Origin of the sequence: Streptomyces cinereoruber (assembly GCF_009299385.1) — a bacterium.
GTDB classification, from domain to species: Bacteria; Actinomycetota; Actinomycetes; order Streptomycetales; family Streptomycetaceae; genus Streptomyces; species Streptomyces bikiniensis.
The window spans coordinates 6134376-6190173 of the sequence record NZ_CP023693.1; the positions used below are offsets into that span (position 1 = coordinate 6134376).

The 55798-nt window shown below is 73.2% G+C and carries 54 protein-coding genes (2 of these 54 only partly in view); 36 read left to right on the forward strand and 18 right to left on the reverse strand.

Annotated features, from left to right (window positions below):
- Both aceB and CP977_RS27645 read right to left on the reverse strand, forming a co-directional pair.
- Positions 1–1283 carry the 5' portion of a malate synthase A gene (gene aceB, locus CP977_RS27640; RefSeq protein ID WP_109184351.1) on the reverse strand. 340 nt of this gene lie to the left of the window's left edge, so the window shows 1283 of its 1623 coding nt (coding positions 1–1283); it begins with the start codon at positions 1281–1283; its stop codon lies off the left edge, out of view.
- A 324-nt stretch (positions 1284–1607) separates the two neighbouring features.
- Positions 1608–2246: a nucleotidyltransferase family protein gene (locus CP977_RS27645; RefSeq protein WP_152370997.1), complete on the reverse strand. Its 639-nt coding sequence runs from the start codon at positions 2244–2246 to the stop codon at positions 1608–1610.
- Positions 2247–2462: 216 nt separating this feature from the next.
- Between CP977_RS27645 and CP977_RS27650 the strand changes: the two genes are divergently transcribed.
- Complete coding sequence (locus CP977_RS27650) at positions 2463–2792, forward strand: DUF5955 family protein (protein WP_062751543.1); 330 nt, start codon at positions 2463–2465, stop codon at positions 2790–2792.
- Between the two features lie 71 nt (positions 2793–2863).
- On the opposite strand, the gene CP977_RS27655 is transcribed toward CP977_RS27650, so the two are convergent.
- Positions 2864–3490, reverse strand: coding sequence for a response regulator (locus CP977_RS27655; protein WP_062751542.1), 627 nt, complete (start codon positions 3488–3490; stop codon positions 2864–2866).
- Positions 3487–4713 (reverse strand): sensor histidine kinase, encoded by a 1227-nt coding sequence (locus CP977_RS27660; protein ID WP_152370998.1) that lies wholly within the window; start codon positions 4711–4713, stop codon positions 3487–3489. Before CP977_RS27660 ends, CP977_RS27655 begins: the two co-directional genes overlap by 4 nt.
- Positions 4714–4825: 112 nt before the next feature.
- Here CP977_RS27660 and CP977_RS27665 point away from each other — a divergent pair, with 112 nt between their 5' ends.
- Positions 4826–5905 carry an ABC transporter permease gene (locus CP977_RS27665; protein ID WP_062751540.1) on the forward strand — a complete coding sequence of 360 codons (1080 nt, stop codon included), beginning with the start codon at positions 4826–4828 and terminating at the stop codon, positions 5903–5905.
- A 60-nt stretch (positions 5906–5965) separates the two neighbouring features.
- Complete coding sequence (locus CP977_RS27670; protein ID WP_152370999.1) at positions 5966–6646, forward strand: ABC transporter ATP-binding protein; 681 nt, start codon at positions 5966–5968, stop codon at positions 6644–6646.
- A 68-nt stretch (positions 6647–6714) separates the two neighbouring features.
- Here CP977_RS27670 and CP977_RS27675 read toward each other — a convergent pair whose 3' ends face one another.
- Positions 6715–7521: an IclR family transcriptional regulator gene (locus CP977_RS27675; RefSeq protein WP_062751538.1), complete on the reverse strand. Its 807-nt coding sequence runs from the start codon at positions 7519–7521 to the stop codon at positions 6715–6717.
- A 357-nt stretch (positions 7522–7878) separates the two neighbouring features.
- Here CP977_RS27675 and allB point away from each other — a divergent pair, with 357 nt between their 5' ends.
- Entirely contained in the window at positions 7879–9213 is a 1335-nt protein-coding gene (gene allB / locus CP977_RS27680; protein ID WP_062751537.1) for an allantoinase AllB, read from the forward strand.
- Between the two features lie 3 nt (positions 9214–9216).
- Positions 9217–10335 carry an allantoicase gene (alc, locus tag CP977_RS27685; RefSeq protein ID WP_062751536.1) on the forward strand — a complete coding sequence of 373 codons (1119 nt, stop codon included), beginning with the start codon at positions 9217–9219 and terminating at the stop codon, positions 10333–10335.
- A 188-nt stretch (positions 10336–10523) separates the two neighbouring features.
- On the opposite strand, the gene CP977_RS27690 is transcribed toward alc, so the two are convergent.
- On the reverse strand, positions 10524–11264 hold the full coding sequence (locus CP977_RS27690; protein WP_062751535.1) for an SDR family NAD(P)-dependent oxidoreductase: 741 nt from the start codon (positions 11262–11264) through the stop codon (positions 10524–10526).
- A gap of 173 nt (positions 11265–11437) precedes the next feature.
- Between CP977_RS27690 and CP977_RS27695 the strand changes: the two genes are divergently transcribed.
- From CP977_RS27695 to CP977_RS27705, 3 genes are all read left to right on the forward strand, one after another.
- Entirely contained in the window at positions 11438–12046 is a 609-nt protein-coding gene (locus CP977_RS27695; RefSeq protein ID WP_152371000.1) for a dihydrofolate reductase family protein, read from the forward strand.
- 154 nt (positions 12047–12200) lie between these two features.
- Positions 12201–13187 (forward strand): DMT family transporter, encoded by a 987-nt coding sequence (locus CP977_RS27700; protein WP_062751533.1) that lies wholly within the window; start codon positions 12201–12203, stop codon positions 13185–13187.
- Positions 13188–13198: 11 nt separating this feature from the next.
- A complete protein-coding gene (locus CP977_RS27705) occupies positions 13199–13579 on the forward strand; it encodes a hypothetical protein (RefSeq protein ID WP_062751532.1) in 381 nt (126 codons plus the stop codon).
- A gap of 52 nt (positions 13580–13631) precedes the next feature.
- Here the strand turns inward: CP977_RS27705 and CP977_RS27710 are convergent, their stop codons facing one another.
- On the reverse strand, positions 13632–13853 hold the full coding sequence (locus tag CP977_RS27710; protein ID WP_062751531.1) for a hypothetical protein: 222 nt from the start codon (positions 13851–13853) through the stop codon (positions 13632–13634).
- A 146-nt stretch (positions 13854–13999) separates the two neighbouring features.
- Here CP977_RS27710 and CP977_RS27715 point away from each other — a divergent pair, with 146 nt between their 5' ends.
- Complete coding sequence (locus CP977_RS27715) at positions 14000–15211, forward strand: sensor histidine kinase (protein WP_152371001.1); 1212 nt, start codon at positions 14000–14002, stop codon at positions 15209–15211.
- On the forward strand, positions 15208–15882 hold the full coding sequence (locus CP977_RS27720; RefSeq protein ID WP_062751529.1) for a response regulator transcription factor: 675 nt from the start codon (positions 15208–15210) through the stop codon (positions 15880–15882). The genes CP977_RS27715 and CP977_RS27720 overlap by 4 nt, the downstream gene beginning before the upstream one ends.
- A 32-nt stretch (positions 15883–15914) precedes the next feature.
- On the opposite strand, the gene CP977_RS27725 is transcribed toward CP977_RS27720, so the two are convergent.
- A complete protein-coding gene (locus CP977_RS27725; protein WP_062751528.1) occupies positions 15915–16916 on the reverse strand; it encodes a Gfo/Idh/MocA family protein in 1002 nt (333 codons plus the stop codon).
- A 254-nt stretch (positions 16917–17170) separates the two neighbouring features.
- Here CP977_RS27725 and CP977_RS27730 point away from each other — a divergent pair, with 254 nt between their 5' ends.
- The 7 genes from CP977_RS27730 to CP977_RS27760 all read left to right on the forward strand — a co-directional run bounded on the left by CP977_RS27730 (position 17171) and on the right by CP977_RS27760 (position 23396).
- On the forward strand, positions 17171–18190 hold the full coding sequence (locus CP977_RS27730; RefSeq protein WP_079130959.1) for a sugar ABC transporter substrate-binding protein: 1020 nt from the start codon (positions 17171–17173) through the stop codon (positions 18188–18190).
- Complete coding sequence (locus CP977_RS27735) at positions 18187–19239, forward strand: ABC transporter permease (protein WP_062751526.1); 1053 nt, start codon at positions 18187–18189, stop codon at positions 19237–19239. The genes CP977_RS27730 and CP977_RS27735 overlap by 4 nt, the downstream gene beginning before the upstream one ends.
- Positions 19236–20030: an ATP-binding cassette domain-containing protein gene (locus CP977_RS27740; protein WP_062751525.1), complete on the forward strand. Its 795-nt coding sequence runs from the start codon at positions 19236–19238 to the stop codon at positions 20028–20030. Before CP977_RS27735 ends, CP977_RS27740 begins: the two co-directional genes overlap by 4 nt.
- 57 nt (positions 20031–20087) lie before the next feature.
- Positions 20088–21263, forward strand: coding sequence for an ROK family glucokinase (locus CP977_RS27745; RefSeq protein WP_062751524.1), 1176 nt, complete (start codon positions 20088–20090; stop codon positions 21261–21263).
- On the forward strand, positions 21260–21838 hold the full coding sequence (locus tag CP977_RS27750) for a hypothetical protein (protein WP_152371003.1): 579 nt from the start codon (positions 21260–21262) through the stop codon (positions 21836–21838). The genes CP977_RS27745 and CP977_RS27750 overlap by 4 nt, the downstream gene beginning before the upstream one ends.
- Before the next feature lie 102 nt (positions 21839–21940).
- Complete coding sequence (locus CP977_RS27755) at positions 21941–22513, forward strand: LOG family protein (RefSeq protein ID WP_062751522.1); 573 nt, start codon at positions 21941–21943, stop codon at positions 22511–22513.
- A gap of 88 nt (positions 22514–22601) precedes the next feature.
- Positions 22602–23396 carry an SDR family NAD(P)-dependent oxidoreductase gene (locus CP977_RS27760; protein ID WP_062751521.1) on the forward strand — a complete coding sequence of 265 codons (795 nt, stop codon included), beginning with the start codon at positions 22602–22604 and terminating at the stop codon, positions 23394–23396.
- Between the two features lie 45 nt (positions 23397–23441).
- Here CP977_RS27760 and CP977_RS27765 read toward each other — a convergent pair whose 3' ends face one another.
- The gene (locus CP977_RS27765) at positions 23442–24170 is read right to left on the reverse strand and encodes a hypothetical protein (RefSeq protein ID WP_152371004.1); all 729 of its coding nucleotides are present in this window, start codon (positions 24168–24170) and stop codon (positions 23442–23444) included.
- 180 nt (positions 24171–24350) lie between these two features.
- On the opposite strand from CP977_RS27765, the gene CP977_RS27770 reads away from it, so the two are divergent.
- The 3 genes from CP977_RS27770 to CP977_RS27780 all read left to right on the forward strand — a co-directional run bounded on the left by CP977_RS27770 (position 24351) and on the right by CP977_RS27780 (position 29607).
- Entirely contained in the window at positions 24351–26636 is a 2286-nt protein-coding gene (locus CP977_RS27770; protein ID WP_079130958.1) for an ATP-binding protein, read from the forward strand.
- A gap of 245 nt (positions 26637–26881) precedes the next feature.
- Complete coding sequence (locus CP977_RS27775) at positions 26882–28918, forward strand: pre-toxin TG domain-containing protein (RefSeq protein ID WP_229991787.1); 2037 nt, start codon at positions 26882–26884, stop codon at positions 28916–28918.
- 14 nt (positions 28919–28932) lie between these two features.
- On the forward strand, positions 28933–29607 hold the full coding sequence (locus CP977_RS27780; RefSeq protein ID WP_062751519.1) for a hypothetical protein: 675 nt from the start codon (positions 28933–28935) through the stop codon (positions 29605–29607).
- 88 nt (positions 29608–29695) lie between these two features.
- Here CP977_RS27780 and CP977_RS27785 read toward each other — a convergent pair whose 3' ends face one another.
- The 5 genes from CP977_RS27785 to CP977_RS27805 form a co-directional block, all read right to left on the reverse strand.
- Positions 29696–31981, reverse strand: a complete 2286-nt coding sequence (locus CP977_RS27785) for an ATP-binding protein (protein ID WP_152371005.1) — start codon at positions 31979–31981, stop codon at positions 29696–29698.
- A 176-nt stretch (positions 31982–32157) separates the two neighbouring features.
- Positions 32158–33075 carry an NAD-dependent epimerase/dehydratase family protein gene (locus tag CP977_RS27790; protein WP_152371006.1) on the reverse strand — a complete coding sequence of 306 codons (918 nt, stop codon included), beginning with the start codon at positions 33073–33075 and terminating at the stop codon, positions 32158–32160.
- Positions 33076–33097: 22 nt separating this feature from the next.
- Positions 33098–34678 (reverse strand): succinic semialdehyde dehydrogenase, encoded by a 1581-nt coding sequence (locus tag CP977_RS27795; RefSeq protein WP_062751516.1) that lies wholly within the window; start codon positions 34676–34678, stop codon positions 33098–33100.
- On the reverse strand, positions 34675–35154 hold the full coding sequence (locus CP977_RS27800; protein WP_062751515.1) for an SRPBCC family protein: 480 nt from the start codon (positions 35152–35154) through the stop codon (positions 34675–34677). The genes CP977_RS27795 and CP977_RS27800 overlap by 4 nt, the downstream gene beginning before the upstream one ends.
- 67 nt (positions 35155–35221) lie before the next feature.
- On the reverse strand, positions 35222–36142 hold the full coding sequence (locus CP977_RS27805) for an acetoacetate decarboxylase family protein (protein ID WP_152371007.1): 921 nt from the start codon (positions 36140–36142) through the stop codon (positions 35222–35224).
- 561 nt (positions 36143–36703) lie between these two features.
- Here CP977_RS27805 and CP977_RS27810 point away from each other — a divergent pair.
- From CP977_RS27810 to CP977_RS27850, 9 genes are all read left to right on the forward strand, one after another.
- Positions 36704–37678: an alpha/beta hydrolase gene (locus tag CP977_RS27810; protein WP_152371008.1), complete on the forward strand. Its 975-nt coding sequence runs from the start codon at positions 36704–36706 to the stop codon at positions 37676–37678.
- Positions 37679–37909: 231 nt separating this feature from the next.
- On the forward strand, positions 37910–39169 hold the full coding sequence (pcaDC, locus tag CP977_RS27815; RefSeq protein ID WP_062751512.1) for a bifunctional 3-oxoadipate enol-lactonase/4-carboxymuconolactone decarboxylase PcaDC: 1260 nt from the start codon (positions 37910–37912) through the stop codon (positions 39167–39169).
- Positions 39170–39178: 9 nt separating this feature from the next.
- Positions 39179–39811, forward strand: coding sequence for an MBL fold metallo-hydrolase (locus CP977_RS27820; RefSeq protein WP_062751511.1), 633 nt, complete (start codon positions 39179–39181; stop codon positions 39809–39811).
- A 37-nt stretch (positions 39812–39848) separates the two neighbouring features.
- Positions 39849–40628, forward strand: coding sequence for an exodeoxyribonuclease III (locus CP977_RS27825; protein ID WP_062751510.1), 780 nt, complete (start codon positions 39849–39851; stop codon positions 40626–40628).
- 85 nt (positions 40629–40713) lie between these two features.
- Positions 40714–41157: a DUF6278 family protein gene (locus CP977_RS27830; RefSeq protein ID WP_109184363.1), complete on the forward strand. Its 444-nt coding sequence runs from the start codon at positions 40714–40716 to the stop codon at positions 41155–41157.
- Between the two features lie 185 nt (positions 41158–41342).
- Positions 41343–42089, forward strand: a complete 747-nt coding sequence (locus CP977_RS27835; RefSeq protein ID WP_062751508.1) for an amino acid ABC transporter ATP-binding protein — start codon at positions 41343–41345, stop codon at positions 42087–42089.
- Between the two features lie 13 nt (positions 42090–42102).
- The gene (locus CP977_RS27840) at positions 42103–43020 is read left to right on the forward strand and encodes a glutamate ABC transporter substrate-binding protein (RefSeq protein WP_062751507.1); all 918 of its coding nucleotides are present in this window, start codon (positions 42103–42105) and stop codon (positions 43018–43020) included.
- A 19-nt stretch (positions 43021–43039) separates the two neighbouring features.
- Complete coding sequence (locus CP977_RS27845) at positions 43040–43684, forward strand: amino acid ABC transporter permease (RefSeq protein WP_062751506.1); 645 nt, start codon at positions 43040–43042, stop codon at positions 43682–43684.
- On the forward strand, positions 43681–44541 hold the full coding sequence (locus CP977_RS27850) for an amino acid ABC transporter permease (RefSeq protein WP_062751505.1): 861 nt from the start codon (positions 43681–43683) through the stop codon (positions 44539–44541). The genes CP977_RS27845 and CP977_RS27850 overlap by 4 nt, the downstream gene beginning before the upstream one ends.
- A gap of 33 nt (positions 44542–44574) precedes the next feature.
- Here the strand turns inward: CP977_RS27850 and CP977_RS27855 are convergent, their stop codons facing one another.
- The 3 genes from CP977_RS27855 to CP977_RS27865 all read right to left on the reverse strand — a co-directional run bounded on the left by CP977_RS27855 (position 44575) and on the right by CP977_RS27865 (position 48388).
- Positions 44575–46134 (reverse strand): alpha/beta fold hydrolase, encoded by a 1560-nt coding sequence (locus CP977_RS27855; protein WP_062751504.1) that lies wholly within the window; start codon positions 46132–46134, stop codon positions 44575–44577.
- A gap of 105 nt (positions 46135–46239) precedes the next feature.
- A complete protein-coding gene (locus tag CP977_RS27860; protein ID WP_152371009.1) occupies positions 46240–47502 on the reverse strand; it encodes a hypothetical protein in 1263 nt (420 codons plus the stop codon).
- A gap of 124 nt (positions 47503–47626) precedes the next feature.
- Entirely contained in the window at positions 47627–48388 is a 762-nt protein-coding gene (locus CP977_RS27865) for a hypothetical protein (protein WP_062751502.1), read from the reverse strand.
- A 116-nt stretch (positions 48389–48504) separates the two neighbouring features.
- Between CP977_RS27865 and ggt the strand changes: the two genes are divergently transcribed.
- The gene (gene ggt / locus CP977_RS27870) at positions 48505–50304 is read left to right on the forward strand and encodes a gamma-glutamyltransferase (RefSeq protein ID WP_152371010.1); all 1800 of its coding nucleotides are present in this window, start codon (positions 48505–48507) and stop codon (positions 50302–50304) included.
- Positions 50305–50323: 19 nt separating this feature from the next.
- Here ggt and map read toward each other — a convergent pair whose 3' ends face one another.
- Positions 50324–51091 carry a type I methionyl aminopeptidase gene (gene map / locus CP977_RS27875; protein ID WP_152371011.1) on the reverse strand — a complete coding sequence of 256 codons (768 nt, stop codon included), beginning with the start codon at positions 51089–51091 and terminating at the stop codon, positions 50324–50326.
- Between the two features lie 33 nt (positions 51092–51124).
- On the opposite strand from map, the gene CP977_RS27880 reads away from it, so the two are divergent.
- The 6 genes from CP977_RS27880 to hydA form a co-directional block, all read left to right on the forward strand.
- Complete coding sequence (locus CP977_RS27880; protein WP_062756768.1) at positions 51125–51376, forward strand: helix-turn-helix domain-containing protein; 252 nt, start codon at positions 51125–51127, stop codon at positions 51374–51376.
- 33 nt (positions 51377–51409) lie between these two features.
- A complete protein-coding gene (locus CP977_RS27885; RefSeq protein ID WP_062751499.1) occupies positions 51410–51793 on the forward strand; it encodes a PPOX class F420-dependent oxidoreductase in 384 nt (127 codons plus the stop codon).
- Between the two features lie 113 nt (positions 51794–51906).
- The gene (locus CP977_RS27890) at positions 51907–53241 is read left to right on the forward strand and encodes a UL36 very large tegument protein (RefSeq protein ID WP_152371012.1); all 1335 of its coding nucleotides are present in this window, start codon (positions 51907–51909) and stop codon (positions 53239–53241) included.
- Positions 53242–53470: 229 nt separating this feature from the next.
- On the forward strand, positions 53471–54313 hold the full coding sequence (locus CP977_RS27895; RefSeq protein ID WP_062751498.1) for a nitrilase-related carbon-nitrogen hydrolase: 843 nt from the start codon (positions 53471–53473) through the stop codon (positions 54311–54313).
- A complete protein-coding gene (locus CP977_RS27900; protein WP_062751497.1) occupies positions 54310–55590 on the forward strand; it encodes an aspartate aminotransferase family protein in 1281 nt (426 codons plus the stop codon). Before CP977_RS27895 ends, CP977_RS27900 begins: the two co-directional genes overlap by 4 nt.
- Positions 55591–55638: 48 nt before the next feature.
- Positions 55639–55798 carry the beginning of a dihydropyrimidinase gene (gene hydA, locus CP977_RS27905; protein WP_062751496.1) on the forward strand. It continues 1244 nt past the right edge of the window, so 160 of the gene's 1404 nt are visible here — the first part of the coding sequence; its start codon is at positions 55639–55641; its stop codon lies off the right edge, out of view.

Genomic DNA, 55798 nt, shown 5'->3' on the forward strand with positions numbered 1-55798 from the left:
ACGGCGTTGCGCAGGCCGTCGTAGGTGGGCTTCGCGTCGAGCGAGTCGATCGCGATCAGGTCGCCGGCCGCGACGGAGACGTCCTCGCGCAGGCGGTCCTTCTGGTTCGGCTTCTCGCCGAGGACGGCGTCGAAGGAGGCCATCGCGATCGGCACCAGGTCGGGGTGGGCGACCCAGGAGCCGTCGAAGCCGTCGCCGGCCTCGCGGTCCTTGTCTGCCTTCACCTTCTCGAACGCGACCTTGTTGACCTCGGCGTCCCTGCGCGACGGGATGAAGGCCGCCATGCCGCCGATCGCGTGCGCGCCGCGCTTGTGGCAGGTGCGGACGAGGAGTTCGGTGTACGCGCGCATGAACGGGGCCGTCATCGTGACCGCGTTGCGGTCCGGCAGGACGAACTTGGCGCCGCCGTCGCGGAAGTTCTTGACGATGGAGAAGAGGTAGTCCCAGCGGCCCGCGTTCAGACCGGCGGCGTGGTCGCGGAGCTCGTAGAGGATCTCCTCCATCTCGTACGCGGCCGTGATGGTCTCGATGAGGACCGTGGCGCGGACGGTGCCCTGCGGGATGCCGACGTAGTCCTGGGCGAAGACGAAGATCTCGTTCCAGAGGCGGGCCTCCAGGTGCGACTCCGTCTTCGGCAGGTAGAAGTACGGGCCCTTGCCGAGGTCGATCAGCCGCTGGGCGTTGTGGAAGAAGTACAGGCCGAAGTCCACGAGCGCGCCCGGCACCGGCCGCCCCTCGAAGGTGAGGTGGCGCTCCTCCAGGTGCCAGCCGCGCGGCCGCATGACGACCGTGGCCAGCTCCTCGGCGGGCTTGAGGGCGTACGACTTGCCCGAGCGCGGGTCGGTGAAGTCGATGTTCCGGGTGTACGCGTCGATCAGGTTGAGCTGGCCCAGGACCACGTTCTCCCAGGTCGGCGCCGAGGCGTCCTCGAAGTCGGCGAGCCACACCCGCGCGCCGGAGTTGAGCGCGTTGATCGTCATCTTGCGGTCGGTGGGACCGGTGATCTCGACCCGGCGGTCGTTCAGGGCCGCCGGGGCCGGCGCGACCTTCCAGGAGTCGTCGGCGCGGATCGCGGCGGTCTCCGGGAGGAAGTCCAGGGTGGACGTGCGGGCGATCTCGGCGCGGCGCTCCGCCCGGCGGGCGAGGAGCTCGTCCCGGCGCGGGGTGAACCGGCGGTGCAGTTCGGCGACGAAGGCCAGGGCGGCCTCGGTGAGCACCTCTTCCTGGCGCGGCAGGGGCTCGGCATCGACGACGGCCAGGGGGGACGGCGCTGGTGCGGACATGAACTGTCACTTCCTTCAGCGGACTTCGCGGGCGGTGCCAGGCGGCCGCCGGGCGTCACGGGACGGCACGGAGTGCCACCGGAGCCGAGATACGGCCGCGAGCGCCTTCTGAACCGACAGGCGCTTCTGAACAGTGGATACTAGTTTCCTCATGGTGGAAGTTCAATGGTTTGTTGATGTCGAGATTCTCCGGATCGACAGAACAAGGCGCTCAGTGCCAGGCCGCTCACTCCGGGTCGCCCACCCGGAATGACCCGTTCCGTAACGCCGGCCCCGCCGTGCCCGCTCCCGGCCGTGCACGTCGCCTCCCCCGCTCCGGGGCGTTCACTCCAGGCGCGCCAGGTCCTCCTCCGTGTCGATGTCGTAGGGCTTCGCCACGTCCGAGCAGTCCACCGGCGTGATCGCGTCCCGGTGCGCCGCCAGGTAGTCCCGCGCGCCCCGGTCGCCCACCGCCGTCTCCGCGACGCCCGCCCAGTGTCCGGCGCCGAACAGCACCGGATGCCCCCGCCGCCCGTCGTACGAGGCCGCCGCGAGCGAGTCCCGCGAGCCGTACGCCGCCCGGACCCGGGCCACCGCCTCCGCCCCGATCCCCGGCTGGTCGACCAGGGACACGAGCGCCGCGTCCACCCCGTGCGGGTCGGCGGCGAGCGACGCGAGCCCGGCCCGGAGCGAGGAGCCCATCCCCTCCGCCCACTCCGGGTTCTCCACCAGGACGCATCCGGGCAGCTCCGCCCGCTCCCGCACGGCGTCCGCCGACGCCCCGAGCACCACGTGCACCACCTCGCACCCGGCCGCCCGCAGCACCCCCACCGCGTGTTCCACCAGGGGGCGGCCCCGGTGCGTGAGGAGCGCCTTGGGCCTGCCCCCGAGCCGCCGCCCGCCTCCGGCGGCGAGCAGCAGGCCGGCCACGACGGGGGCGCGGTCGGGGGTGAGCGGGTCGGTTCGGTCTTCCGGAGTCGTCATGGAGACTGCATACCGCATCCGGACGGAAACACACGGTTGCCCGAATCAGCCTTGCGGGGGGTGGCGCGTGGGGTGGCGAAGGAGTTAACTGGCCCGACTCGCGGCGCCCGACCGCCGTCCGGAGTCGTCCGGAGGGGGCGGTCCGGGGCGTTCCGCGTGCTCGGGGTGTGGAGTGGTGTGGAGTTCTGCGCACAGAGTCGTGCGAGGGGGAGAGCCATGTTGCGAAGCGTGGAGCAGAGGCCGGTGGGCAGCGACGAGGGCGTGGACCCCAGGGTGACCGGACTGAGGTCGGCCGTGTCCCGCCTCCGGCGCGAACTGGCCTCACACCGCGCCGAGTTGGTGGACCGTGAGATCGCCGAGGGAGAGCTCGCGGCGCTCGACGCGATGGCGCTCGGCGGTGCTCCGGAGGTACGGCGGCTGCGCCGCTCCCTGCTGATCGTCGCGGGCTGCGTCGGCTCCGTCAGCGCGCTCGCCGACGCCCTCGCCGGGGTCCGCCACGCCGTCGAGCTGTTCGGCGCGCCGCCGGAGCGGGGCGCGGGGAACTGAGGGGCCGTCGGGCGGCGGCCCGGACCCGGGGCAACTGAGGGGCCGTCGAGCGGCGGCCCGATCCCGGGTGCCTACCGCCTGATCAGACGCCGGGCCGTCGCCGCCGCCACCGCCGCCGTGCGGGAGTCCACGCCCAGCTTCGCGAAGACGTGGACCAGATGGGACTTCACCGTCGCCTGGCTCAGGAACAGCGCCTTGCTGATCTGCGCGTTCGACAGGCCCTCGCCGACCAGCTGGAGCACCTCCAGCTCCCGCTTGGTCAGCGCCTCCGCCGGGGTCCGCATCCGGTCCATCAGCCGGTGCGCCACCGCCGGCGCGAGCGCCGACTGGCCGGCCGCCGCCGTCCGGACCGCCGCCGCCAGCTCCTCCGGCGGCGCGTCCTTCAGGAGGTAGCCGGAGGCGCCCGCCTCCACCGCCGCCAGGATGTCCACGTCCGTGTCGTACGTCGTCAGGACCAGCACCTTCGGCCCGCCCGGCGCCGCCGTGATCGCCGCCGTCGCCTCCGAGCCGTGCATCCCCGCGCCGAACTGGAGGTCCATCAGGACCACGTCCACGCCCCCGGCGGCGGCCAGCTCCACTGCGCGCTCGGCGGTGGCGGCCTCCGCGACGACCGCGAAGTCCGGCTCGGTGTCCAGGACCGCGCGCAGGCCCGCCCGTACCACCGGATGGTCGTCGGCGAGCAGGAGACGGATGGTCATGCGGTACCTCCGGCGGTGGGGGAGCGGTCCTCGGGGGACAGCGGCAGGGAGACGGCGACGGCGGTGCCCTGGCCGGGCGCGGACTCGACGGTGAACGTGCCGCCGAGCGACTCCGCCCGCGCCCGCATCGCCGGAAGCCCGAAGCCGCCCTCGGACGAGGGGCGTACGGAACCGGGCTCGAAGCCCTCCCCGTCGTCGACCACGTCCAGGGTCACCGACGCGTCCATGAACGACAGGGTGATCTCCGCCCGCGAGGCCGAGGCGTGCCGCACCGTGTTCGCGAGGGCCGACTGCGCGATCCGCAGCAGCGCCACCTCGTACGGGGTCGGCAGCTCCACCGGCGTCCCGCTCACCGAGAACCGGACCCGTGGCCCGGCTTCCGACCCGTACGCACCCGCCCCCGGCCCGCACAGGCGCTCCAGGGCCGCCGCGAGCGACCCGTGCTCCAGGTCCGACGGCGTCAGGGCCCGGACGAAGCGCCGCGCCTCCGCCAGGTTGTCCTGCGCGGCCCGGCGCGCCCGCTCGATGTGCCCGGCGGCGGGCGAGTCCGGCGGCAGCGCCCGCTCGGCCGCCCGCAGGAGCAGCTGGATCGAGGACAGGCCCTGCGCGAGCGTGTCGTGGATCTCCCGCGCGAGCCGCTCCCGCTCGGCCAGCGTCCCCGCGTGCCGCTCCGCCGCCGCCAGCTCCGCCCGCGCCCCGATCAGCTCCTCGATGAGCCGGCGCCGCCGCTCGCTCTCCCGGTACAGCGCCTGGTAGCCGAGGACCGTCGCCACCGCGACCGCCGCGCCGAGCAGCGGCCCGATGAAGACCCCCGGGTTGAGCGCGGCGCCGTGCCCCACGTACGAGAGGATCGCCGCGCCCGCCGTCAGCGCCACCGCCGGCAGCGACCAGCGGACGGGCAGCAGGTGCAGCTGGAGGAAGTACAGCGGGAACGCCACCCAGAGCGCCTCCGGCGTCAGCCAGAGCATCGCCAGCCAGGACGCGCCCAGGACCCCCAGCCAGACGGCGGCGGCCCGCCGGGAGGTCCGTACCGGAGGCAGGTACGACCCCGCCGCGTAGACCACCCCCGTCACCGCCGCCGCCACCGTCCCGGCCGCCGAGTGCGCCCGCACCGCCGCCAGGACGAGCAGGCCCGCCATCAGCAGGTGCAGACAGAGGCGCAGCACGAACGGGGCGGGGGTGAGGGGACGCCGGGCGGGGCGGGGGGAGGAGTGGGGAGCCATGATCCCTCCAGGGTAGGCAGAGGGCGGGCGACCCGGCTCAACCGAAAGTTTGATCGCTGAGCCATCCCCGGCGCGATGCCCGCGAGGGGGTGCGCGGACCAGGCTGGGCGGCATGTTCGTGGCATGGAGAGACATGGGATTCGCCAAGGGGCGGTTCGCCCTCATGGGTGCGGTGGTCGTGCTGATCACCCTGCTCGTGGGGCTGCTGTCCGGGCTGACCGCCGGACTCGCGCGGGAGAACGTCTCCGCGATCACCGGGCTGACCGCCGACCGGCTGGCCTTCGCGGCGCCGCCGCCCGGCCGTTCGGCCTCCTTCACCGACTCGGCGGTGACGGAGGAGCAGTGGCGGGCGTGGGCGGAGCGGCCCGGGGTGACGGGCGCGGAGCCGCTCGGCATCCGCACCCTCGGCGCCGTCGCCGGCGACCGCACCGCCTCCGTCTCCGCCTTCGGTACGGAACCGGGGTCCGGGCTCGCCCCCGGCCCCGTCGCCCCCGGGAAGGCGGTCCTGTCGGAGTCGGCGGCCGAGGAGCTGGGCGCGGGCACCGGGGACGCGGTCCGGCTAGGCCCCCTGGAGGTCGTCGTCGCGGCCGTCTCCGGCGACGCCTCGTACAGCCACACCCCCGTCGTGTGGACCTCCCTGGACGACTGGCAGGAGGTCGGCCACAGCGGCACCACCGCCCGGGAGCAGGCCACCGTCATCGCCCTGCGCGGGGGCGGCGGGACCGACTGGGCGGCCGGCGACGCGGCCCTCGGCACCGAGGCGCGGACCGTCGGGGACGCCCTGACCGCCATCGGCTCCTACCAGGCCGAGAACGGCTCCCTCCAGCTCATGCGCGGCTTCCTCTTCGCGATCTCCGCGCTGGTCATCGGCGCCTTCTTCACCGTCTGGACCATCCAGCGCGCCGGTGACGTCGCCGTCCTCAAGGCGCTCGGCGCCTCCACCCCGTACCTCCTGAAGGACGCCCTCGGACAGGCCGTCCTCATGCTCCTCGCGGGCACCCTGCTCGGCACCGGGCTCGCCGTCGGCATCGGCGCCCTGATCGGCGGCGGGGACGTGCCCTTCGTCCTGGAACCGCTCACCGTCCTCGGCCCGGCCGCCGTCATCGTCGTCCTCGGCGTGCTCGGCGCGGCCCTGTCCGTCCGGCGGATCACCGCCGTCGACCCCCTCACGGCGCTGGGCAGCGCCCGATGAGCCACCCCGCCACGCAAGGGAGCGCCCGATGAACCCCCTCACCACCCACCGGAGCACCCGATGAGCCTCGTCCTCGACGGCGTCACCCTCACCTACCCCGACGGCGACGGCCGGCTCACCGCCCTCGACGCCGTCTCCCTCACCGTCCCCGCCGGGACCCTCACGGCGGTCGTCGGCCCCTCCGGCTCCGGCAAGTCCAGCCTGCTCGCGGTGGCCGCCACCCTCGTCACCCCGGACCGGGGCCGGGTCGTCGTCGCCGGTACGGACGCGGGGGCGCTCACCCCGGCCGCCCGGGCGGAGCTGCGGCGCGAGCACGTCGGGATCGTCTTCCAGCAGCCCAACCTGCTGCCCTCGCTGAACGCGGCGGAGCAGGTGCAGGTGATGGCCCACCTGTCGGGCCGTCCCCCGAAGGCGGTACGGGGCCGGGCCCTGGAACTGCTCGACGCGGTGGGCCTCGCGGACCTGGCCGGGCGCCGCCCGCACCAGCTGTCGGGCGGCCAGCGCCAGCGCGTCAACATCGCGCGGGCCCTGATGAACGAGCCGTCCGTCCTCCTGGTGGACGAGCCGACCAGCGCCCTCGACCACGAGCGCGGGGCGGCGGTCATGGACCTCCTCGCCCGCCTGGCGGGGGAGCGGGGCACGGCGACGGTCCTGGTCACCCACGACCGGACCCATCTGTCCCGGGCGGACCGCACGGTCACGGTCCGGGACGGGCGGCTGACGGAGTCCGTACCGGTGTGACGCTCCCCGGTACGCGCGAGGGCGCCCGGAACCAGGCCGGTTCCGGGCGCCCTCGCGCGCGGTGCGGGTCAGCCCTGGCCGTTCCCCGCCGTGTTCGCCAGCGCCGCCGACAGGTCGCGCGCCACCTCCTGGAGGATCGGGACGATCTTCTCCGTGGCCGCCTCGGTGACCCGGCCCGCCGGGCCCGAGATCGAGATGGCGGCGGCGGTGGGGGAGTCCGGCACGGAGACCGCGAGGCAGCGGACCCCTATCTCCTGCTCGTTGTCGTCCACCGCGTACCCCGCCTCGCGGACCGCCACGAGCGCGTCGAGGAAGCCCTCGGGCGTGGTGATGGTCTTCTCGGTCGCGGCCGGCATGCCGGTGCGGGCGAGCAGCGCGCGCACCTCCTCCGGCGGGGTGTGCGCGAGGAGCGCCTTGCCGACGCCGGTCGAGTGCGGCAGGACCCGCCGGCCGACCTCGGTGAACATGCGCATCGAGTGCTTGGACGGCACCTGCGCCACGTACACGATCTCGTCGCCGTCGAGCAGCGCCATGTTCGCGGTCTCGCCGGTCTCCTCGACCAGCCGGGCGAGGTACGGCCGGGCCCAGGTGCCGAGGAGGCGGGCGGCGGACTCGCCGAGCCGGATGAGCCGGGGGCCGAGCGCGTACCGCCGGTTGGGCTGCTGGCGCACGTAGCCGCAGGCGACCAGGGTGCGCATCAGGCGGTGGATGGTGGGGAGCGGCAGCCCGCTGCTGGCGGAGAGCTCGCTCAGCCCGACCTCGCCCCCGGCGTCGGCCATCCGCTCCAGGAGGTCGAAGGCGCGCTCGAGGGACTGGACGCCCCCGCTCGCGGCGGGTTTGGCGGCGTCGGTGGTGCTGGCGCTGGACGTCGGCACGTCACGGTCCTTTCGGGGCGGGCGGGCAAGGCAGCAGCCTACCGGGCCACCGGCCGGGGCACACGGCCCCGGTCCCGGCGTCGGCGCCGGTCAGGGGGTGTTTGTCCGGTGTCGGCGCAGGCCCGGAACGGTCCGGGACGGCCCCGCATGTGCGGAGCTACGTTCTACTGTACGAAATTTACATTCCACTTCGTGGAAACGTCCAAGCCGGATTCGACGGTCCGGATGCTGGAAGTGTGCCCTTGACGACATGTCGTCCGGAAGTGAAGACTCCTTCAACAGTTCGTTGAATTTCTCCGTGGAGACCGCCCCGAGCAGGGACGGCCCCCTCCAGGAGCAGTGGAAGAAGGGGTACGGGTGGACATCGACCTGGTCCTGCGCTCGACGCGCGTCATCACCCCCGAGGGGACGCGCCCGGCGTCGATCGCCGTCTCCGGAGGGACGATCGCGGCCGTGCTGCCGCACGACGCCGAGGTGCCCGCCGGCGCCCGGCTGGAGGACGTCGGCGACGACGTCGTCCTGCCCGGACTCGTCGACACCCACGTGCACGTGAACGACCCCGGCCGCACCGAGTGGGAGGGCTTCTGGACCGCCACCCGCGCGGCCGCCGCCGGCGGCATCACCACCCTGCTCGACATGCCGCTCAACTCGCTGCCGCCCACCACCACCGTGGAGAACCTGCGGGTCAAGCAGGACGTGGCCCGCGCCAAGGCCCACATCGACGTCGGCTTCTGGGGCGGAGCCCTGCCCGACAACGTCAAGGACCTGCGCCCGCTGCACGACGCCGGCGTCTTCGGCTTCAAGTGCTTCCTGTCGCCCTCCGGCGTCGAGGAGTTCCCCGAGCTCGACCAGGAGCAGCTGGCGAACTCCCTCGCCGAGGTCGCCGGCTTCGGCGGCCTGATGATCGTGCACGCCGAGGACCCGCACCACCTCGCCGCCGCGCCCCAGCGGTCGGGCGGCGCGTACGCCGACTTCCTCGCCTCCCGGCCCCGGGACGCCGAGAACACGGCCATCGAGAACCTGATCGACCAGGCCCGCCGGCTCGACGCCCGCGTTCACGTCCTGCACCTCTCCTCCTCCGACGCCCTGCCGGCCCTCGCCGCCGCCCGGGCCGAGGGCGTGAAGATCACCGTCGAGTCCTGCCCGCACTTCCTCACCCTCACCGCCGAGGAGATCCCGGACGGCGCCACCGAGTTCAAGTGCTGCCCGCCGATCCGCGAGGCCGCCAACCAGGACGCGCTGTGGCAGGGGCTCGCGGACGGCACGATCGACTGCATCGTCTCCGACCACTCGCCGTCCACCGCCGACCTCAAGACCCCCGACTTCGCCTCCGCGTGGGGCGGGATCTCCTCCCTCCAGCTGGGCCTGCCCGCCATCTGGACCGAGGCCCGCCGCCGCGGCCACGACCTGACGGACGTCGTCCGCTGGATGTCCGAGGCCCCCGCCCGGCTCGCCGGACTCGACCGCAAGGGCGCCATCGAGGCCGGCCGCGACGCCGACTTCGCCGTCCTCGACCCCGAGGCGACCTTCACCGTCGACCCGGCCGAGCTCCAGCACCGCAACCGGATCACCGCCTACGCGGGCCGGACCCTGCACGGCGTCGTCACCTCCACCTGGCTGCGCGGCGAGCGGATCGCCGACCGCGGTGTCCTGGCCGAGCCCTCCGGCCGCCTCCTCGAAAGGAACAACTGACCCGTGAGCACCGGCATACCCTCCTTCACCGGCGACGCCAGCCCCTACGGCGGCGGCGACCCGTACGCCGACTACCGCACGGCCGACTTCCCCTTCACCCAGTACGCGGACCTCGCCGACCGGCGGCTCGGCGCGGGCGTGATCGCGGCCAACGACGAGTTCTTCGCGGAGCGCGAGAACCTGCTCAAGCCCGGTGCCGCCGAGTTCGACCCCGAGCACTTCGGTCACAAGGGCAAGATCATGGACGGCTGGGAGACCCGCCGCCGCCGCGGCGTCTCCGCCCAGCAGCCGCACCCCACCGAGGACGACCACGACTGGGCCCTCGTACGGCTCGGCGCCCCCGGCGTGATCCGCGGCATCGTCCTCGACACCGCCCACTTCCGCGGCAACTACCCGCAGGCCGTCTCCGTCGAGGCCGCCTCCGTCGCCGGCTCGCCCTCGCCCGAGGACCTCCTCGCCGACGACGTGAAGTGGACCGTGCTCGTCCCGCGCACCGCCGTCGGCGGCCACGCCGCCAACGGCTTCGCCGTCGACGTCGAGCAGCGCTTCACGCACCTGCGCGTCAACCAGCACCCCGACGGCGGCATCGCCCGCCTCCGCGTGTACGGCGAGGTCGCCCCCGACCCGGCCTGGCTCGGCGTCCTCGGCACCTTCGACCTCGCGGCACTGGAGAACGGCGGCCGGGTGGAGGACGCCTCCGACCGCTTCTACTCCCCGGCCACCAACACCATCCAGCCCGGCCGCTCCCACAAGATGGACGACGGCTGGGAGACCCGCCGCCGCCGCGACAAGGGCAACGACTGGATCCGCTACGCCCTGGTCGCCGAGGCCGAGATCCGCGCCGTCGAGATCGACACCGCCTACCTCAAGGGCAACAGCGCCGGCTGGGCCGCCCTCTCCGTCGCGGCCGAGGGCTCCGAGGAGTGGACCGAGGTCCTGCCCCGGACCCGCCTCCAGCCCGACACCAACCACCGCTTCGTCCTGGACGCCCCGGCGGTCGGCTCCCGCGTCCGGATCGACATCTACCCGGACGGCGGCATCTCCCGCCTCCGCCTCTTCGGCTCCCTCACGGAGGCCGGTACGGCGCGGCTGACCGCCCGCCACCAGGAACTGGGCGGCTGACCTCCCGGGGGGCGCCCCGCCGACGAGACGCCCCCCGGCCCCGCCCCGGCCGGGCGACCCGCCCGGCCTCCACGCCCCGAGCGGGACACGACACCCCGCCCGGCCCCCGAGGGCGCACCGGCCCGACAGCACCGGTGCGCCCTCGCGCATTCCCCCGCGCGGCCCCGGCGCCGGGAACCCCGCCGGGGTTACGCCGCGTGCCCCCCGTCCACCGAGAACTCCGCCCCCGTCACGTACCGCGCCTCCGGGCCCGCCAGGAAGGCGACCATCGACGCCACCTCGTCCGGGGTGCCGAAGCGGCCGAGGGCCGTGAGGGCCGTCTGGCCCGCCGCGAACGGGCCGTCCGCCGGGTTCATGTCGGTGTCGACCGGGCCGGGGTGGACCAGGTTCGCCGTGATGCCCCGGCCGCCCAGCTCGCGGGCGAGCGCCTTGGTCAGACCCGTCAGGGCGGTCTTGCTCAGCGTGTAGAGGGTCCCGCCGGGGCCCGGCACCCGCTGGGTCATGCAGCTGCCGATCGTGACGATCCGGCCGCCGTCGGGCAGCCGGCCCGCCGCCGCCTGGGAGGCGAGGAAGACCGCCCGGACGTTCACCGCGAGGACCCGGTCCACGTCCGCGAGGGTCAGCGTCTCCAGCGGGCCGAGGACCCCGACACCCGCGTTGTTCACCAGGACGTCGAGCCGGCCCAGGGCGTCCGCCGCCCACGCGACCGCGCCCGCCGCGTCCCCGGGGTCGGCCGCGTCGGCCCGCAGCGGCAGCGCCTTGCGGCCGGTCGCCTCGATCCGCGCCGCGACCTCCGCGGCCCGCGCCTCGTCCCGTACGTAGGTGAAGGCCACGTCCGCGCCCTCCCGGGCGAGCCGTACCGCCGTCGCCGCGCCGATCCCCCTGCTGCCGCCCGTCACCAGGACCGCCGTGCCGTTCATCGTGGACATCCCGAACCTCCGTGGAAGCACTAAGTGATTGCGGGTTCAATGAAAGTCGGGGGAGCGGTCGAGGACCGGCGGCAATCGGACGTCGAGTCCGGCACCGATGAGTTTCGCGCGGCGGCGCGGTCGGAGCTTTCGGAACACGATGGTCCGGAGAACAGACAGGAAGGGCACCCGCCATGGCCACCCTCAGCCTCACCCAGTCCCTCACCCTCGACGGCGTCGTCCAGGCCCCCGGCGGCCCCGACGAGGACCGCAGCGACGGCTTCGAGCACGGCGGCTGGTCCGTGCCGTACGGCGACGAGGACTTCGGACGCTTCATGGACGAGGTCTTCGCCCGGCCGACCGCCTTCCTCCTCGGCCGCCGCACCTACGACATCTTCGCCGGCTACTGGCCGAAGCAGACCGACCCCGACGACCCGGTCGCGAGCAAGCTGAACGCCCTCCCCAAGTACGTCGCCAGCACCACCCTCACCGAGGCCGACTGGGCCGGGACCACCCTGCTCCGCGGCGACGTCGCCCAGGAGGTCGCCGGCCTCAAGGAGCGGCTCGACGGCGAGATCCAGATGCACGGCAGCGCCGGCCTCGCCCGCACCCTCCTCGACCACGACCTCATCGACACCCTCCACCTGCTCGTCTTCCCCGTCGTCCTGGGCACCGGCCGCCGCCTCTTCACCGACGGCGTCCGCCCCACCGCCTTCCGCCCCGCCGGGACGCGCACGACCGGCACGGGCGTCGCCATCCACACGTACGAGCTCGAAGGACGGCCTTCGTACGGCAGTTACTGACCGGACACGGGCGCGGGCACGGGCCGGGCGCGGGGCGGACGCGGGGCGGACGTGGAAAGGTGTAGCCACCACGGGCCGCTCCGGGTACGGTGATCCTCCGCGTGCGAGCCGCCGAAGCCTCCACCCCGTCCAGAGAGTTGGAGGAACGGCCCCGATGTCGGCTCCGTCGTTCGCCGCCCCCCTGCCCCTCGGCGCCCCGCGCCGCGCCTGGCTCACCGACCTGCCCGTCCTGCTCGTCGCCGCCTTCTGGGGCGCCAGCTACCTCGCCGCCAAGGGCATCACCACCACCCACACGGTCGTCGCCGTCCTCGTCCTGCGGTTCGCGGTGGTGCTGCCCGTCCTCGTCGCCGCCGGATGGACCAGGCTCCGCGCCCTGACCGCCGCCCAGTGGCGCGGCGCCGGCACCCTCGGGCTCATCCTCGGCGGGATCTTCCTCCTGGAGACCTACGGCGTCGTCCACACCTCCGCCACCAACGCGGGCCTGATCATCAGCCTCACCATGATCTTCACCCCGCTCGCCGAGGCCGCCGTCACCGGCGTGCGCCCGACGCGCGCCTTCCTCACCGCCGCCGCGCTCTCCGTCACGGGCGTCGTCCTGCTCACCCAGGGCGGCGGCTTCACCGCCCCCTCGACCGGCGACCTGCTCATGCTGCTCGCCGCCCTCGCCCGTACCGTCCACGTCCTGGCCATGTCCCGGATCAAGGCGGTCCGCACGGCCGACTCGCTCTCCCTCACCACCGTCCAGCTCGGCTCCGCCGTCGCCGTGTTCGCCGTCCTCGCCGCCTTCCCCGGCACCGGCGCCTCCCCCTGGGCCACGGCCCTCGACTTCGGCCCGCGCGAGTGGGCCGGGCTGCTCTTCCTCTCCGTCTTCTGCACGCTCTTCGCCTTCTTCGTGCAGATGTGGGCCGTCCGCCGCACCTCCCCGTCCCGGGTCAGCCTCCTCCTCGGCACCGAACCCCTCTGGGCCGCCGCCGCGGGCATCGCCCTGGCCGGGGACCGCCCCGGCGCCCTCGGCCTCGCGGGCGCGGCCCTCGTCCTCGCGGGCACCGCCTGGGGCCGCCGCGCCGCCGACGGGGCCGACCGGCCCGGCAGGGCCCGCGAGGCCGACCGCCCGGGCAGGGCCCGCGAGGCCGACCGGTAGGTTCTCTCTCCATGTCCTCGTCAACACGGCCCTCGTCCACGCGCTCCCTCGTCCACACCAACGAGTTCAGGGCCCGCGCCCGCCGCACCCAGGGCTGGGGGATCCTCCTGCTCGCCGTCGCCGGCCTCCTCTGGATCTGGTGCGCCGTCCTCCTCGTCACCCCGTACGAGCAGAGCGACGGCGGCAGCCCCTGCCCCTCCCTCCTCACCAGCGAGTACGTCCACCAGGAGGACTGCGTCGAGTCGCGCGACTGGCCCGGTCTCGTCGCCCTCCTCGGCGGCTCCCTCCCCTTCGCCGTCGCCGGAGCCGCCCTCTACACCGGCGGCTCCGCCGCGCACCGGACGGCGGACTACCTCGCCGAGGTCACCCGCCTGGACTCCGCCGGCGCCTGAGACCACGGCTCAGGACAGCCCGGCCCCCGCTCAAGACAGCCCGACCCCCCGCTCAGGACTTCGGCACCCGGTCCGAGACGATCAGGACGACCCCGCCGAGCACCGCGATCACGATGTTGGCGAACAGCTCCCGCCCCTCCAGGAACCCCACGTTCTCCGTCAGGAGACGGGTCAGACTCATGAACCCGAACCAGCCGTCCGTCAGCTCCCGCACCACCCCGCACACACCGGCCAGGGCGATCACGAACCCGACGGTCTCCAGGAATCTCTTCATGTCCCGATCATGACCGGGGCGGGGGAGCGGCCGCGTCCGACCCCGGTCCACGCCCGCCGCTACCGAAGTATCGATCTCCGCGACTTCGGTAGCGACCCGGCCGCTCCCGCCCCTCCCCGGCGCCCCCGGCTGCGTACATTGCGAACATGACCCGCACGGACCGGCAGCGCTGGCTGTTCCCCTCCCACCTGGTCGAACCGGGCGGGAGCGGGGCGGCACGGCCCCGCCGCACCGTCCGCGACTGGATCGTGGACACCTCGCTCTTCCTGCTCGCGGCCCTCGTCGGCCTCGTCGCCGCCGACACCAGCGCGCAGTACACCAGCGAGACCGTCACCCTCCTCGACCAGCTCGCCGGCGGCCTCGCCTGCTGCGCGCTCTGGCTGCGCCGCCGGTGGCCGGCCGGGCTCGCGATCGGCCTCTCCCTGGTGAACCTGGTGGCCCCGGTCGCCGCCGGCGCCGTCCTCGCGAGCCTGTTCAGCGTCGCCGTGCGCCGCCCCTTCCGCGAGGTCGCCTGGATCGGGGCGCTGGCCGTGGCCACCTCGACCGCCCAGGCCTTCCTCCGGCCCGACCCCACCACCGGCCTCACGCTCTCGCTCGTCCTCGGCTTCGTCCTCATCCTGCTCGTCACCGCCTGGGGCATGCTCGTCCGCTCCCGGCGCCAGCTCGTCGAGGCCCTCAGGGAGCGCGCCCGCCGCGCCGAGGCCGAGGCCGAACTGCGCGCCGCCCAGGCCCAGCGGCTCGCCCGCGAGGCCATCGCCCGCGAGATGCACGACGTCCTCGCCCACCGCCTCACCCTGCTCAGCGTGCACGCCGGGGCCCTGGAGTTCCGGCCCGACGCCCCGCCCGAGCAGATCGCCCGCGCCGCCGGCGTCATCCGCGACAGCGCCCACGAGGCCCTCCAGGACCTCCGCGAGATCATCGGCGTCCTGCGCGCGCCCGACGAGGACGGCGAGGGGCACCGGCCCCAGCCCACCCTCGCCACCCTCCCCGCGCTGGTCGAGGAGTCCCGCGAGGCCGGCGCCGAGGTCGTCCTCGACACCACCGTCGACGACCCGGCCGCCGTCCCCGCCGCCACCGGCCGCACCGTCTACCGCATCGCGCAGGAGGGCCTCACCAACGCCCGCAAGCACGCCCCCGGCGCCCCCGTCACCGTCACCGTCCGCGGCCGCCCCGGCGAAGGCCTCACCGTCGAGGTCCGCAACCCGGCCCCCGCCGGGCCCGCCCCGCACGTCCCCGGCTCCGGCCAGGGCCTCATCGGGCTCACCGAACGCGCCGCCCTCGCCGGCGGCCGCCTCGCGCACGGACCGGCCCCCGACGGCGGCTTCGCCCTGTGCGCCTGGCTACCGTGGCCCCCATGACCATCCGGCTGATCATCGTCGACGACGACCCCCTGGTCCGCGCGGGCCTCACCCTCATGCTCGGCGGAGCCGACGACCTCGACATCGTCGGCGAGGGCTCCGACGGCCGGGACGTCCCCGAACTCGTCGCCCGGCACGCCCCCGACGTCGTCCTCATGGACATCCGCATGCCCCACGTCGACGGCCTCACCGCCACCGAACTCCTGCGCGCCCGGCCCGGCGCCCCCGAGGTCGTCGTCCTCACCACCTTCCACGCCGACGAGCAGGTCCTGCGCGCCCTGCGGGCCGGCGCCGCCGGCTTCGTCCTCAAGGACACCCCGCCCGCCGAGATCGTCGCCGCCGTCCGCCGGGTCGCCGCCGGCGACCCCGTCCTGTCCCCGGCCGTCACCCGCCAGCTCATGACCCACGTCGCGGGCCGGCCGGAGCAGCCCCGGCGCACCACGGCGGCCGACCGCCTCGCCGCACTCGCCGACCGCGAGCGGGAGGTGGCCGTCGCCGTCGGCCACGGCCGCTCCAACGCGGAGATCGCCGCCGGGCTGTACATGAGCGTGCCGACCGTCAAGACGTACGTCTCCCGGATCCTGGCCAAGCTCGGCCTCAACAACCGCGTCCAGATCGCCCTCCTCGTCCACGACGCGGGCCTCTTGGACGAGGAGCAGGGCGGCGCATAGGGCGCCCCTCGGAGGAGCACGCCCCCGGCGGCTCAGCCGGAGGCCGCCTCCACCCGTACCGGCCGCCCCTCCCGCCGCGAGCGCTCGCACGCCTCCGCGACCCGCAGCGCCGCCAGGGCCTCGCGCCCGTCGCACGGATTGGGGGCCGTGCCGCGCACGAGCCGTACGAAGGCGTCCAGCTCCGCCTCGTACGCCGGGGCGAACCGCTCCAGGAAGCCGGGCCACGGCTTCTCCGGCGCGGGCGGCCCCTGCGGCTCCACGGAGGTGAGCGGGGCGCGGTCGTCCAGGCCCACCCCGATCTGGCCCCGCTCGCCCGCCAGTTCCATCCGCACGTCGTACCCGGCGCCGTTGCACCGGGTCGCGGTCGCCGTCACCAGCGTGCCGTCGTCCAGGGTGAGGAGCGCGGCGGCCGAGGACACGTCCCCCGCCTCCCGGAACACCGCCGGACCCGCGTCCGAGCCCGTCGCGTACACCTCGACGACCTCGCGCCCGGTCACCCAGCGCACCGCGTCGAAGTCGTGCACCAGGCAGTCGCGGAAGAGGCCGCCGGAGAGCGGCAGGTACGCGGCGGGCGGCGGCTCCGGGTCCGAGGTCACCGCCCGTACGGTGTGCAGCCGGCCGAGCCGCCCCGACCGCACCGCCTCGCGGGCCGCCCGGTACCCGGCGTCGAAGCGGCGCATGAACCCCAGCTGGAGCTCCGTGCCCGCCGCCGCCACCGCGTCGAGCGCGGCGAGCGTCCCCGGCACGTCCAGCGCGATCGGCTTCTCGCAGAAGGCCGGCAGGCCCGCCCCGGCGGCCCGGGCGATCAGCTCCGCGTGCGCCGCCGTCGCCGAGGCGATCACCACCGCGTCCGGGGCGCTCCCGAGCAGCGCGTCCGCGTCCGGAACCGCCTCCGCCCCCAGCGCCTCCGCGACCCCGGCCGCCCGCGCGGGGTCCGCGTCCGCGACGACCAGGGACCCGACCTCCGGGTGGCGGGCCAGCACCCCCGCGTGGAAGCTCCCGATCCGTCCCGTACCGATGAGTCCGATGCGCATGGCCCCACCGTGGGGGCGGGCCCACCCCCTGTCAAGGCAGGTCAGGGCAGCAGGACACCACACCTTCCCGCCGCCCTTCCGCCGTCGGCTTCCCGTCCCCCGCACCCGGGACTACGCTCCCCCTTCGCGCCCCCGCGGCGGGCGACCCGACGGCCCCGGCGCCGGGCCCCGCGGCGAGCCGCCCGACCCGCATGACCGATACTGCAATGCACGCCTGCAACGCACGCAAAGGACACAAAGGAGGGCACGGCCTCGTGACCAGGCTTCGGACAGGAGGGGTACGCGCCGCCGTCGGCGCCGTGCTCGCACTCGCGCTGACCACGGCACTCGCCGGGTGCAGCAGCACCGGTGGCAAGCGGGCGGAGGACGCCCGCAAGGCCGCGCAGGCCCAGGGCAGGGCCGCCGTCGACACCCCCCGCTGGACCTTCGCGATGGTGACCCACTCGGGTGACGGCGACACCTTCTGGGACATCGTCCAGAAGGGCGCCCAGCAGGCCGCCGTCAAGGACAACATCAACTTCCTCTACGCCCACAGCGACGAGGCGCAGCAGCAGGCGCAGCTGGTCGACTCGTACATCGCCAAGGGCGTCGACGGCCTGATCGTGACCCTCGCCAAGCCCGACGCCATGAAGGCCGCCGTCGAGAAGGCCGTCAGGGCCGGCATCCCGGTGATCACCGTGAACTCCGGCGCCGAGCAGTCCAAGGCCTACGGCGCCCTCACCCACATCGGCCAGGACGAGACCGTCGCCGGCGAGGCCGTCGGCGAGGAGCTCGACAAGCGGGGGAAGAAGAAGGCGCTCTGCGTCCTGCACGAGCAGGGCAACGTCGGCCACGAGCAGCGCTGCGCCGGAGCGAAGAAGACCTTCGGCGGCGAACTCGTCAACCTGTACGTCGACGGCACCAACATGCCCGACGTGAAGGCCTCCATCGAGGCCAAGCTCCAGGCCGACAAGGACGTCGACGCCGTCGTCACCCTCGGCGCCCCCTTCGCCGACACCGCCGTCCAGGCCGCGAAGAGCGCCGGCAGCAAGGCCGAGATCGACACCTTCGACCTCAACGCCAAGGTCGCCACCGCCCTCAAGGCCGGCACCCTCGGCTTCGCCGTCGACCAGCAGCCCTACCTCCAGGGCTACGAGGCCGTCGACCTGCTCTGGCTGTACCGCTACAACGCCGACGTCCTCGGCGGCGGCAAGCCGGTCCTCACCGGCCCCCAGATCATCACCAAGGAGAACGCCGCCGACCTCGTCGCCTACGCGGATCGGGGCACCCGATGAGCTCCACCGCCCCGCCGTCCGGCATCGACCACGTCGACGAACGCCTGCTGCGCACGACCCCGCTGAAGAAGCTGCTCGCCCGCCCCGAGCTGGGCTCGGTCGTCGGCGCCGCCGCCGTCTTCGTCTTCTTCGCGGTCTTCGCCGACAGCTTCCTGCGCGCCTCCAGCCTCGGCACCGTCCTCTACGCGGCCTCCACCATCGGCATCATGGCCGTCCCCGTCGCCCTGCTGATGATCGGCGGCGAGTTCGACCTCTCCGCCGGCGTCATGGTCACCAGCTCCGCGCTGGTCTCCTCGATGTTCAGCTACCAGATGACGGCGAACGTCTGGGTCGGCGTCGGCGTCTCGCTGCTCGTCACCCTGGCGATCGGCGTCTTCAACGGCGTCATGCTGACCCGCACCAAGCTGCCCAGCTTCATCATCACGCTCGGCACCTTCCTCATGCTGACCGGCCTGAACCTCGGCCTCACCAAGCTGATCAGCGGCACCGTCTCCACCAAGACCATCGCCGACATGGAGGGCTTCCCCGCCGCCCGCAAGCTCTTCGCCTCGCAGCTCACCCTCGGCGGGGTCGAGCTCAAGGTCACCATCCTGTGGTGGTTCGGCCTGGTCGCCCTCGCCACCTGGATCCTGCTCCGCACCCGCTTCGGCAACTGGATCTTCGCCGTCGGCGGCGGCGCCGACGCGGCCCGCGCGGTCGGCGTCCCCGTCCACCGCACCAAGATCGGCCTCTACGCGGGCGTGGCCTTCTGCGCCTGGATCTCCGGCCAGCACCTGCTCTTCTCCTTCGACGTCGTCCAGTCGGGCGAGGGCGTCGGCAACGAGCTGATCTACATCATCGCGGCCGTCATCGGCGGCTGCCTGATCACCGGCGGGTACGGCTCGGCCATCGGCTCGGCGGTCGGCGCCCTGATCTTCGGCATGACCAGCAAGGGCATCGTGTACGCCGAGTGGAACCCGGACTGGTTCAAGTTCTTCCTGGGCGCGATGCTGCTGCTCGCCACGCTCCTGAACGCCTGGATCCGCAAGCGCGTGGAGGCCACCAAGTGACGACCGCGACCGCGCCCCTCGTCGAGCTGGACGACGTCAGCAAGTACTACGGCAACATCCGCGCCCTCGAAGGGGTCTCCCTGGAGGTCCGCGCGGGCGAGATCACCTGCGTCCTCGGCGACAACGGCGCCGGCAAGTCCACCCTCATCAAGATCGTCGCCGGGCTGCACCGGCACGACGCCGGGACCTTCCGCATCGAGGGCGAGGAGGTCACCCTGGCCAACCCGCGCGACGCCCTCGACCGGGGCATCGCCACCGTCTACCAGGACCTCGCCGTCGTCCCGCTCATGCCGGTCTGGCGGAACTTCTTCCTCGGCTCCGAGCCGACCAAGGGCAGGGGGCCGTTCAAGCGGCTCGACGCCGCACTCATGCGGACCACCACCCGCGAGGCCCTGCTCCGCATGGGCATCGACCTGCGCGACGTCGACCAGCCCATCGGCACCCTCTCCGGCGGCGAGCGCCAGTGCGTCGCGATCGCCCGCGCCGTCCACTTCGGCGCCAAGGTCCTCGTCCTCGACGAGCCGACCGCCGCCCTCGGCGTCAAGCAGTCCGGGGTCGTCCTGAAGTACGTGGCCGCCGCCCGCGACCAGGGCCTCGGCGTGGTCCTCATCACCCACAACCCCCACCACGCCCACCTCGTCGGCGACCGCTTCGTCCTCCTCAAGCGGGGCGTCATGGCCGGCAGCCACACCAAGGGCTCCGTCACCCTGGACGAGTTGACCCGGCAGATGGCCGGCGGCAGCGAGCTGGAGGACCTGCGCCACGAGCTGGAGCGCCCCTCCGCCACGTGACGCGGCCCTCCCCGTCGTCACGGTCCCCGGACACCCCGCCTGGCAGAATCGGAGCCGATGAGTACCTACCGTGACCTCGCCCACCGCGGCTCCGCCCGCGGCACCGTGCTGCGGACCGTGGGGACCCGGGAACGGCGCTCCCACCTGACGGCCCCCCGGGTGCCGACCGTCGGCATCGACATCGGCGGCACGAAGGTGATGGCCGGAGTGGTCGACGCCGACGGCAACATCCTGGAGAAGATCCGCACGGAGACCCCGGACAAGTCCAAGAGCCCCAAGGTGGTCGAGGACACCATCGTGGAACTGGTCCTGGACCTCTCCGACCGGCACGACGTGCACGCCGTCGGCATCGGCGCGGCCGGCTGGGTCGACGCCGACCGCGCCCGGGTCCTCTTCGCCCCCCACCTGGCCTGGCGCAACGAGCCCCTGCGCGACGCCCTCCAGGGCCGCCTCGCCGTCCCCGTCATGGTCGACAACGACGCCAACACCGCCGCCTGGGCCGAGTGGCGCTTCGGCGCCGGACGCGGCGAGGACCACCTCGTCATGATCACCCTCGGCACCGGCATCGGCGGCGCCATCCTGGAGGACGGCCAGGTCAAGCGGGGCAAGTACGGCGTCGCCGGCGAGTTCGGCCACATGCAGGTCGTCCCCGGCGGCCACCGCTGCCCCTGCGGCAACCGCGGCTGCTGGGAGCAGTACAGCTCGGGCAACGCGCTCGTCCGCGAGGCCCGCGAGCTGGCCGCCGCCGACTCCCCGGTCGCGTACAACATCATCGAGCGGGTCAAGGGGAACGTCCCCGACATCACCGGCCCGCTCATCACCGAGCTGGCCCGCGAGGGCGACGCCATGTGCGTCGAACTGTTCCAGGACATCGGCCAGTGGCTCGGCGTCGGCATCGCCAACCTCGCCGCCGCCCTCGACCCCTCCTGCTTCGTCATCGGCGGAGGCGTCTCCGCCGCCGACGACCTCCTCATCGGCCCCGCCCGCGACTCCTTCCGCCGCCACCTCACCGGCCGCGGCTACCGCCCCGAGGCCCGGCTCGTCCGCGCCCAGCTCGGCCCCGAGGCCGGCATGGTCGGCGCCGCCGACCTGGCCCGGCTCGTCGCCCGCCGCTTCCGCCGCGCCAACCGGCGCCGCGTCGAGCGGTACGAGCGGTACGAGCGCTACGCCCAGGCCCTGCGCAGCGGCACCTCCGTCCGGGCCGCCCGCACCCCCGAGGACCCGCCCGCATGATCCCGACCGCCCCGCCCCGACCGCCCCGCCCGCCCCGGGAGAGGATGCCCGAGGACCGCCGGCACATGATCCGCCGCCGCTGGCTGACGGCCGTCATCATCGTGCTCCTCGTCGGCATCCCCGCCGGCTACCTCGTCATCTCCGCCGGGCAGAGCCGCGACAGCGGCCGCGACAAGGAGCGCGAGTCCTCGGTGGTCGGCCTCCAGGACAACTGGCCCTCCCTGATGAAGCGCCGGGTCTTCGAGGTCCCGATCCCCTCCGGCGCCTGGGAGGTCGCGTACTACGAGACCAGCAACTGGAGGACGAGCCGGCTGTACGTCCGGTTCTCGACGACCGCCGCCGGCCTCGACACCTTCCTCGCCGAGTCCGGCGCCGCCCGCTCCCAGCTCACCCCGGGCCGGATCACCATCGGCGAACGCGACCGCTCCATCGCCGCCTGGACCTTCCAGGGCGGCCCGACCTGGTCGGGCACCACCGTCACCCGCGAGGAGCCCCGCCCGACCACGGACATCACGGTCGACCTCACGGAACCGGCCTTCCCCCGGGTGTACGTGGTCTCCACGACGAGCCCCTGAGCCGGGAGAACGCTCCCTCCACGCCCCCGGAAGCCCCCTGGCCGGAGCGAAGCGCCCGTGGTAGACCGGACCGTCCGCCGCAGTCGCCCCCGGGAGGTCCCCATGCGCCGCCTCGCCGTCTTCCTCGCCTCCTCCGACGGGCACGACCCGGCGTACGCCGCACTCGCCGCCGCCGTCGGCACCGACCTGGCCCGGCGAGGGATCGGCCTCGTCTACGGCGGCGGCCGCACGGGCCTGATGGGCGTCCTGGCGGACGCGGCCCTGAAGGCGGGCGGCGAGGTCGTCGGCGTCATCCCGCGCAGCATGATCGAACGGGAGTGGGCGCACGAGGGGGTGACGGAGCTGGTCGTCTGCGACACGATGCACGAGCGCAAGGCGATCATGGCCGACCGCGCGGACGCCTTCGCCGCCCTGCCCGGCGGCCTCGGGACCCTGGAGGAGATCTTCGAGGTGTGGTCGTGGCGCCAGCTCGGCTTCCACGCCAAGCCCGTCGGCCTCCTCGACGCCGGAGGCTTCTGGACCCCGCTGCTCGCCGCCCTGCGCTCCATCTCCGCCACGGGGTTCCTCGCCGCCCCCACCCTGGACGACCTCGCCGTCGCCTCCGACCTGCCCGGCCTCCTGGAGGCACTGGAGGAACGACTGCACGACGCCCACCGGCCCGCACACGGCGCTTAGGGGCTGTCCGGGCGTCTTCCGGTGCGGCCGGTTCCGGGCCGGGTACAGGGGAGGGACAGCCACCCGTGGCCCCAGGAAGGGCGCCCCCATGCTCATCGATCTGACAGGACGGACCGCTCTGGTCACCGGCTCCACCCAGGGGATCGGCGCCGCGATCGCCACGGGCCTGGCCCGCGCGGGGGCCCGCGTGGGCGTCAACGGGCGCACCGGGGAGCGGGTGGAGCGGGCCGTCGCGGAGATCCGCGCCGAGGTCACGGGCGCGGACCTGGTCCCCGTGGTCGCCGACGTCGCGAGCGAGGAGGGCGCGCGCCGCGCCGCGGAGGCGCTGCCCCGGGTGGACGTCCTGGTGAACAACCTCGGCATCTTCGGGGAGGCCGACCCGCTGGAGATCGGCGACGACGAGTGGCGGCGCTACTTCGAGGTGAACGTCCTCGCGGCGGTGCGGCTGATCCGCCGGTACCTGCCCGGCATGACCGAGCGCGGCTGGGGGCGGGTGCAGAACATCGCGAGCGACTCGGCCGTGGCGATCCCCGCCGAGATGATCCACTACGGCATGTCCAAGACCGCCCTCCTGGCGGTCACGCGCGGCTTCGCCAAGCAGGCGGCGGGCAGCGGCGTCACCGTCAACTCGGTCGTCGCGGGCCCCACGCACACGGGCGGCGTCGAGGACTTCGTGTACGAGCTGGTGGACCGCTCCCTGCCCTGGGACGAGGCCCAGCGCGCGTTCATGCGCGAGTACCGGCCGCAGTCGCTGCTGCAGCGGCTCATCGAGCCGGAGGAGATCGCCGCCATGGTGGTCTACCTCGCCTCCGACCACGCCTCCGCCACCACCGGGGGCGCCCTCAGGGTCGACGGCGGGTACGTCGACTCCATCCTGCCGTAGCGGCGGACCGGGTGAACGGGACCCCCGAGCCCCGTTCACCCGGTCCTACTGCTGGGCGATGTCGGCCTGCCGCATCGAGGCGACGGCGTCGGCGACGCTGCCGTGGTAGAGGCCGAGCTCGGGGCCGGAGACGGAGGCGCCGGCGCCGAGGGGGAAGGAGCGGGTGTCGGCGTTGGGCATGTGGGACGGGCTGACGAGGACGTTCATCTCGTCGATGCCCTTGGCACCGGCCTTCCCGCCGGGGTTGAGGTCGAGCACCGCGTACGCCTTCGTGCCCGCGAGCAGGGCGTGGTTCGGGCCGCCGATCCCGCTGGGGACCAGCGGGCGGAGGCTGTTGCTCCGGTCGGCGGAGGAGGAGTCACCGAGGGCGACGGCCGGCAGGAGGTCCAGGCCGCAGGCGCTCGCGCCCTTGTTGGCGACCTCGATGATCCGCCGCGTCCCCTCCTGACGCACGTTCAGGGAGAGTTGCGTCATCGCGCAGGGGTGCTTGTAGGCGTACGCCTCGGTGTTGTTCGCCGACCCGCCGCCGTTCGGCTTCTGCGACGCCTCCGGCGCCTGCGAGGACTCGGGAGCCTTCGGCGCCTCCGAGGGGCTCCCGTCCGACGGCGCTCCGGTGGCGGCGGGACCGGTGGCGGCGGGACCGGAGGCGGTCGTGTCCGGCCCGGTCGTGGGCGTGGCGGCGGCCTGGTCGTCGCCGTTGCAGGCGGTCAGGCTCAGGACCAGGGCGGCGGTGGTGACGGCGAGAAGAGCGCGGTGCCGGTGACGGACACGCATGGTGGACCCCCGTGAAACGGGTGAGGCGACAACTGCATTGCACGGTCAGTCCACCATCGGACGCGAGGTCGACACCAGGAAGTCCCACCGGCGGAAGTAGGCTCCTGATCACTTCTGCCGGACCGTGCGCCGATGCCGCCGCCATCTTGTCCACCCCATCTCGCCCGGGAGACCCGCACCATGAGCACCGCCGACACCGCCCGCGGAGAGTTCGCCTCGCTGCTGAGCGTCCTGCGGAGGCGTGCCGGGCTCAGCCGGGAAGAGCTCGCGCACCGGGCCGGGGTGAGCGTGCGGGCGCTGGCCGACATGGAGCGCGGACGGACCCGGGGCCCGCAGCGCCGTACGGTGGCCGCCCTGGTGGCGGCGCTCGCGCCCGCCGGGGCCGAGGCGGAGGCGCTGGAGCGGGCCGCCGCCGCGGGCCGGCCCCGACCGAAGCAGGCCCCCCTGGCGCAGGCCGGGCTGCGACTGCCGCGCGACGTAAGGGACTTCACCGCCCGGCAGGCGGACCTCGACCGGCTGCGGGCGCTGGCCGAGGACACCGACGCCGGGGTCCCGCCGGTGGTCCTGGTCACGGGCCAGCCGGGGCTGGGCAAGACGGCCTTCGCGGTACGGGCGGCGCACGCCCTCGCGGACCGCTACCCGGACGGGCGGTTCGCCGTGGACCTGCGCGGCACGCGGGCGGACCCGGCCGAGCCGCGCGAGGTCTTGGGGACGCTGCTGCGCGCGTGCGGGGTCGCCGAGGCCGCCGTTCCGCAGGACACCGGGGGCCGGGCCGACCTGTTCAGGACCGTGGTCGAGGACCGGCGGGTGCTCCTCCTCCTCGACGACGCCGCCGACGAGGAACAGATCCGGCCCCTGCTGCCCGCCACGGGGAGCGCGCTGACCCTGGTCACCAGCCGCAACGCCCTCACCGGCCTCGAAGGCGCCCACCGCCTCGCGCTCGGGCTGCTGCGCCGCGAGGAGTCCGTCGCCCTGCTCGGCCGGATCATCGGCCCGGACCGGGTGGCGGCGGAGGCGCAGGCGGCACGCGATCTGACCGACCTGTGCGGGCAGTTGCCGCTGGCGGTGCGGATCGCCGCCCAGCGACTGGCGGCCCGCCCGCAGGAACGGCTCGCCAAGCTCGCCGCCCTCCTCGCCGACGAGGAGCGCCGGCTCGACGTCCTGCGGGCCGGGGACCTCCAGGTGCGGGCCGCCTTCGCCCTCTCGTACGGGCAGTTGGACCCGCAGGCACGGCGGGTGCTGCGGCGCTCCACGCTGGCCGCGGGCCCCGACTTCTCCCCCCGGACCGCCGCGCTGCTGGCGGGAACGACGCTGCGGCAGGCCGAACGGTGCGCGGAGGAGCTGGCCGACCGGGGGCTGCTGCTGCCGGACCCGGCCGCCGAGCGCTACCGCTTCCACGACCTGCTGCGCCTGTTCGCCGCCGAGCTGCTGGCCGAGGACGACCCCGCCGAACTCGCCCGGGCCCAGGGGGAGACCGCCCGCTGGACGCTGGCCCGGGCCGGCGCCGCCGCGCTCCACTTCGACCCCGAGCGCCCGCCCGTCGGCGACCCCGACGCGGCCACCGCGCCCCACGGGCCCGAAGAGGCGCGCGCCTGGCTGGAGGCGGAGCGGGCGCAGTGGCTGGACGCCCTGCACCGGACCCTCGCGGACGGGCACCACCGGGAGGTCCTGGACGCGGCGGAGGCCATGCACTGGTTCTCGGACCGCGTCCAGCACTGGGAGCAGTGGGCGGAGGTGTTCCGCTGCTCGGTGGCCGCCGCCCGGGCCCTGGGCAGTCGGCGCGACGAGGCCGTGCACCTCAACTACCTGGCCTGGGCGTACAACCTGTGCGTCCACGACCCCCACGCGGGCCTGGCGACGGCCCGCGAGGCGCTGGCCGCGGCGCGCGAGACGGGCGACCTCCTCCAGGCCGGCTGGGCCCACGGCTACGGCGCGGGGGCGCTGCACCGCCTCGGCCGGGCCGAGGAGGCGGTGGCGGGTCTTGAGGCCTCCGCGGCCTGCCACCGGGAGAACCCGGCGCCGCAGGCCCGGCTGGCGGAGCTGTCGACGCTCAACGCGCTGGGCGCGCAGCTGCGTTCCATGGGGCGGGCCGAGGAGGCCCTGGCCGTCCACCGGCGCGGCGAGGAGCTGTGCCGGGCCGGGATCCCGGGCCAGTCGGCGGACTTCCTGGCGCTGTTCCGGGCCGGCACGCTCCACCAACTCGGCCAGGACCTGGGCGAGCTGGCCCGCTGGGCGGAGGCCGAGCCGCTGCTGCGCCGCGCCCTGGAAAGCTTCGAGGCGGCCGGCATGACCGCGTGGAGCGAGCCGGCCCGCCTCGACCTGGGCATCGCGCTGCGCCGCCTCGGCCGCGGGGCGGAGGCCCGTACGACACTGGAGGCCGCCCGCCGCGGCCTCGCCGAACAGAACCACCCCCGACGGGCGGAAGCCGACCGGGAACTGACGGAATCCACCGCTTCCGGCGCCTGACTCCGCGAACGCCCGCGCCGCACCGCGTCCGGTCGTGGCCGCATCCGACCGCACCGTGTCCGCCCGTGCCCGCGTCCGGATGATCAAGAAGTGCCGCGAAGGCCTTAAGCTACTCGTCGGTAATCGGGGGGAGCGTCGCCATCGCACGCCCTCCCGGGGGAACTCGGGACGCGGGACACGCCGGACGGACCATCCGGTGGCGCCGCGTCCTCCGGCACAGGACGTACATGAACCACCGTTCAGGATTGAGATCCGTTTCCTTCCTCCTCCTGCTCAGCCTCTTCGTGACGCTCGGCATGGGCAAGGAGAGTGCGGTCGCCGCACAGAGCATCCGCGTCGCCGCCGCGGAGAAGGAGCTCGCCCGCGCCGAGGCGCGGCTCGACACCGACCGGCTCGCCTCCATCGTCAAGAGCGCGGTCGCCGTTTCCGGCTGCGGCAAGCTGTCGCTCCTGGAGAAGCCCGCCTGCTACCGCGACTTCGCGGGGAAGGCCGTCAAGGTCGGCGCGGGCATCGGCATGTTCGCCTACGGCATCCACCACCTCCACAAGGACACCGTCGACCACTTCGGCACGGTGAAGAAGGAGGCCGCCGGCTTCAAGGAGCTGAAGGAGGCCTTCGAGCAGGACCCGACCACCATCGCGGACCCCGAGTACCGCAAGGAGGTCGAGAACCGGATCCGCGCGGTCGCCGCCGGCGCGCAGACCGACATCGACAAGCTGATCCAGGACGTCCTGGAGACGATCGAGACCATCCTGGTCATGATCCAGCTCACGATGATGCTGATCCAGCTCGTCCTGATGCTGGCGAGCATCGTGGGCGACCCGAAGTTCCAGAAGGCGGTCGACGGCATCAAGGGCGGCCTCGACGGCATCAACAAGGCGCTCGACGACATCAACGCCGGCTTCGCGCAGATGAACCGCGGCCTGAACACGATGAACGACGCCGTCGACGACATCAACCGCTCGCTCGGCTCCATGAACAAGTCCATCGCCAAGGCCAACCAGGGCATGGACCAGCTCAACCGGGGCATCGGCGACGCCAACAAGGCCGTGGACGACATGAACAAGGTCGTCCCCGCGATCAAGAAGGCCGCCGAAGGCCTCCGCGAGGTGCCCGCCTTCGACTTCGACTTCTCCGACCTCGGCAAGACCTGGAGCGACGGCTCCTCCGGCCTGGACGAGGAGGAGCAGCAGCGCCGCATGTCCCTCCTGCTCGGTCTGCTGCCGGGCATCGGCGACGGCAAGGGCGTCATCGAGGCCGTCACCGGCAAGGACCTGATGACCGGCGAGCACCTCGACGCCTTCGACCGGGGCCTCGGCTCCCTCGCCGTACTGCGCTGGCTCAAGCTCGGCGGCAAGCTCGTCCCGGACGACATCAGGAACGTGCGCAAGGGCGACGTGGTCTTCACGTGCAACAGCTTCCCGGCCGGCACGCCGGTGCTGATGGCGGACGGCTCGCACAGGCCGATCGAGGACGTACGCGCCGGTGACCTCGTCCTGGCCACCGACCCGGGCGGCGACGTCGAGCTGACGGTGCCGCGACCGGTCCAGTCGGTGCCGTTCACCTCCTCGTCCACGGACAAGGCGTTCGTCCGCCTGACCGTGACCACCGGCGAGGGCGACTCCCGCGGCTCGGGCACCGTCACCTCCACCGCCGACCACCGCTACTGGCTGCCCGAGCGCGGAGACTGGGTCCCGGCGGGCGAACTGGAGCCCGGGGACCGCCTGCGGACCCCGGAGGGCGGGTCCGCGACGGTCGCCGCCACCGACCGCGGCGACGAGCGGCAGGACACGTACGACCTCGACGTCAGCGGAATCGACAGCTACTACGTCCGGGTCGGCACCGAGGACGTCCTGGTCCACAACTGCACCGACCTGGCCCGCGCCGAACGGATGTTCCCGGGCGTCGCCCACACCCTGGACGAGCACGTCAACGTGACCCTCCAGCAGATGCGCGCCCTGGCGGTCAGGAAGACCGAGAAGATCGGGAAGCCCACGCCCAACAGCCGTTGGTCGAGCGCGGACCTCGCCCAGAAGGCGGTCAACCAGGTCGTCGACGAGAACAAGGCCCGCATCGAGAAGTGGGTGAGGGAATCCGGCAAGCCCGGAAAGCCCCAGCAGCTCACGCTGACCGGCTCGTACGGGACCGGGTCGCTCGGTGACAGCATGGACCACCTGGGCAACCACAGCGCCACGACGAGCAACAAGTTCAAGGTGACGCTGGCCATCAAGAAGGGCCACAAGCCCGGCGGCTTCTACGTCCTGACCGCCTACCCGCTGTAAGAAGGAGCAGTTCCGTGCACGACCCCGAAGCCCGGCACGAGTGGGTGGACTTCGACTTCGGCGCCACCGCGCTGGGCTCCTCCTTCCATCGCGACTGGAGCGACTACGCCGACGACGCGCTGGACCACATCGCCCGGCGGTACGGCTCGGAGGGCGATCCGGCCCCCCTCCTGCTGCTCGTCGAAGACCTCCTGCGGCTGAGGGACTCCGGCCTCGGCGGCGAGGAGATCGCGCTGCTGTGGGAGGCCACGGACATGTCACTCGGCGCGCCGGGAACCCCGGGCAAGGAGCGCGAGTGGCTCCAGGAGGTGGTGTCCTTCGTCGTTCCGGTCGCCCGGTCGCGCGGCGCCTCGGCCTCCTCCTGCTCGGCCTTCCCGGCGTGCGTGCCCGACGGCACCTCGCCGGCGGCGATCGAGCACCGGAGGCTGACGGCGGACGTGGTGGAGCTGGTCGGGACGCTCGACCAGCAGCGGCCCTGGAGCCACGTGCCGTTGGCGGCGATGCGGGGCGCGCTGGTGCGCTGCGCGGAGGAGGTCTGCGCGGAACTGGCGTTCCGCTTCCTGCTGCACGCCGCGAACGGGTACTGGTCGCGGCTGGCGCCGGAGACGTACGACCGGCTGGAGCGCCTCGGCACGGCGTTCGGGTACGGCCCGCACGTGGTCGACGCGATCCGTCACCTCGTCGACTGAGACGCGGAGGAACACGCCCCCGCCTCCGGGGCGGCCGACCCGGCCGCCCCGGAGCGGTTCGAGGGGCCGGACGCCGCCACGGGTCGTCTCAGTCCTCCAGGGCCCGGGCGATGTCGGTCCTGGCGGCGACGTGCAGTTTGGCGAGGATGTGCTCGACGTGGGTGTCGACGGTCCGCTTCGAGATGACCAGCCGACCGGCGATCTCGCGGTTGGACAGGCCTCGCGCGGCCAGGGAGGCCACCTCGCGTTCACGCGGCGTGAGACGGGTCGCCCCCGCGTCGTCCTCGCGGGCGCCGTGCGCGGCCGGTGGCCGGGGCGGTTCGTCGGTGTCGGCGCGCACGGCCTGGAGGACCTCGTCGCCCGACATGCGCGCACCGTAGCGGTACCAGCGCTCGAAGGCCGCGGCACCGAGTTCGGCGCGGACGGTGGTGGTCACCGTGTCCTGGTGCTCCAGCAGCGAGGGCAGCATGCCGATGGGATCGCTGCCCAGTTTGCGCGCGCTCTGCGCGTAGCCGAGCAGCCATGCGGCCCGGAGGTGGCGCTTCCTCGCGTGGGCGTGCCAGGCCAGACCGAGGCAGCACAGGGCGGCGACGAGCACGTCGCCGATGTCGCTGATCGCTTCCAGGGCTTCGCGGAGAACGGGGGCGCTGTCGTCGGCGCGCCCCTCGAGCCAGAGGATGATGCCTTGGACGGCCAGCGTGGTTCCGTAGAGCTGGCGCTCGCCGGTGTCCCCCAGGCGGTCGAGGTTGTCCTGGCACCACGCCAGGGCGCCGGCGGAGTCGCCGAGGGCGGCTTTCAGCAGTGCGCCTTCGGACCGGGTCACGGACAGGCCCAGGAGGTCGTCGGTCTCGACGAGGCGCCGGTACCCCCGCTCCCACTCCGCGAGACCCTCTTCGACCTCGCCGCGCAGCACCCGCATGGCCCCCAGGTTCGGTGCGGCGAGCAGCCGGACCCGTTGCTCGCCGCAGCGCCCGGCGACTTCCCACGCCTGGGTGAAGTACGGGGGCGCGTGCGTCAGGTCGCCGCTCCACACGGCGAGCACCCCGGCCATGAGCAGCCCCCAGGCGCGGGGCGCGCAGTCGTCGGGAGTGGCCCGCAGGCCCTGCTCGATCCAGTACCGCCCTTCGGACTGTGTTCCGGTCGCCCGCCAGTAGGGGGCGAGCTGCGCCGCGAGCGACAGGCCCTGCGGGGCTCGTCCGGGAGTGTCGATGGCGTACTGCAGGGCTGTGCGGATGTCGGCGAGCTCTCTGCGGAACGACCGGTGCAGTTCGATCTGCTCATCGGTGAGCAGCCGGTCCCACAGGCGCTCTCCCAGCTGCCGGTAGAGGAGGAAGTGGCGTTCGTGGGCCTCTCCGCCGCCCCCGTGTTCGGCCAGCCGTTCGGCTCCGTAGGCGCGCAGGGTGTCCAGCATGCGGTATCCGGCGGTGTCCGCGCCTTCCCGGTGGACGATCGATTTGTCGACGAGACCGCTCAGAACGCCGAGGACGTCTTCGGCGGGCAGGGAGGGATCCGCGCACGCGCGCTCGGCGGAAGCCAGGGTGAACGGGCCGGTGAAGACCGACAGCCTCGCCCACAGCAGCCGTTCCTCGTCGGTGCACAGCTCGTACGACCAGTCGATCGCCCTGCGCAGGGTGTGGTGCCGTTCGGGTTCGGTGTGCCGCACGCCCGTCAGGACGCTGAACCGCTCCCCGAGCCGGGCCGTGAGGTGGTCCAGGGGGACGGCCCTGAGCCTGACCGCGGCCAGCTCCAGGGCCAGCGGGAGCCCCTCCAGCGTTTCGACCAGGGCCGAGACCTCCTTCCGGTTGTCGTCGGTCACCGTGAAGTCCGGGGCGGAGGCGAGGGCCCGCTGCTCGAAGAGCGCCATGGCGTCGGCGGGGGGAAGCGGACCGATCGTGACGCAGAGCTCCCCGGGTGTGTCGAGGGGCTGCCGGCTGGTGGTCAGCACGCACACGTCCGCCGCCTCCCGCATCAGCACGTCGCACAGCGTGGCGCAGGCATCGACGAGATGTTCGCAGGTGTCCAGCACGATCAGCAGTTCACGGTCCCGCAGATGTCCCACGAGGGCGTCCAGCGGCGTCAGGCCGGGTTGCTCGGGCAGGCCGAGGGCGGCGGCGAGCGTGGCGGGGAGGAGCTCCGCATCGCGCAGCGCCGACAGTTCCGCGAGCCAGACCCCGTCGGGGAACCGCTGCCGGAGGGAGCCCGCCGCGCGCAGGGCGATACGGCTCTTGCCCACGCCGCCCGGCCCCGTCAGCGTCACCAGAGACGTCCGGTCGAACGCGTCGACGACGGCGGCGACCTCTTCCGCCCTGCCGACGAAACTGGTCCGCTCCGCGGGCAGCTTCCCGCCACGACGCTGACCGAATGCGAACCCCATGTGCGGCTACCCCGTCGTGCGTGCCCGTTGTGTGTTCGTTGCGTGCCGTGGCGACTCACCGTAGGACATGAGAAGGCGGCGCGCCGCCCGGACGACGCCGCTGTACCCCGAGGTGGCACGGGTACGGGCGGGTCGTGCCCGGCATCGACGGGACACGGCGGAAGGCGGCGGAGGGCTCAGCCGAGGATCTCCGTGATGCCCTTCCGGTAGGAGGTGATGGCGAAGTCGGGGAAGCGCTTCATGAACTTGGAGGCGTCGAAGACGTTGTCACCGCGGTAGCGCGGCAGCAGTTCCTTGACCTCTCCGAGTGGTTTGACGAAGCGGCCGCCGAGGGTGAAGACGGCCAGGGGCAGCACGGTGTGGCGGATCCGGCGGCCGGTGACCTCTTCGGCCACCTGGATGAGCTGGGCGTAGGTGAGGCGGTGGGGGTCGACGGGCAGGTGCCAGGTCTGGCCGTAGGCGTCGGGGGTGTTGCCGATCAGGGCCATGGCCCGGCCGGCGTCCGGCGTCCAGATCAGGGAGCGGACGGTCTTCGCGCTGACGGGGACGAAGGGCTTCTTGCCGGCCTTGATGCGGTCGAAGACGAGCGAGTTGGTCAGGCTCTTGGTCTTTCCCGGGCCGTAGAACTCCGGTGCCCGGCAGATGACGGCCCCGACCTTCCCCGCCCGCATCGCCTCCAGCAGCGTCGTCGCGATCTCGGCGCGCACCCGGCCCTTGCGGCCGTTCGGCGCGAAGGCGGTCGCCTCGGTCTGCGGGGTGGTGGTGCCGGGGTACATGTAGGTGTTGTCGAAGAAGACGAGTTTGGTGCCGTGCTCGGCGCAGGCGTCGATGACGTTGCGCATCATGACGGGGAACTGCCGTTCCCACAGCTCGGAGTCCATGGGCAGGCCCACGGTGAGGTAGGCGACCTCGCTGCCCGCGACGGCCCGGTCCGTGGCCTCGGGGTCGGTCAGGTCGGCCTTGACGAGCTGGTCGGTGTCGTGGATCTTCGCCGGATGGCGGCTGACCAGCCGGATGTCGTGGGTGAAGCCGCGGTACAGCTCGCGGGTGAGCTCTTCGCCGATCGGGCCGTTGGCGCCCAGAACCGTGTGCATGGCAGGGGTCGCTCCTTCGTGTCTACTTGATGCCCGGCAGGCGCTTGAGGACCTTCAGGCCCGCGGTGACGAGGCGGGCGTAGCGGGCGGGGTCGATGCCGTCGGGTGCGCCGACCGGGATCACGCGCTCGACGGCGATGGTCTGGGACTCGGTGTACTTCAGGATGCCGTGCTCGCCGTGGCGTCGGCCCAGGCCGGAGGCCTTCATGCCGCCCATGGGTGCGTCGACCGAGCCCCACGCCGCGGCGTAGGCGTCGTTGACGTTGACGGTTCCGGCCTGCAGGCGTGCCGCGACCCGCCGCCCGCGGCGCTCGTCGCCGGTCCACACGCTGAAGTTCAGGCCGTACTCGCTGTCGTTGGCCCTGGCGACGGCCTCGTCCTCGTCCGCCACGCGGTACAGGGAGACGACGGGCCCGAAGGTCTCGTGCGCGTACACCTCCATCGTGTCGTCGACGTCGGTGAGGATCGTCGGCTCGTAGAAGAACGGGCCGAGGTCCGGGCGGTGCCTGCCCCCGGTCAGGACGGTGGCTCCCTTGGACCTCGCGTCCTCGACGTGGCGGATCACGGTGTCCAGCTGCTTCTGGGAGACCAGTGATCCCATGTCCCCCGAGTAGTCGATGGCCGGCGACAGCTTCATCGCCCCGGTCGCCGCGACGAACTTGCGGACGAACTCGTCCCAGAGCGTGCCCGGGACGTAGACGCGCTCCATCGAGATGCACAGCTGGCCGGTGTTGGAGAAGCAGGCGCGGACCGTTCCGGAGACCGCCCGGTCGACGTCCGCGTCGTCGAGGACGATCAGGGCGTTCTTGCCGCCGAGCTCCATCGAGCAGTCGATCAGGTTCTGGCCGGACTGCGCGGCCACCGTGCGCCCGACCGCGGTGGACCCGGTGAACATGAGGAAGTCGCAGTTCTCGATGATGGGCAGGCCGAGTTCGGCGCCGGACCCCGTGACGACCTGGACCAGGCCGGGCTGCATCCCGGCCTCCTCCAGCAGTTCGACGGCCCACAGCGCGGAGAACGGGGTCTGCGCGTCGGGCTTGGCCAGGACCGCGTTCCCGGCGACGAGCGCCGGCAGCGCGTCGCTGATGCCCAGGGTCAGGGGGTAGTTCCACGGCGAGATGACCCCGACGAGGCCCTTGGGGTGGTGCACCTCCCAGGTCCTCGTCAGCCCCGGCTGGACGCCCTGCCGCTTCTTCGGGCGCAGGTACGCGTGCGCGGTGTTCGCGTAGTAGCGCGCGTTGAGGGTGACGTCCATGATCTCCTCGAACGCGTGCCGGCGCGCCTTGCCGTTCTCCAGCTGGATCAGGTCCAGGACCTCGTCCTGACGGGCCAGGACGAGGTCGTGGAAGCGGCGCAGCACGGCGGCGCGCTCCCGTACCGGGCGGGCCGCCCACGCCTTCTGCACGGCGCGGGCGCGGACGGCCGCCGCCGCGACGTCCTCGGGGGTGCCGTGGGGGACGGTCCCGAGCACCTCGCCGGTCATGGCGTTGGTGACGTCCTGGGCGGACGCGGGATCCGCGACCCGCACGCGGCGGGCCAGGGCCTCCAGACGGCGGGAGTCGACGTGGGGCGCGATGGGCCGGACGGAGGGGGTCGTGGTCATGGGCTCGCCCTTTCGTGGGTCGGGGGCCGGCGGGGGGCCGAGCTGTCCAGGTGCTCCTTCAGGCGCGCCATGGTGCGCCTGTTCTCCCGCCGCGTCAGGGCCGTCACGAGCGGTGCGACCGGACGCAGCCGCCCGGCGACGGCGATGCGGCCCGTGCGGGTGACCGTGCACCCGACGGCCGCCGGTTCGACGCGGTAGACGATGTCGATGGTCAGCGCGTCGTCGTCGGTCGCCTGCCGGAAGGCGACGAGACGGTTCGGGGACGCGTCGGTGACGATCCCGCGGACTTTTCCCAAGGGGGTGTGGTCGACGTACGTGTCGCCGATCGACGCCGATGAGGTCCGCCCCGGGGCCGTGCCCCGGTAGCTCGCGGACCGGGGCAGCCAGTCGCCGTACCCCCGCAGGTCGCACAGGCAGGCGTAGGCCTGTTCCGGCGACGCCGTGGTGGCGATGGTGATCGTGCTCCGGCGTGTCATGTGCTCCCCTCGTCCGCGGGTGGGGCGGCGCGCGTCGCCCCGCTTCGCCGAGCGACGGTGCGGGCGGTCAGCCGACGGAGACGACCGTGGGCATGTGCAGGGCGAGCTGCCCGGAGGTCATGACGTCCAGGCGCAGGTTGCGCACCGGGCGAAGGGAGCGGATGTCGTCCGACAGGCGTCCCTCGCCGAGCGTGAGCTCGACGTCGCGGGGGAACATCCGCGTGCCGGAGGACAGGGCGTTGGTCTGGCTGTACGTCGTGTGCCAGCCGCCGCCGAAGTAGGTGTAGGAGTTCATGGACGACACCGCGCTCTCGGTGCGGTGCTTCGTCTGGCGGGGTGTCGGCGTCTTCAGTTCGAGGTCGGTCCCACCGGCGTCGTCGGCGATCCGGCCGAAGGTCGTGCGGTCGTCGATCGTGACGTCGATCCCGGTCACCCACTTCGGGAAGCCGTATCCGTCGTGGCCGCGCACCTGGGCGATGTCGGTGTTCACCGGCAGCGAGAGCACGTACGCGTCGAGGTGGTCGTTCTTCAGCGCCGCCGCGAGGTCGACGGCGCCGAACGGGCCGTGCCGGGCGGGCTTGACGGCGATGCCGACGGCTGCCTCGGTGTAGAAGTCGATGTCGCACACGTCGTAGCGGAAGACGATGACGGACACCAGACCGTACCCGGGGGCGATCTGCAGCGGTTCGAGCTCGCGCGGGAGCCGCCGCCGGATGGCGCGCACGGGGGCGATCATCGTCAGCCGGGCGTTCGACATCGCGTAGTAGAAGTTCGGCGTGAACGTCGGCCCGATCCTGGACCGCACCTCCACCTTCGGCTGGTCCCTGAAGAACTCGACCCCGGCCACCCGGGGGTCCTTCGCCACCTCGTCGAGGTCGGCCTGCATCCGGTAGCGGTCGAACAGACCACCCGCCGGAACGCGCACCGTGCGCTCTCCCAGGGTGACCTCGACCGTGTCCTGGGGTCCTGCGGCCTGCGTGTCGCCCATGACTGCCGCTCCCATCCTCGTTCTCGGCTTCGGTGACCACGCGGCGGCTTCGTGTGCGCGTCGTTTCCTTCGCGTCCGCTGCCGTCCGGATCGGGCCTTTGCGTCCCGTCGTAGACCATCATTGCCACAGTGGTCGGCGCCTGCACCACGAGACGCCGGATTTCATTCCGCAGAGCCGTGCCGAAGGAAATACGTATACCTAATTCCCGAATACTGGTCGGGCGGCTCCGTGCGGATATTTTTCAAGCATTACGACGCCTCGGGGGTTCCCGGTCCGACGGGACCGTCAACCTGTTCGCCACCCCGCAACCGAGGCCCCTCCAGCACCTGTACGTATACGTACGCGAGCCGGAGGGCGAGCCCCGCGTGGGTCCTATGCCGCGCGGGGAGGTTTTCCGAGGCAACTGCTCTTCGGAATAACTCGATGCGTCGAGTTGCGCATGGCGGACGGCGCGCGAAAAGATGAGGAATCGGGATCTCTCGCCCCGGGAATCGGTGACGGCATCCGGATTCCGACTGAAGAGCCACCACACGCACGTACTCGTGACAACGGAGTCGATCATGACTGAACTTCCTCCTCCGATCACGCCCTATCTCGAACCGGCGGCGAAGGAGTTGTGTGAGGCGACCGATCCCCACCCGCGGATCTATGAGGTTCCGCCGGAGAAGGGCCGGGACATCCTGCTGGGTCTGCAGAGCGACGCGAGTGTGCCGCGTCCGGAGGTGGACGAGGAGTGGGTGGAGGTGGACGCGGGCGAGTGGGGCACGGTCCGCACCCGCATCATCCGGCCCAAGGGGGTTTCCGGGCCGCTGCCGGTGGTCTTCTACATCCACGGCGCCGGCTGGGTCTTCGGCGACGACAAGACCCACGACCGGCTCTTTCGCGAACTGGCCGTCGGAGCGGGCGCCGCGGGCGTCTTCCCGGTCTACGACCGGGCGCCGGAGGCGAAGTACCCCACCCAGGTCGAGCAGAACTACGCCGTGGGCCAGTGGGTCCTCGAGCACGGCGCCGAGCACGGCCTGGACACCTCACGGATCGCGGTGACCGGCGAGTCGGTCGGCGGCTGCATGTCGGCCGTCTTCGCCCTGATGAACAAGGAACGCGGCGGAATCGACCTCAAGGCCCAGTGCCTGCTCTACCCGGTCGCGAACGCCGACTTCGACACCCCCTCCTACCTGCAGTTCGCCGAGGGCTACTACCTCACCCGCGACGGCATGAAGTGGTTCTGGGACGCCTACACCACCGACCCCGCCCAGCGCGCCGAACACCACGCCTCCCCCCTCCGGGCCACCCTGGACCAGCTCAAAGACCTGCCCACCACCCTGGTCATCACCGACGAGGCCGACGTCCTGCGCGACGAGGGCGAGCAGTACGCCAACAAGCTCCGCGAAGCCGGCGTCGACGTCACCTCCGTCCGCGTGGCCGGCATGGTCCACGACTTCCTCCTCCTCGACAGCCTCCGCGACACCCGCGCCGCCAACGTCGCCCGCAAACTCGCCGTCGACTTCCTCGCCACCGCACTCCACGACAACTGAACCCGCACTCCCCACACGGGCCCGGACCACCGTCCGGGCCCGCCGCCCGTCTGCGACGCGGGACAGGGAGGCGCATCCGCCGGGCAGAACCCGCCCTCCTCCGAACGGCTCGCCGGACGCATCGGCGCCGACGTCGGAGCGGATGCGGCAACCCGAGGCCCGTCGGGGGCGGGACCCGCTAGGTTCGACCCGGCGATGTGAGAGACCGTGAGAGATGAGAGGGTCTAGCGGGTGAGCGAGACACCACCGAACACCCTGCAGTACCGCGTCGACGGGCGGGAGGACGCCCCGGTCCTGGTCCTGGGGCCCTCCCTGGGGACCACGTTCCACATGTGGGACCGGCAGATCCCCGAACTCACGCGGGACTGGCGGATCGTACGCTTCGACCTCCCCGGGCACGGCGGCGCGCCCGCGCAGCCCTTCGGCTCCGTGGCCGAGCTGGGCGACCGGCTGCTCGCCACCCTCGACGCGCTCGGGATCCAGCGCTTCGGCTACGCGGGCTGCTCCCTCGGCGGGGCCGTCGGCCTCGACCTCGTGCTGCGGGCGCCCCACCGGGTCGCCTCGCTCGCCCTGGTCGCCACCTCGCCCCGGTTCGGCACCGCCGACGAGTTCCGGCAGCGGGGCGTCATCGTGCGGGCCAACGGCCTGGAGCCGATGGCCCGCACCGCCCCCGAGCAGTGGTTCACCCCGCTCTTCGCCGGCGCGCAGCCCGCCATCGTCGACTGGGCCGTGCAGATGGTCCGTACGACCGACCCCGCCTGCTACATCGCCGCCTGCGAGGCCCTCGCCGTCTTCGACGTCCGCGAGGCCCTCGACCGCGTCGGCGTCCCCACGCTCGTGCTCGTCGGCTCCGAGGACCAGGTCACCGGGCCCGCCGAGGCCCGCACCCTGGTCGCCGGCATCGCCGACGCCCGGCTCGCCGTCGTCCCCGGGGCCTCCCACCTGGCCCCCGTCGAGCAGCCCGCCGCCGTCACCGACCTGCTCCTCGACCACTTCGCCGGGACGGTCCAGGACACCAGCGGCGCCCTGACCGTGCCGCCGCTCCCCGCCGGGCCCGCGCCCGCCGCCGAGCCCGCGGCCCCCGCCCCGGCCGCCGAGCCCGCCGGGGACGCGCGCCCCGACCCGTACGAGAAGGGGCTCGGGCTGCGCCGCGAGGTGCTCGGCGACGCGCACGTGGACCGGGCCCTCGCCGAGGACCCCGACGGGACCCTCCAGGAGCTCGTCAACCGCTACGAGTGGGGCGAGGTCTGGAGCCGCGAGGGCCTCGACCGGCGCGTCCGCAGCGCCGTCACCCTCACCGCCCTCCTCGCCGGAGGCCACCGGGAGGCCCTCGCCGACCACACCCGGGCCGCCCTCCGCAACGGCCTCTCGCCCGACGAGATCCGCGAGATCGTCCTCCACGCGGGCGTGTACTGCGGCCTCCCGGCCGCCGAGACCGCCCTGCGGGTCGTCACCCGCGTCATCACGGAGGAGACCACGCCCCCGGCGTAGCCTGGCCCCGTGAAGCTGACGAAGAAGTCCCACGCCTGCGTCCGCTTGGAGAGGGACGGGCGGACGCTCGTCCTCGACCCCGGCGGGTTCACCGAGGAGGACGCCGCCCTCGGGGCCGACGCCCTGCTCGTCACCCACGAGCACCCCGACCACTTCGACGAGGGGCGGCTGCGGGCCGCCCTGGAGGCGAACCCGGCCGCCGAGATCTGGACGCTGCGCAGCGTCGCCGAGCGGATCTCGGCGGCCTTCCCAGGCCGGGTGCACACCGTCGGCCACGGCGACGCCTTCACGGCCGCCGGATTCGACGTCCAGGTCCACGGCGAGCTGCACGCCGTGATCCACCCGGACATCCCGCGCATCACCAACGTGGGCTACCTGGTCGACGGCTCCGTCTTCCACCCCGGCGACGCGCTCACCGTGCCCGACCACCCCGTCGACACGCTCCTGCTGCCCGTCATGGCCCCCTGGAACAAGATCTCCGAGGTCATCGACTACGTGCGCGAGGTGAGGCCGCGCCGGGCGTACGACATCCACGACGCCCTGCTCACCGACCTCGCCCGGCCGATCTACGACCGCCAGATCGGGGAGCTGGGCGGCACCGACCACGCCCGGCTCGCCCCCGGCAACTCCACCGAGGTCTGACCGCCCGCTGTCGGTGCCCGCCAGTAGGCTGGCGCCCATGCGCATCGCCACCTGGAACGTCAACTCGATCACCGCCCGGCTGCCCCGTCTCCTGGCCTGGCTGGAGAGCAGCGGCACCGACGTGCTGTGCATCCAGGAGACCAAGTGCACCGCCGAGCAGTTCCCCGCCGACGAGCTGCGGGAGCTGGGCTACGAGTCGGCGGTCAACGCCACCGGCCGGTGGAACGGCGTCGCGCTGCTCTCCCGGGTCGGCCTCGCCGACGTGGTCACGGGCCTGCCCGGCGGCCCCGAGTACGACGGGGCGCAGGAGCCCCGGGCGGTCTCCGCGACCTGCGGCCCGGTCCGCGTCTGGTCGGTGTACGTGCCGAACGGCCGCGAGGTCGCCCACGAGCACTACGCCTACAAGCTGCGCTGGCTGGAGGCGCTCAGGGCGGCCGTCGCCCAGGACGCGACCGGGGACCGCCCCTTCGCGGTCCTCGGCGACTACAACATCGCGCCGACCGACCAGGACGTCTGGGACATCGCCGTCTTCGAGGGCGCCACGCACGTGACGGAGCCGGAGCGGGCCGCGCTCGCGGCCCTGCGCGAGGCCGGTCTGCGCGACGTGGTCCCGCGCCCCCTCAAGTACGACCATCCCTTCACGTACTGGGACTACCGCCAGCTCGGCTTCCCGAAGAACAAGGGCATGCGGATCGACCTGGTCTACGGCAACAAGCCCTTCGCCGAAGCGGTCACGGACAGTTACGTGGACCGTGAGGAGCGCAAGGGCAAGGGCGCCTCGGACCACGCCCCCGTCGTCGTCGACCTGGACGTGTAGCCGGTCCGTCCGGCGCGCGGACCGCCGGTAACGGTCTCCGCGCGCCGAGTGGTGGACCGGGAGGGGTCGGTGCGAGGCTGTTCGGATGAACATCCCGTTTCTGGACAGCTGGCGCAAGCGGCACCATCCCGGCTCCCCGGATTCCCCGCCGGACGCCGCCTTCGACCGGGCGCCGGACGGGATGGCCGAGCTGTTCGCCGAGTGCGAGCTGCTGCGCGCCCGGGTCGAGGCGGCCGGGGTGGTCCTGGACGACACCCCCCGCTCCCTCCAGGAGCTCGACCAGCTGCCGCCCCGCTGGCGGGACGACCCGGAGGAGCTGCCCTGGTTCGGGAACGACGCCGGGCTCTACCTGGGCACGGTGATCGTCCGCAACGTCCCGGCCGCCCGCTGGCAGATGCGGCCCGGTGGCGGCCCGGTGGTGCAGCTAGCCTCCGGCCGGGAGATCCAGGTGGTCGAGGCGGGTCTCGACTGGGCGATGACGGGCGCGCCGCAGCTCTCCCAGGTGTACGCGGAGGCCGCCGAGTACTGACGCGTACGGCCCCGTACGCCTGTCGGCCGCCCCCCTTCCGCAGTAAATACGGCTAATCCCCGTTTCATGCGTGTCGTCCCTGAAGTCCTTTTTCGGGTGGATAGTTTGCGTGGGCCGCGACACCCACGGGAAGCGCGGCGTCCACGGGAAACGCGACACCGCTGAGAAATGGGGCAGGGCAGCGTATGGCCGTCGTCGATCCGCTGATCGAACTGCGTGGCGTCAACAAGCACTTCGGCGCCCTGCACGTCCTCCAGTCCATCGACCTCACCGTCGGCCGCGGGGAGGTGGTCGTCGTCATCGGACCCTCCGGCTCCGGCAAGTCCACCCTCTGCCGGGCGATGAACCGCCTGGAGAGCGTCGAGTCGGGCGAGATCCTCATCGACGGGCAGCCGCTCCCCGAGGAGGGCAAGGCGCTCGCCCGGCTGCGGGCCGAGGTCGGCATGGTCTTCCAGTCCTTCAACCTCTTCGCGCACAAGAGCGTCCTCGCGAACGTCTCCCTCGCGCAGGTCAAGGTCCGCAAGCGCAAGAAGGAGGAGGCCGACCGGCGCTCGCGCGAACTCCTCGCCCGCGTCGGCCTCGCCGCGCAGGCGGACAAGTACCCGGCCCAGCTCTCCGGCGGCCAGCAGCAGCGCGTGGCCATCGCCCGCGCCCTCGCCATGGACCCCAAGGCGCTCCTCTTCGACGAGCCGACCTCCGCGCTCGACCCCGAGATGATCAACGAGGTCCTGGAGGTCATGCAGCAGCTGGCCCGGGAGGGGATGACGATGGTGGTCGTCACCCACGAGATGGGCTTCGCGCGCTCCGCCGCCAACCGGGTCGTCTTCATGGCCGACGGCAGGATCGTCGAGGACCGTGCGCCGGAGGAGTTCTTCACCGCCCCGCGCAGCGAGCGCGCCAAGGACTTCCTCTCCAAGATCCTCAAGCACTGACCGGACGGGAACCATGCAGCGTACGCACCGGACCCTGGCCGCGCTCGCCCTGCTGCTCGCCGCGACGGCGACGCTCGGCGGCTGCGGCCGGGAGGGCAGCCCGCCCGTCAAGGGCCCGCAGCCCGACCGACTCCCCGTCTACCAGGTGAGGTCGGACTTCACCCTGCCCGACTCCGCCACCTGGAACCGGGCGAAGAAACGCGGCCGGCTCGTCGTCGGCGCCAAGGAGGACCAGCCCTACATGGGCGAGAAGGACCCCGCCTCCGGCCGCTACTCCGGCTTCGACATCGAGATCGCCAAGATGATGGCGGCCTCCCTCGGCTTCGACCCGGCCCGCGTCGAGTTCCGCACGATCGCCTCCGCCAACCGCGAGACCGCCCTGCAGAACGGCCAGATCGACTACTACGTCGGCACCTACACCATCAATGACAACCGCAAGAAGCTCGTCGGCTTCGCCGGGCCCTACTACCAGGCCGGCCAGTCCCTCCTGGTCCGCACCGACGAGGACGACATCGGCGGGCCCCAGGACCTGGCCGGCAAGCGGGTCTGCTCGGCCGCCGGCTCCACCCCGTACCAGCGCATCGAGAAGGACTACCCCAAGGCCGAACTCGTCGCCTACGACACGTACTCCGTCTGCGTCGACAACCTGCTGACCTTCCAGGTCGACGCGGTCACCACCGACGACACGATCCTCATGGGCTACGCCGCCAAGGTCCCCGACGAGCTCAAGGTGGTCGGCAAGCCGTTCTCGAAGGAGCCGTACGGCATCGGCGTCCCGCGCGGCGACGACGCCCTGCGGTTCGCCCTGGACGACGCCGTCGCCGCCCACCAGAAGAACGGCGACTGGAAGAAGGCGTACGACGCCACCCTCGGCCTCTCCGGGGTCCCCGCCCCGCCGCCGCCCGCCATCGACCGTTATCCGGCGAGCTGACCCGGAGGAGCCTCCCGACATGGACGTCCTGACCGACAACTTCTCCCTCTACGGAAAGGGGTTCCTCGGCACCGTCGAACTCACCGTCTACGCCTCGGCGCTCGCCCTCGTCCTCGGCTTCGTCATGGCCTCCTTCCGGGTCGCGCCCGTCGGCTCCCTCCGGGCCTTCGGCACGGTCTGGGTGACCGTCCTGCGCAACACCCCGCTGACCCTGCTCTTCTTCGCGGTCATGCTGGGGCTTCCCCGCTTCGGACTCGTCCTGCCCTTCGAACTGTTCGCCGTCCTCGCCCTCGGCTGCTACACCTCGGCCTTCGTCTGCGAGGTGCTGCGCTCCGGCATCAACACCGTGCCGCGCGGCCAGGGCGAGGCGGCCCGCAGCCTGGGCATGACCTTCACCCAGACCCTCGGCACGGTCGTCCTGCCGCAGGCCTTCCGCACCGTCATCCCGCCCATCGGCTCCACCCTGATCGCCCTCGCCAAGAACTCGGCGATCGCGGGGGCGTTCAGCGTCACCGAACTCCTCGGCACCTACAAGACCCTGAGCGAGCTCGGCTACAACATCGTCTGGACCTTCGTCTGGATCGCCGTCGGATACCTGATCATCACCCTCACCATCAGCGCCCTCTTCCACGTCATGGAGAAGCGCTGGGGAGTCGCCCGATGACCACCGAGTCCACCGCCCTCTACGACGTCCCCGGGCCGAGCGCCCGGCGGCGCCACCTCCTCTACGGCCTCGTCTCCACCGCCGTGCTCCTGGCCCTGGCCGGCTGGATCCTCCACCTCCTCTTCGACACCGACCAGTTCACCTCCGCCAAGTGGTCGCCCTTCCTCTACGAGGGCATCCAGGAGCTGCTGCTCAGGGGCCTCGGCAACACCCTGAAGGCCTTCGCCTGCGCGTCGGTCCTCTCGCTGGCCCTCGGCGCCGTCCTGGCCTGCGGCCGCCTCTCCGACCACCGCGTCCTGCGCTGGGCCTCCACCCTCTTCGTGGAGTTCTTCCGCGCGATGCCCGTCCTCGTGATGATCTTCTTCGTCTTCGTGGCGCTGAAGGTGCAGCCGCTGCCCGCCCTGGTCACCGGACTGACCCTCTACAACGGCTCCGTGCTCGCCGAGGTGTTCCGCACCGGCGTCCACGCCGTGGCGCGCGGCCAGGGCGAGGCGGCGTACGCGCTCGGCATGCGCAAGACGCAGGTGATGACGTACGTCCTGGTGCCCCAGGCCGTCCGCGCGATGCTGCCCGCCATCATCAGCCAGCTGGTGGTGGCCCTGAAGGACACCTCGCTCGGATTCCTCATCACCTACGAGGAGTTCCTGCACGCGGGCAAGCTGATCGCGTCCAACCTCGACTACGACCTGCCGTTCATCCCCGTCGTGCTCGTCATCTCTCCGATCTACATCGGGATGTGCATGCTGCTCTCCTGGTTCGCCACCTGGGTGGCCCGGCGGGAGCGCCGCGACCCGAGGGCGAAGGCCGTGGACGTCGCTCCGGCCGGACCGGGAGGGCCGCCGCCGGGAGGGCGGTAGAGGGAGCCGCACCCGCCCGGCGGCAGCCGGAGATCACTCCTTCCGCAGCGGCACCGACACGTACGACGGGTCGGCGGCCGGGGAGGAGAAGGTCAGCTGCGCGCCGGTCGGGTTGTGCTCGATGTAGAGCGGGTCGACGGTGTCGACGACCAGCGCGAGCCGGTGCCCGGCGGGCACGTCGTACGCCGTGGAGAACAGCTCCAGGTCGACGCCGAACGGCTGCCCGGGGGTCTTGCCGTGGAAGGTGTACGGGGCGTTGGTGACCAGCTTGCCGACGCCGAGCGGGCCCACGTCGTAGAGGTACGCGACGAGGGTGCCGCTCTCCTTGGTGGAGGCGACCGTGGTGTGCACCTTCACGGTGCCGCGCACCCGCTGCGGGGCGTCGTACCGCTCGGACTGCCAGACGCCGGCGAAGGCGCGGGGGAGGAGGGGGACGGAGACGACGGGCGGGGTGCGGAGGAACTGGTCCAGGGCGTTGGTGAGCAGGGTGACCCCGCCGTTGGCGCCGGAGTCGACGTTCGCCCACACCCGCTGCGTGCCGCCGAGGTCGAACTCGCGCTGGTTCGCGTGGACGGACTTCCAGTCCGGGTAGCCCTCGTAGCCGCCCGTGGACCGGGACTTGAGCTGGACGGGCTGCTCGCGGTCGATGCCGTTGTCGGCGCCCTTCAGGTAGCGGTCGAACCAGCGCTGGGCGTTGGCCCAGGTGTCGTTGGGCAGCCCGAACAGGCCGGTGAGTTCGGCGGTGGCGTGGTCGCCGGGGCGGAACTCCAGGCGCTTGGGGCCGGTCAGCTTCTCGTAGAAGCTCGCGTACTGGTTGGGCGGGAAGATGGTGTCGCCCCAGGCGTTGCCGAGCATGATCGCGGCGCCGTTGGCGTTGATGCGGTCGAGGTGGGTCACCGGGGAGCGCTTGCGGCCCCAGGCGATCATGTCCTCCTCCTTGGCCAGGTTGGAGGAGAGGAAGTCGCCCAGGACCTCCTTGAGTTCGGGGCCGGGGCGGCCGGTGAGGGCTCCGGCGCCGCCGAGCAGGGCGGCTGCCTGGAGGTGCTGAGTCCGGCCGCTGTAGATGGACTCGATGAGGTCGGCCCAGCCGCTGAGCGCGGCGACGGCCTTGACCCTCGGGTCGTGCGCGGCGGCGAGCAGGCTGATCCCGGCGCCGTACGAGACGCCTCCCATGCCCACCCGGTCGGGGTCGGCGGCGGTGTTCGCCAGGGCCCAGTCGATCACCTTGGAGGCGTCGGCGACGTCCTTGGGGCCCGCGGTCTCGATCTCCCCGCCGGACTGCCAGAAGCCGCGCGAGTTGTAACTCACCACGACGTAGCCGGCGTCGGCGAGCTTCCGCGCCGGGACGAGGTACTCGATCTGGGGCATGGCCCAGCTGGTGGGGAGCACGATCAGGGGGAGGCGGGCGCCGGGGGCGGCCCCGGCGGGGGCGATGACGTTCGCCTTGAGGACGGTGCCGCCCTCGCCCGCGATGTCGACGAAGCGGATGCCGGGGGAGCCGGCGGTCTCCACGGCCTGGGCGGCGGGGGCGGTCCCGAGGGCCGTCCCGGCCACGAGCGCGGCCGAGACGGCGAGGACCAGGGATGTGCGCACGGGGCACTCCTCACTGGGGACGCCGATGGGTGGTCGGCGATGGGGGGCAGTGAAAGTGACCCGACGGTAACCGCAGGTGCTTACCCGAGGTAACTCCCCGGTAAGTTACGTGGCGGTAACGATTGGTGTCCGGTCGGCGCCGTCGAGCGGGCCCACCGCCTCCGCGAAGTCCGCCCGCGCCTCCCCGTACCGCTTCGCCGCGACGAGGAACATCGCCCGGTCCGTCAGGGCCCGGGAAAGCCCCTCCGCCGTACGCCGGGCGAGCGCCACCTCCTCGTCGAAGAGGGGCCGGAGCGGTTCCTCGAACAGGTGGGTGCGGTCGGTCCACATCAGGGCGGACCGCACGGTCAGCCGGTGGTGCACGGTCGCGAGTCCGGTGAGCCGCCCCGCCGCCGACAGGCGCGCGGCCTCGGCCTCCAGGGCGGGGATGCCGTCGAAGTAGGCCTTCCGCGTGTCCCGCGACCAGCGGTGGAGGTGGGTGCCGAACGCCGGCGCCGGGGCCTCCGGCGACGCGGGAGGCTCCACCGTCCGGGCCGACAGGGCGTACAGGGTGGCCCACCAGGAGAGGATGTTGCTCCAGGTCCTGGGCTCGCCCGACTCCGCGAGCCGGTCGAGGACCGCCAGGGCCTCCCGCCGGTCCGCGCCGGCCTCTCCGTGCCGCCCGGCGGCGTCCAGCATCAGGGAGCGGTGCACGAGTTCCCACACCAGGTTGGCCAGCGCGGCGGAGTCGCTCTCCGTCTTCCGCCGCGTGTCGTCCACGAGCCCGGTGAAGACCGCCACCGCCTCCTCGCGCCGGCCGGCCGCCTCCAGTTCCGCCGCCCGCTCGACCGCCGACCAGAACGAGACCCCCGTCTCCGCGCCCGCTCCCCGCATCCGGAGGTCCGCCGCCTCCCCGTGGCGCCCCTCCTCGGCCAGCGCGACCGCCAGTCGGCCGCTTCCGTACGCCGGGTGCGCCACCTCTCCCCGTTCGAAGGCGGCCCGCCCGGCCTCGGCCAGTTCCTCGCAGACCGCGCGCCCCTCGGCCCGCCGCCCCAGCTCGAAGAGCGCGTGCTCGTACGCCTCCAGGGCGTCGCGGAGCGCCCCGGTCCTCCGCGGGTGGCCGGCGCCGATGCGCCGGGCCGCGTCGGCTGCCTCCGCGTGCAGCGGCAGCCGCCGCTCCGGGCCGCGCCGGTGCCCCACCTCGTACCCGTACGAGACCAGCGCCCGGACGAGCTTCGGCAGATACGCCGCCGGGCTCACCTTCGCGAGGACCCGGTACGCCTCGACCTCCTGGGGCAGGCCGAGCCGCCCCGATCCGAGCAGCATCGTCCTCGCCCGCAGGACCGCGTCCTGATCGATGTTCTGACTGATGTTCCCGGAGTGATTCATGACGGTGATTCTGGGAGCCGGGGGAGGGACCGGACAAGGCTCGCGAACTGTGCGTTCGGTCCTACGAAAAACGCCTCTGACCTGTCATGATGGTGACGTCTTCACCCCGTCGGGCCCCTCCCGGTCAGGTCGTCGCCGCCGGTTCGGTGGCGGTGGCGCCGGAGGGCTCGGGCGCCGGGGGAGCCGTACGGGCCGCGCTCGTCACGTCGGCGACCAGTTCCACCACGTCGGGGCCGTACGCCTCCGAGTTGACCACCTTCAGGAGCAGCACGAACGAGCCGCCGCGGTGACGGCGGGCCAGGGTCTCGTGGTGGCGGGCCAGATAGCGGGTCGCCGCCTGGTTGGTGATCGCCCGCTGACCGCAGAAGAGGAAGACCGGCCGGTGCCCCTCCCCGGCCGTGAGCCGGGCCAGGATCACGTACTCCGACCGTCCCTTCTCCATGAGGTACCGCTCGGCGCCTATCGTGATCGAGCCCCGCACCTCGGACGGCTCGACGTCCACGTTCACCCGCACGCCCGGCAGCAGGGTGGTCAGGTGCGCGGCCATGCGCCTGTTTGAATACGGCCCGCCGACGCAGAACTCGGTGCGGTCGCCGAAGCCCTGGTGGGTCTGGTCCTGCGGCAGGATGCGGGCCTGCGCGCCGCAGTCCTTGATCAGCGCGGAGAGTTCGAGCATCGCGAAGACGTCGTAGCGGTGCACCACGTTGTCCCCGCCGGACTCCCGGTTGACCACGAGCAGGCACTCCGAGCCGCCGGGGAGGCCGAAGAAGGCCTGCTTGCGGCGGAGTCTCCGCCGCCACCGGTACGTGCGGCCGAGCCAGCCGAGGGAGGCACTGATCCCGGTGGCGAGCACCCCGAGCACGATGTTGCGCACGTCTTCGTTCATGGGCGCGCATGCTAGCGGCCATCCGGGTTCCCGTTCGAGGCCCCGTTCGAGGCGTTCCTGACGGAAGGGGACGGGGGAAGTTACGCTGCGCGGACGCCTGTTGACCGGAGGTACGAATGCGACGCTCCACCGCCGGCAAGATCTCCGTCCTCGCCGTCACGGCGACGGTGTTCTCGATGGGCGCCGCCGCGCCGCCGACGACGGCGAAACCACCCCTCAAGGAGCCCGTCGCGACCGGCTACGGCGGGGCCGTCGCCAGTGTCGACGCCGACGCCTCGGCCGCCGGGATCGAGATCCTGCGCAAGGGCGGCAACGCGGTCGACGCCGCCGTCGCCGTCGCGGCCGCGCTCGGCGCCACCGAGCCCTACTCGGCCGGCATCGGGGGCGGCGGCTACTTCGTGTACTACGACGCGAAGAGCCGCAGCGTGCACACCGTCGACGGGCGCGAGACCGCGCCCCGCTCCGCCGACGCGCACCTCTTCACGGAGAACGGCGTCCCCATCCCCTTCGAGGAGGGCATGACCAGCGGGCGGGGCGTCGGCACCCCCGGCACCCCGGCGACCTGGAAGTCCGCCCTCGACGCCTGGGGCAGCAAGCGGCTCTCCACCCTCCTCGAACCCGCCGAACGCCTCGCCCGCGAGGGCTTCACCGTGGACGAGACCTTCCGCTCCCAGACGGCCGCCAACGAGGCCCGCTTCCGCGACTTCCCCGCCTCCTCGGCCCTCTTCCTGCCCGGCGGGCGGCTGCCCGAGGTCGGCTCCCGCTTCACGAACCCCGACCTGGCCCGTACGTACGAGAAGCTGGGGCGCGAGGGCGTCGGCGCGCTCTACGAGGGGCCGCTCGCCCGGGACATCGTCAACACCGTCCGCAAGCCCCCCGTCCGCCCCGGCGCCACCCGGAACGTGCGCCCCGGCGACCTGACGGAGCGCGACCTGGCCGCGTACCGGACCGTGTTCCGCGCGCCGACGAAGGTCTCGTACCGGGGGCTCGACGTCTACGGCATGGCCCCCTCGTCCTCCGGCGGCACCAGCGTCGGCGAGGCGCTGAACATCCTGGAGAACACCGACCTCTCCCGCGCCTCGCAGGCCCGCTACCTGCACCGGTTCATCGAGGCGAGCCGCATCGCCTTCGCCGACCGGGGCCGCTGGGTCGGGGACCCGGCCTTCGAGTCCGTGCCGACGCGCGGCCTGCTCTCGCAGCGGTTCGCGGACTCCCGCGCCTGCCTGATCCGCGACGACGCCGTCCTGACCAGCCCGCTCGCGCCCGGCGACCCCCGCGACCCGGCGCGGTGCGCCCCCGGCGGGACCGCCGCCCCGACCACGTACGAGGGCGAGAACACCACCCATCTGACGGTGGCCGACAAGTGGGACAACGTCGTCGCGTACACCCTCACCATCGAGTCCACCGGCGGCAGCGGGATCACCGTGCCCGGCCGGGGCTTCCTGCTCAACAACGAGCTGACCGACTTCTCCTTCGCCCCGGCGAACCCGGCGGTGCACGACCCGAACCTGCCCGGTCCCGGCAAGCGGCCGCGCTCCTCGATCTCCCCGACGATCGTCCTCGACCGGCACGACAGGCCCGTCCTCGCGCTCGGCTCCCCGGGCGGCGCCACCATCATCACCACCGTCCTCCAGACCCTCACCGGGGTCGTCGACCGGGACCTGCCGCTCGTCGAGGCGATCGCCGCGCCGCGCGCCAGCCAGCGCAACCAGACCACCACCGAACTCGAACCCGGCCTGTGGAACAGCCCCGTCCGCGCCGACCTGGAGGTGATCGGGCACGGCTTCCGGCAGAACCCGGAGATCGGCGCCGCGACCGGCGTCCAACGGCTGCCGGACGGCCGCTGGGTGGCCGCAGCGGAGAAGGTCCGCCGGGGTGGCGGCTCCGCGATGGTGGTCCGGCCGGCGGGACGGTGACCGGCGGGAGGGCCGGCGCCTACAGCGCCGTCAGGACGCGCGGGCCGTCGTCCGTGATCGCCACCGTGTGCTCGACGTGGGCGGCGCGCGAGCCGTCGACCGTGCGCATCGTCCAGCCGTCCCGCGCCGTGTAATAGTCGTCCGTGCCGCCGGCGATCAGCATCGGCTCGATCGCGAGCGTCATCCCGTGGCGCAGTCTCATGCCCCGACCCGGGCGTCCCTCGTTGGGGACGCCCGGGTCCTCGTGCATGGTGCGGCCGATGCCGTGCCCGCCGAAGCCGTCCGGGACGCCGTATCCGGCGGCCCGGCAGACCCGGCCGATCGCGTGCGCGACGTCCCCGATCCGGTTGCCGACGACGGCCGCCGCCATGCCGGCCTCCAGGGCCTCCTCCGCCGTGGCGATCAGCCGCGCGTCCTCCGGCCGCGCCGGGCCCACCGTGAAGCTGACGGCCGCGTCGCCCGCCCAGCCGCCGAGCAGCGCCCCGCAGTCCACCGACACCAGGTCGCCCGGCGCGAGCGGGGTGTCGTCCGGGACGCCGTGCACGATCGCGTCGTTCACCGAGACGCACACCACCGCCGGGAACGGCACCGGCGCCCACTCCGGGCGGTAGCCGAGGAAGGGCGAGGCGGCGCCCGCCGCGTCCAGCACCTCGCGCGCGACCCGGTCGAGCTCCGTCGGCCGGACACCGGGCGCGGCCTTCTCCCGCGCGGCCGCCAGGGCGCGGGCCACCACCCGTCCGACCTCGCGCATGGCCGCCAGGGATTCGTTCGTCTTGATCTCCACCATGCCAATTACTATACCGGTATTAGAATGGTCCCCATGGTGCGCACACCCCTGACCCCCGAAGAGCGCGAGCGCGGCGAGCGCCTGGGCCTGCTCCTGCGCGCGGCGCGCGGCGAGCGGTCCATGGCCGAGATCGCCGCGGCCGCCGGCCTCTCCGCCGAGACCCTCCGCAAGATCGAGACGGGCCGGGCCCCGACCCCGGCCTTCTTCACCGTCGCGGCCCTCGCCGGAGTCCTCGACCTCTCCATGGACGACCTGGTGACGCACTGCGTCCCGGCCCCCGTCTGAGCGGCCGGACGTCCCCGGCCTTAGGCTCCCGGCATGATTCCCGAGGAGCTGCGGCGCGGCCGCTACGTCAGTCTCACCACCTTCCGGAAGAACGGCACGGGGGTCGCGACGCCCGTCTGGTACGCGGTGGAGGGCTCCGAGCTGTACGCCTGGACCCGCACCGACTCCTGGAAGGTCAAGCGGTTGCGCAACGACCCCCGGGTCGAGGCCGCCGTCTGCGACATGCGCGGCAACATCCCCGAGGGCGCCGCGCGCCTGACCGGCGAGGCGCGTCTCGTGACGGGGGAGGAGCTGCGCCGCGTCCGGAAGCTGCTCCTGCGCAAGTACACCTGGCAGTTCTGGTTCGTCGACGTGCCGGCCACGGTCTTCCGGCTCGGCAAGCGCCCGCACACCGGGATCGTCGTGCGCTTCCCGTGAGGGCGGGGCGGCCACCCGCGCGAAAACGGTCCGTAGTCGTCCCGTAACACGACTGCGGTCCAATACCTGCGGACCGTACGGTTCCAGTCGATCGCGGGGCAGGTGCGTAACGCATGACGGTGACTCATACGCCGCCGGAAACAGCCGAGTTCACCCATTGGCTGGCGGGCCTCACGGCCCGCCTGCGGCCGGACGCCGGGTGGTACGGGGTCTTCGCCGCCCGCGACCCGGAGGGCCTGCGCGCCTGCCTCGACGGTACGGAACTGCTGCCCTGGGACGTCGTCTCGTCCCTGCTCCAGGACGCCGGCGAGACCGCCGACGGACCCTTCGCGGTCCGGGGCCGCGCGCTGTACGCGGCGGCCGCGGGCGCCCACGACCGCCGGCCCGGCGCGGCGGCGGCGCTCGCCGAACGCCGGGAGCTCATGGAGCGCGAACGCCGGTACGCCGAGTCCCGCGCCCGCGAGCTGGAGGAACGCCTCCGTACGGTCCCGGGGCCCGGCCCCGAGGAGGCCGCCCGCCTGGAGCGCGACCTCGCCTGGACCCGCGACGACCTGGCCAGGGCCACCGCCCGGGTCGCGGAGCTGACGGCACGGCTGGGAGCACGACCGGCGGGGGAGCGGGGGGTGGCCCCGGTGGCCGCCGCCGGGGCTCTGGAGGTCGTTCCCTCCGCCGCCCCCGTGAAGCCGGAGCGGGCCGTCAAGGCCGAGCGCCGCCCCCGGGGCGCCCGGTACGCCTGGCTGGAGGAGAGCGACGAGGCGCGGGAGGCGGAGGCCGTACCCGCGCCCGTGCTCCCGGCAGGAGGCGCGGCGCCCCGGGGCGCCCGCTTCGGTGGCGGCGCCGGGCCCGGGGAGCCCGGCGGAGGGGCGGTCGGGGGGTCGGCCGGGAGGCCTGCCGGGGCCCTGGGGGAGGACCCCGCCGAGGCCGCCCGCGCGGCGGCGAACGCCGTCTACGCCCTGCGCAGGCTCCGCGCCCGGGGCCGTGGCGGCGAGGCCCACGCCCTGCTCTGCGAGGCGCTGGGCGGCCCGCCCGCCCGGCTGCCCGCGCTCGCCGACGAGCTGCACCGGGCCGGACTCGGCGCCGACTGGTCCACCCTCCTCTGGGAGGCGGCCTCGCTGCCGCCCGACCGGCTCGCAGCCGTCGCCGGGGTCCTCGCCGACGCGGGCCGGACGGCCGACTGCGAGCGGCTCCTCCGCCAGGGCGTGGCCCGCCCGGTCGAGGAACTGGCCGGAGCCTGCGCCGCCCTGCGTGCCGAGGAGCACCACCGCGAGGCCCACGCCCTCCTGACCGCCTTCGTCCGGGTCCGCGCCCCCGAGGACGCGGCCCGCCTCGCCGGTGCCGATCCGCGCGGACTCGTCCCCCAACTCCTCGACGCGGCCCGCGCGGTGTCCGCCGCCCGCGAGCGCGACCTCCTCCACGCCCTCCGCGTGGCGGGCCTGGCGGGCGTCTGAGGGACGAGGAGCGCCGGGACCGGACCGGACCGGACCGGTGGACGTACGCGTACAGCTCCCCACGTGTCGGTACGTGTCCGGTGTGGACCACTCGGGTATGAAACATGATCGACCCGGTCGGTTCGCGGCGGCGGTCTTGCTCCGGGATGTGACGGGGCTTACGTTCTCCTCCTACGCACCGCGTCTACGTGCGTAGAGGCTCTCTGACGCCGTGCCGAAGGAGCAGCTCATGACCGACGTCGTACGCGCCGCGCTCGTCCAGGCATCCTGGACCGGCGACACCGAATCCATGATCGCCAAACACGAGGAGTACGCCCGGGAGGCCGCCCGGCAGGGCGCGAAGGTGATCGGCTTCCAGGAGGTGTTCAACGCCCCCTACTTCTGCCAGGTGCAGGAGGCCGAGCACTACCGCTGGGCCGAGCCCGTGCCCGACGGGCCGACCGTCAGCCGGATGCGGGACCTCGCCCGCGAGACCGGGATGGTGATCGTGGTCCCCGTCTTCGAGATCGAGGGCGAGGGCTTCTACTACAACACCGCCGCCGTGATCGACGCCGACGGCAGCTACCTCGGCAAGTACCGCAAGCACCACATCCCCCAGGTCAAGGGCTTCTGGGAGAAGTACTACTTCCGCCCGGGCAACATCGGCTGGCCGGTCTTCGACACCGCCGTCGGCAAGGTCGGCGTCTACATCTGCTACGACCGCCACTTCCCGGAGGGCTGGCGCCAACTCGGTCTCAACGGAGCCCAGTTGGTCTACAATCCGTCCGCCACCCACCGCGGTCTCTCCGCCCACCTCTGGCAGCTGGAGCAGCCGGCCGCCGCCGTCGCCAACGAGTACTTCGTCGCCGCCATCAACCGCGTCGGCGTCGAGGAGTACGGCGACAACGACTTCTACGGCACCAGTTACTTCGTCGACCCGCGCGGCCGCTTCGTCGGCGACGTCGCCTCCGACAAGGCCGAGGAACTGGTCGTCCGCGACCTCGACTTCGGCCTCATCGAGCAGGTCCGGCAGCAGTGGGCCTTCTACCGGGACCGCCGCCCCGACGCGTACGACGGGCTGGTGAAGCCGTGAACGACCTCCACGACCGGCACCGGGCCGTCATCCCCGACTGGGTCGCCCTCTACTACCGCGACCCCCTGGAGATCACCCACGGCGAGGGCCGCCACGTCTGGGACGCCGAGGGGCGTCGGTACCTCGACTTCTTCGGCGGCATCCTCACCACCATGACCGCCCACGCCCTGCCCGAGGTCACCAAGGCCGTCGCCGAGCAGGCCGGACGGATCATCCACTCCTCGACGCTCTACCTCAACCGGCCCATGGTGGAGCTGGCCGAGCGGATCGCCGGGCTCTCCGGCATCCCCGACGCCCGGGTCTTCTTCACCACCTCCGGCACCGAGGCCAACGACACCGCCCTCCTCCTGGCCACCGCGTACCGCGGCTCGAACCAGATCCTGGCGATGCGCAACAGCTACCACGGGCGCTCCTTCTCCACCGTCGGCATCACCGGCAACCGCGCCTGGTCGCCCACCGGCCTCTCCCCGCTCCAGACGCTCTACGTGCACGGCGGCGTCCGCACCCGCGGACCCTACGCGCACTACGGCGACGAGGAGTTCACCGAGGCCTGCGTCGCCGACCTCGAAGACCTCCTCGGGCACACCCGGAACGTCGCCGCCCTCATCGCGGAGCCCATCCAGGGCGTCGGCGGCTTCACCTCCCCGCCCGACGGCCTGTACGCCGCCTTCCGCCGCGTCCTCGACCGGCACGGCATCCTGTGGATCGCGGACGAGGTGCAGACCGGCTGGGGCCGCACCGGCGAGCACTTCTGGGGCTGGCAGGCCCACGGCCAGGCCGGGCCGCCCGACATCCTCACCTTCGCCAAGGGCATCGGCAACGGCATGTCGGTCGGCGGGGTCGTCGCCCGCGCCGAGGTCATGAACTGCCTCGACGCCAACTCCATCTCCACCTTCGGCGGTTCGCCGGTCACCATGGCCGCCGGGCTCGCCAACCTCTCGTACCTCCTGGAGCACGACCTCCAGGGCAACGCGCGCCGGGTCGGCGGCCTCCTCATCGAACGGATCAGAGCCGCTTGCGCCGGAGTTCCCGCCGTACGGGAGGTGCGCGGCCGCGGCCTCATGATCGGCATCGAGCTCACCGAACCGGGCACCGACCGCGCGAATCCCGACGCGGCCGCCGCCGTCCTGGAGGCGGCCCGCGAGAACGGCCTGCTCATCGGCAAGGGCGGCGGGCACGACACGAGCACCCTGCGCATCGCGCCGCCGCTCTCCCTCACCGTCTCCGAGGCCGAGGAGGGCGCCGCGCTCCTCGAAGCGGCCCTCCGGACCCTGTAGCCCCCGCCGGCCGCCCCGCAGTTCCGACTCAGCGACAGGGAGAGTCCCGTGAGCACCCGTACCCTCATCCGGGGCGGTCTCGTCGTCACCGCCGCCGACGAGGTCCACGCCGACGTGCTGATCGAGGACGGCCGCGTGGCCGCCCTCGCGGCCCACGGCTCGGACGCGGCGGCCGGCTGGACCGCCGACCGGACCATCGACGCCACCG

Bases quoted from the DNA above. Each gene is read 5' to 3' on its own strand.
- CP977_RS27670 (WP_152370999.1), top strand. From the start codon at position 5,966: ATGAGCCTCGTCCTCGACGGCGTCACCCTCACCTACCCCGACGGCGAC.
- CP977_RS27850 (WP_062751505.1), top strand. From the start codon at position 43,681: ATGACCACCGAGTCCACCGCCCTCTACGACGTCCCCGGGCCGAGCGCC.
- CP977_RS27645 (WP_152370997.1), bottom strand. From the start codon at position 2,246: ATGACGACTCCGGAAGACCGAACCGACCCGCTCACCCCCGACCGCGCC.
- CP977_RS27810 (WP_152371008.1), top strand. From the start codon at position 36,704: ATGACTGAACTTCCTCCTCCGATCACGCCCTATCTCGAACCGGCGGCG.
- CP977_RS27650 (WP_062751543.1), top strand. From the start codon at position 2,463: ATGTTGCGAAGCGTGGAGCAGAGGCCGGTGGGCAGCGACGAGGGCGTG.
- CP977_RS27735 (WP_062751526.1), top strand. From the start codon at position 18,187: ATGAGCTCCACCGCCCCGCCGTCCGGCATCGACCACGTCGACGAACGC.
- CP977_RS27830 (WP_109184363.1), top strand. From the start codon at position 40,714: ATGAACATCCCGTTTCTGGACAGCTGGCGCAAGCGGCACCATCCCGGC.
- map (WP_152371011.1), bottom strand. From the start codon at position 51,091: ATGGTGGAGATCAAGACGAACGAATCCCTGGCGGCCATGCGCGAGGTC.
- CP977_RS27835 (WP_062751508.1), top strand. From the start codon at position 41,343: ATGGCCGTCGTCGATCCGCTGATCGAACTGCGTGGCGTCAACAAGCAC.
- CP977_RS27805 (WP_152371007.1), bottom strand. From the start codon at position 36,142: ATGGGCGACACGCAGGCCGCAGGACCCCAGGACACGGTCGAGGTCACC.
- CP977_RS27825 (WP_062751510.1), top strand. From the start codon at position 39,849: ATGCGCATCGCCACCTGGAACGTCAACTCGATCACCGCCCGGCTGCCC.
- CP977_RS27890 (WP_152371012.1), top strand. From the start codon at position 51,907: ATGACGGTGACTCATACGCCGCCGGAAACAGCCGAGTTCACCCATTGG.
- CP977_RS27725 (WP_062751528.1), bottom strand. From the start codon at position 16,916: ATGCGCATCGGACTCATCGGTACGGGACGGATCGGGAGCTTCCACGCG.
- CP977_RS27710 (WP_062751531.1), bottom strand. From the start codon at position 13,853: ATGAAGAGATTCCTGGAGACCGTCGGGTTCGTGATCGCCCTGGCCGGT.
- CP977_RS27655 (WP_062751542.1), bottom strand. From the start codon at position 3,490: ATGACCATCCGTCTCCTGCTCGCCGACGACCATCCGGTGGTACGGGCG.
- CP977_RS27665 (WP_062751540.1), top strand. From the start codon at position 4,826: ATGTTCGTGGCATGGAGAGACATGGGATTCGCCAAGGGGCGGTTCGCC.
- CP977_RS27860 (WP_152371009.1), bottom strand. From the start codon at position 47,502: ATGAATCACTCCGGGAACATCAGTCAGAACATCGATCAGGACGCGGTC.
- CP977_RS27895 (WP_062751498.1), top strand. From the start codon at position 53,471: ATGACCGACGTCGTACGCGCCGCGCTCGTCCAGGCATCCTGGACCGGC.
- CP977_RS27755 (WP_062751522.1), top strand. From the start codon at position 21,941: ATGCGCCGCCTCGCCGTCTTCCTCGCCTCCTCCGACGGGCACGACCCG.
- CP977_RS27800 (WP_062751515.1), bottom strand. From the start codon at position 35,154: ATGACACGCCGGAGCACGATCACCATCGCCACCACGGCGTCGCCGGAA.
- CP977_RS27885 (WP_062751499.1), top strand. From the start codon at position 51,410: ATGATTCCCGAGGAGCTGCGGCGCGGCCGCTACGTCAGTCTCACCACC.
- CP977_RS27695 (WP_152371000.1), top strand. From the start codon at position 11,438: ATGGCCACCCTCAGCCTCACCCAGTCCCTCACCCTCGACGGCGTCGTC.
- CP977_RS27785 (WP_152371005.1), bottom strand. From the start codon at position 31,981: ATGGGGTTCGCATTCGGTCAGCGTCGTGGCGGGAAGCTGCCCGCGGAG.
- CP977_RS27720 (WP_062751529.1), top strand. From the start codon at position 15,208: ATGACCATCCGGCTGATCATCGTCGACGACGACCCCCTGGTCCGCGCG.
- CP977_RS27790 (WP_152371006.1), bottom strand. From the start codon at position 33,075: ATGCACACGGTTCTGGGCGCCAACGGCCCGATCGGCGAAGAGCTCACC.
- CP977_RS27865 (WP_062751502.1), bottom strand. From the start codon at position 48,388: ATGAACGAAGACGTGCGCAACATCGTGCTCGGGGTGCTCGCCACCGGG.
- ggt (WP_152371010.1), top strand. From the start codon at position 48,505: ATGCGACGCTCCACCGCCGGCAAGATCTCCGTCCTCGCCGTCACGGCG.
- CP977_RS27690 (WP_062751535.1), bottom strand. From the start codon at position 11,264: ATGTCCACGATGAACGGCACGGCGGTCCTGGTGACGGGCGGCAGCAGG.
- CP977_RS27745 (WP_062751524.1), top strand. From the start codon at position 20,088: ATGAGTACCTACCGTGACCTCGCCCACCGCGGCTCCGCCCGCGGCACC.
- CP977_RS27845 (WP_062751506.1), top strand. From the start codon at position 43,040: ATGGACGTCCTGACCGACAACTTCTCCCTCTACGGAAAGGGGTTCCTC.
- CP977_RS27840 (WP_062751507.1), top strand. From the start codon at position 42,103: ATGCAGCGTACGCACCGGACCCTGGCCGCGCTCGCCCTGCTGCTCGCC.
- CP977_RS27795 (WP_062751516.1), bottom strand. From the start codon at position 34,678: ATGACCACGACCCCCTCCGTCCGGCCCATCGCGCCCCACGTCGACTCC.
- CP977_RS27660 (WP_152370998.1), bottom strand. From the start codon at position 4,713: ATGGCTCCCCACTCCTCCCCCCGCCCCGCCCGGCGTCCCCTCACCCCC.
- CP977_RS27715 (WP_152371001.1), top strand. From the start codon at position 14,000: ATGACCCGCACGGACCGGCAGCGCTGGCTGTTCCCCTCCCACCTGGTC.
- CP977_RS27750 (WP_152371003.1), top strand. From the start codon at position 21,260: ATGATCCCGACCGCCCCGCCCCGACCGCCCCGCCCGCCCCGGGAGAGG.
- CP977_RS27705 (WP_062751532.1), top strand. From the start codon at position 13,199: ATGTCCTCGTCAACACGGCCCTCGTCCACGCGCTCCCTCGTCCACACC.
- CP977_RS27770 (WP_079130958.1), top strand. From the start codon at position 24,351: ATGAGCACCGCCGACACCGCCCGCGGAGAGTTCGCCTCGCTGCTGAGC.
- CP977_RS27760 (WP_062751521.1), top strand. From the start codon at position 22,602: ATGCTCATCGATCTGACAGGACGGACCGCTCTGGTCACCGGCTCCACC.
- CP977_RS27700 (WP_062751533.1), top strand. From the start codon at position 12,201: ATGTCGGCTCCGTCGTTCGCCGCCCCCCTGCCCCTCGGCGCCCCGCGC.
- CP977_RS27765 (WP_152371004.1), bottom strand. From the start codon at position 24,170: ATGCGTGTCCGTCACCGGCACCGCGCTCTTCTCGCCGTCACCACCGCC.
- CP977_RS27880 (WP_062756768.1), top strand. From the start codon at position 51,125: ATGGTGCGCACACCCCTGACCCCCGAAGAGCGCGAGCGCGGCGAGCGC.